Genomic DNA, 57,671 nt, shown 5'->3' on the forward strand with positions numbered 1-57,671 from the left:
TAAACTCTTCTTTTACCCGATCTTGCTGCTCTTTTAATATGGGTTGATTCACTAAGTCAACGGCCATGACATCCATCGGTGCATAGGCAGGAACATGAAATGCATGTATGACTTCAATTTTGGCTCTTTGCTTATAAGCAATTTCTGCCGCGATTTTTAATGCGTTGATAGCGCATTTTGAAAAATCAGTAGGGACTAATATTTTTTTGACTAGCATGACTTTAACCGTTTGATTACTTCAAACTTACAGCCAGATCTCAGATATTTTATTGATGTATTTGTGTAGAAAAAATGATTTTAGTCATGTCAATAGGGCTGCTCTCCTATGAAGTTTCCTGGTGGATCATATTGGCATACCCAAATATCCAACCCATCGCAAGTGGCTACACCACAACCTACTTGAGTGGTATTCTTCCACACGATTTGGGTGTAATGTCCACAGTCCTTATCTGTAGCACAAGTGTTGGATTCGTAATTATAGTCAGTGATTTCAGAACCCCAACTATTTACCACATCCGTAGGTTCGAAAGCTCCTTCGGTGCCAGCCCAGATGTTTTCTCCATACTCTCCTCCTGAATGTTTGAATTCGCAGTTGGAAGCCAGTTCATCTGCCCATGCTTGTGCAGAAGTGGCTATCTCCTCCGACCAAGTGATATTTGAGATGCCAACATCACTTCTATAACTGTTATGTGCAACTAGAATCTCCTGAATCACAGCGTCCTCTAGCGTATTGTTTAATTCTTCGTTGGTGTCATCATCTGATCCACAGCCGAATAATAAATGACACAGTATAATAATAAAGAAAGTATTCTTCATCTTGTTGGTAATGGTTTTTAGCAAAGTAAACAATTCTAGCGTATCATTCCATTAGTTATTTACGGTCAGAGAGAATGATTTTTAATAATTATGAATGGACTGAATTAGCATAATAGTTTAGAAGTTTCAATGTCTTAAATTATAGGAAGTAGCCTTTATTTTCTTTACTTTGGGGAATGCTTTCTTCCGTTTTAACCCAAAAATTCACACATCTTTTCAAGATTCTGGATTTTGATCATGATGGTTTACTACAGCGTCGAGATTTTCAGAGCCTCGGAGACAATGTAGCTATTTTCAGGTGTCTGATGCCTCCTTCTGAAATAGAAGATTTTATCACAGCACGAGGCCAAGATTTTTGGAATCAATTGACAGCATTTCTTGCCAATCAAGAACCAAGTAGATGCAATTTGACCAATTGGTTGAAGTATCTGGAAGCTATTGCAGTCGATGAAATCTATGGTAAGTTCGATGAAATTGCGAAGCAAATTGCAGATGATATTTTCTATATTTATGACAAGGATCATAACAATTTCCTGTCTAAACAAGAGTATATGTGCTTCTTCGTCTCTTTGAGGGTGGAAATCAAATTCATTGACATTTGTTTTAAGAAATTGGATTTGAATGGTGATCTTCAGCTAAGTAAGGATGAATTAGCTTCGGCTATTGTTGACTTCTTCACGAGTGAGGATACGAAAAAACCAGGTAATCTACTTTTTGGGAATCCCGAAACCTATCAGTTTGATACACGAAAAACTGTTTTTACAGAAGCGTAGAGGCTAGCTATTTTAATAAAATGAATAAAAGTCGATTATAAAAAAGAGTCATTTCTCCCCAGAGATGCGGGCTCATCCAAAAGGAAACTTATCAGAACTAATTTTATTAAAAATCGGGTATAAAAAAAGCACTTACAAATTAATGTAAGTGCTTGATAATCAGCGGAACGGACGGGATTCGAACCCGCGACCTCCTGCGTGACAGGCAGGCATTCTAACCAGCTGAACTACCGCTCCTGATTGCAATTTCGGGCTTTATTTCCCTCAAATGCGATGCAAAAGTAGAGGCAATAAATCTATTATCCAACTACTAGATAAGAATATTTTTAAAATAATTTTTATGTGATTTTATTCGTGGCAAATGAGTCGATTTTGTCCGCTAACTAAGAGGTTATAAATCAGGAGCTTTAGCTATTTTATAGACGAAGTTTCAGGATTAATTTGAATATCAACGGCCATTCAATTATCTTCATTCTGAATTGTAAAGAATAATAATTACCAAAAATATCATGTCAGAATATTACTCTCGCCGAAACCTTGATTTTATGCTCAAAGAGGTATTTGATCTTGAATCTCTTTTAAAATTAGATATCTATAAGAAACATGATCTCGATGGAGTAAAAATGATATTAGATACCGCTGGACAGTTGGCTGATAAGGAGATGAGGCCATACAATGAAGAGATGGATCGGAAAGATCCTGATTTTCAAGAGGGAAAGGTAAAAGTGCATCCTCAAATCAGAAAACTACTTAAAAAGTTTGGAGAAGGAGGCTGGATATCGGCAAATGCTAGTGAGGAAGTAGGAGGGCAGCAACTACCTATTATCGTGTCGTCATGTGCTCAATTTATTTTTGGAGCTGCGAATTATTCTGCAAGTGTTTATCCTTTTTTGACTGCTGGAGCTGCCAGATTGATTGAAGAGCATGGCTCTGAGCAATTGAAAAGTACGTACGTACCAAAATTGTACAATGGATCCTGGCAGGGTACTATGGCCATGACAGAGCCTGATGCTGGAAGTTCTTTATCTGATGTAAAGACCACAGCAGAACCCCTTGACGATAAAGGGACGGTTTATAGCATTCAGGGGCAAAAGATATTTATATCCGCTGGTGATCATGATGCCGTTGGCAATGTGGTGCATTTAATGTTAGCACGAATAAAAGGAGCACCAGAAGGAACAAAAGGACTGTCTCTTTTTGTAGTTCCTCAGAAACGTTTTACTGAAGACGACCAAGTGGTTATGAATGATGTGACAACCACAGGAATGTACCATAAAATGGGCTATAAGGCTGCGCCTATTGTTCATCTGAGCTTTGGTGAAAAGAAAAGATGTTTCGGGTATTTAATTGGTAAACCCAATGAAGGTCTTACCTATATGTTCCAAATGATGAATGAGGCCAGAATAGGGGTTGGTTTGAGTGCTGCATCTATCGGTTCTGCTGCGTATTATTCGTCTTTGAATTATGCGAAAGAACGACCACAAGGTAGGAAGTTAGATGAAAAGGATCCAAGTACTCCTCAAATCAACATTATCGAACATGCTGATGTTAGAAGAATGTTGTTTTTTCAAAAATCAGTGGTGGAGGGTTCTCTTTCATTATTACTCCAATGTGCGCATTATGCTGATATGGCTAAAGCTGGAAAGGAAGAGATAAAAGAAATTTACAGACTCACATTAGACCTTTTGACGCCTGTAGCTAAGAGTTACCCAAGTGAAATGGGAATTCTTTCTACATCTGCGGCTATTCAGATTTTAGGAGGAGCAGGCTACTGCAAGGATTTTCCTGTGGAGCAGTATTTTCGCGAAATGAGGATTCATACTATTCATGAAGGAACCACAGGGATACATGGAATAGACTTGCTTGGTAGAAAAATTATTATGGGTGGGGGTATTGCCTTTAGAGCTTTTACGGAAGAAGTTTCTAAAACCATAAAGAAAGTGAAATTAGAAGTCATAGAGCTCTCGAAATATGGAGAGAAACTCAATGATGCGTTGTTCAGACTTCAGAATATTACAATGAAGCTTTCAACCATTGCCATGAAAGAAAAGAAGGAAGTATTCTTAATGGATGCTACGCTGTATTTAGAGTTATTTGGTGTAGTGGCTATAGGTTGGCAATGGCTGTTGCAAGCCATTCCTTGTCAGATCGCTGTCAATGAAAATAGGGGAGATGAGTTTTACAATAGCAAGTTGCATACCATGCGGTATTATTTTGAATATGAATTACCTAAGACCGAAGCTATTATCGCCAGACTCAATAGCTCTGACCGTCTCCTTCTTGAAATAGAAAGCAAAGACATATTATAGTCAAAACCTGTTGCTTAATGTAAACGGTATCTGACTTTTTTAACCCTCTTTCTGTGTTTATCCCTTTTAGGATTGTATGCAAAAATCCTCTTTTTAGGTTTCATTACAGTTATTTTGGAGCTGTTTCTACTCGTACTACAGCTTGTCAAGGCAGGGCTTAGAATTATCAAGAGCGATAATAATAAAACTGTTTTTTTATTATTCAAGGATAGGGAGATTTAATGGTGTGCATAAAAAAAGCTTCACATAAGGAAGCTTTAGATATTTTTTACGGAGCAAAATAAGTACGCTAAACAGATTAAGAAATTTTCTCCAGAACTTCTTTTGGAAAAGTTATTTTATAAACGGTGTCTAGTGAGTTGGTGAAAAGTTGAAATTCCTCGTCTCCAAATGTTAAATCTGGGGCAGGATCCTCTAAAGCATTGAGCTCGAATCCTCTGTCTCTCATTTCTGGGAGTATCTTTATAATGATTCTTTGCCATGCTAAAGGCGTTATGCTCTTATTGCACCAATTCTTCAATGTCAAAACCTTAATCTTCATATAGAGCCGCTTTTATTTTGCAAATATTGTCAAATTATATCTTAATTCCCATGACCATTATGTCATCGGTCTGTTTTTCTTCACCTTTCCACTCAGTTAATACTTTTTCAAGCATATCCCTTTGTTTGTCCATCGATTGATCCAAGCCTGATTCAATGCTTTCTGTTAGCCTAGCAACGGTAAATTTCTTATTATCTGGCCCTCCAAACTGATCTTGGAATCCATCAGAGAACATATAGAATGACGTTTCTCCTTTTGTGTAAGCCAACTTATGAGTGGTGTAATTTCTTTCTTGATCCAAATAACCACCTAAAGAAATTCTATCACCTTTCACAGTTTTAATTTTTCCTTTGTCAGAATAGAGTAGGTTTTGCTGAGCACCTGCAAAGAATAACTCTGAATTGTTTTCGTCAATGATCATGATACTTGCGTCCATGCCATGATGATTGTTGTTTTCAGATTGATTCAAGATATCTTGTATACCTATATTGAGGTTATCAAGAATTTCTCCTGCATCAGTAATTTCATGTTCATAAACGATTTGATTAAGTAATGATTCTCCAATCATACTCATCAAAGCGCCTGCTACACCATGTCCGGTACAATCTACTGAAGCAATGAATTTATAGTTTACTTCTTCCGATTCAAAATCAGCAAACCAGTAAAAATCTCCACTAACTACATCTAATGGTTTAAAGAGAATAAAGAAGTCAGTGAATGCTTCTTTGATGGTTTCTGGAGACATAAGCATAGCATTCTGAATGGTCATAGCATATTTAATACTATCCATCAGACGCTTATTTACTTCAGCGAGCTCCTTGGTTCTAAGTTCTACCTTTTCTTCCAATCCGCTGTTGGCTTTTTCCAACTGTCGGATCAATTTCATTTTATCACTTTTCAACTCATAGGCTTCTAGCGCTTTGTCAATAGTGAGCTTCATCTCACCTTTGTCCCATGGCTTGGTGATGTATTTGTAGATGCCACATTTGTTCACCGCTTTTACAATGGCTTCAATGTCAGCAAATCCAGTTAAAATCATGCGAATGACATCAGGAAACTCAGGAAGCACTTTTTCAAGCAATTCTGTTCCTGTCATTTCAGGCATTTTCTGGTCAGTGATCAGGCACTGAATGTCATGTTCGCGAAGCATTTCAATCGCCTCATTTCCACCTGGAGCTGTGAGTACATTGTACTCTCTTTTAAAAGCCATTCTAAAGATTCTAAGGTTACTTTCCTCATCATCTACATAAAGAATGGTGTATTTCTTTTTGCTCTTGACTGCTGTATCTTCAACTGGAGTTTGAACTTCTTCCATGTGTTATCTTACTTCTAAAATTATGCTTTTTGAGATTCGGAAACCTTTTCTTCCTCTGAGGACTTATCCATGTGCTTTGGAATTAAGATAGAGAACTCAGTTCCTTTTCCTTCTTCACTGTTACAATAAATGTTTCCACCATGCTTTTCTACGATACCAAAGGTAATAGACATACCTAATCCCGTTCCAATACCCACAGGTTTAGTAGTAAAGAAGGGTTCGAAGATTCTCCTTTTAACTTGTTCTGACATTCCAGCGCCATTGTCTTTGATTTTGATCATTACATGCTGATCCTGATTCTCTGTATAGAGTTGAACTTCACCATCTTTTCTATCATCAGGAATGGCTTGAATACCATTGTTTAGGATATTCATAAATACCTGGTTCAACTGGCCAGGGAAACAATTGATGTCCGAAATGGAATCATCATAGAATTTCTTGATATTGATTTTATTTTTGGTTTTGTTACGAAGTAGGACAAGGGTGGCATCCAAGGCATCATTTACGTTGGCTGGCTTCATTTCCTCTTCATCGAGTCTGGAGAAGACTCTCAGACCTTTCACAATTTCTATGGTTCTAACGGCACCTTTTTTAATATCCGATACCAATTCCTTTAAATCACTCAAAAGGTCATCGTATGCATACTCTTCTTTCAATTCTTTGATTTCTGCAAGTGTAGCTTTATAGTCTTCACTATTTTCTACATCATCATACTTTTCGACAATAGATATCAAATCATCAAGAGATACTTTTAGTGTATCAATTCCATTATACACGAAATTGATTGGATTATTAATCTCATGTGCTATACCCGCAGTCAACTGGCCAAGTGATGCCATTTTTTCAGATTGTACCAATTGAGATTGTGTACTCTTCAGGTTTTCCAACGTCTGTGTCAGTTCTTCCTTACTGTCTTGCTCCACTGTCAATGCTGATTTCAATTTGTTCTCAGCGATCATCAATCTTTCGGTTGCTTCTAATTGTTCTTCAGCAATATTTCTCATTCGCTCCTCAGAATATTTTACTCTGTCGTAGGCTTTTCTGAGTTCTTCCTGAACGCGGATGAGTTTTTCATTTACTTCGATTTGCTTTCTGGAACTTTTTAGAATTTCTTGCTCAGAAAGTTTTAGTTTTTTGTTTCGTTGCTCTAAGGCGCGCTGGGAGAGGATTAGTTTTTCGTTCACTTCAAGCTGCTTTTCAGCGCTGCTTCTTAGCTCTTCTTCAGATCGTTGTAGTTTAACAAATGCTTCGTTCGCCGTCAAGAAATTCTTATAGGCCAAGTTTACTGCAGGACGGAAAATGAACGATGCCTGAATCAAAAGTAACGCTATAATTGATATAGTGATTATGTATTCAAACCTAGAGAAACCTCCTTTGTTTGTTCTGGCTTCTGATTGATAAAGGGCAGCTAATCTACTAGCATCTTCTGCAAACCTTCTTTGTGCATCCACATTGTCAACCGCTCTTGTCAAAATGAGGTTTTTATCATCTTCCGGATCTGTATAACTAACACCCAGTACTTCATTTCCGACATCCCTAATCTCACGGAATGAACGATCCATTTCAGCAAGCATTTTAGTTGCTTCTTCAGAGTTTTCAGTTCCATTCAAACCATATTTTGGATTTCCTCTTGTTAATGCTCTTTGGATTTCGGTGAATTCATCAACAGCTGGCTTCAAACGCCTTTTGACCACATTGAAGTTCGTTTCACTGCTTTTTATCTTATCTAGATTGATTTGAGCAATATTTTTTGAAATCTCTTCACTGAGTGTAGCCATCCTCTGAGCTAGATTTACCATTATAGCATCATCTTGATTTACTCGAATTGCTTTTTGTACGCTTAACTGTCCGATACCTAATGCAATGATTACAAGTATCAATGTCAGTATGTATGATCGTATCAGGTTATCCTTTTTCATAACAAGAATGCTTTTGTTAAATTAATTTAAGCTGCTCCTTTACTTTTAAGAAACGAAAACTGGTTTTTTCCTTCTGAGCTGTTTTGTATAGCTGCTCCAGAATGATTTGAGCCAAGAATTTTTTTCTTACTCTGTTTAGTAAAGTAACCTTCTAATTTAGATTCAAAGAATTTTAAAGAAATGGCTATTATAAGCATCACTCCAATCCCAACATAATTACTCCCATTGGCCCAATCATCAATCACTGGTTCTAGAAATAGTTGTTCAGAAATGAATAAAATCACAAATAACCCAAAAAGTATTCTTGTGGCCTTTTTTCCCATCGTCATCTTGTCCAGCTGATCGATGGTTACTTCTAATTCTCCGTTTTTCTTATGAATCTCAACATTTTGAGATTTGATTTTTTGGTTGGCGTGGTCTAATTTTTTCTGTAGTCGGTCACTGATTCGAGTGATTACTTTACTTTGATCTAGAAGGTCTTTGTAGTGCATGGCAATGCCTACAGCGTCTTCAAGATTGACATCCTTCTTTTTGACTTTTCCTACATACTCAGAAAGTATCTTTTGTTCTTCGTGATAAAGCTCTTTCATTTCAGTTTAACGTTACTACATTCTCCTCCACCTAATTCCAGTCCCAAGTCTGACGTATGTAATGAATGTTTGATATTTTTATTAAAGTTGATCATTTGAATCAAGGCTTATGAGGCCTCGGCTAATTTTTTTTCTACTTCTCTAGATACTCTGATCTGAAATGTAAAGTAAGAATACTCATTATTTACTTGATGAAATTCATAAGACAACTTTTGACCTGTTTTTCTAGCTATTTCTACAAAACCTAGTCCTGCGGTGCCTTTGTCTGAAAACTCACCATTATATAGAATTTCTTTGTATAGTTTCTTCAACCCATCTTTGTCCAAAGCATTGATATTATCCAGTTTGGATTTAATGGTGTTTATTTTTGTATTGGGAATAAAGTTACCAGTCATAATATTGTAGAACTTCTTTCTGGCCGTAACTAACAACAACCCTGATTTAGAATCATAGGTGTCAATTTGATTAGTTTCGTCGGCTACTTCGTCCATATGGTGGTAGAGATTTTGAATACATTCCGTAGCAGCACCGTAAAATTTCTTCTTTATTATCCTATCAGACTCCATTTCAGTAATTCTGCCGTCTAATGTCTCAATAATAGAAGTGACCAAGTCAAAAGTGACTTCACCTTTATACATCAAAATAATATTGGTGTCGTATATGTTTTTATATCTCTTTAATAAATCCATTCTTTCCATTTGTCTCTTGAAAATCAAGGAAAAACTGCTTTTAAATTTGTGCTAATTTTTCATTTTCAAAAGTAAAGATACCGCATCAATCAGTAATTCAATAATTTACACACATAAATTGGATTATTCAAAGAAAACATCTGCTATTTAATTGTCGATAATAAAATACGCTTGCATTTTGTCGATAAGCAATTGTTGAAATGAGTTTCAACTTCCTTCTCATAACTAGCCAACCCTTTAATTGATTAAAAATCAATCTTGAATTTTACCAAGTTTTGTTGAGATAACCAAATTTTGAATTTTAAATATCGTTTTTTTAAGTGTTTTGGTAATTGATCATAGGGGGATTACCTATCTTAAAAATTTAAATTTTCAGAAATGTGGTATTGAGGGTAAAAAAGGATTTTTTTGCTCTTTATTACAATACTTAGTCTGTTGATATCGAGTGATTAAAATGAGGAAGTTTTTTTAGATGAAGATTATTGAACTAAACCAATATAGTGTGTTGGCTAATAGATTAAAAATCCATAGCTTTTTTGGGTTTGTATTGTTTGGTATTGCACTTGTATTTCAAAGTTGTGAAACTAGACTCGGTACTGCACCTATTCCAATCATGACGACTAAAGCTGAGCCTCCTTTAGAATCTATTGTAATTAGTAATAGAGAATTAAATTCATTCAACATCAATGAATTAATTCAATATGTGAAGATTCATGAAAATTCAAATTGGGAAAACATCTCAGAAGAGGAAGTTTTAAATTGTCTCAAATTGTCTAACAATGATGTGGAAATACTTCAGTTAGTATCAGATTTCTATCTAACCAAAGGAAACTTAAAAGAGTCGCTTAGATATAACACCGAAGCAGAAAATGGTGGTGCAAATAGTACGGAATTCTATAAAAAAAGAGCGAGCATTTATTCTGCCCTGGGTGAATATGGATTAGCGATTGATTATATCAACAAGGCTGTAATGATCAACGGAAATGATCCAGATATTTATCTGACAAAAGGAGAGGTCTACATGCGGTTGGGAGATTCAGCATCAGCGCTACAGTATAAAGAACAAGCATTCAAACATGATACGAGCAGACAGGATATTGCTTCTGATCTGGCTCATTTGTATGCTAGCACTAAACAAAACCAGAAAGCACATGACTTTGCGGATTTGCTAATTGACGCTGGGTATTTAGAAAGTGAAATGAATTTTTTGAAAGTCGATTTGCTTAGAAAAGACAATCAGGATGATGAAGCCAATCAACTACTGACTAATATGCTTTATTCTGGCGAAGTCAAGGCAGGCGATTTGTTGATTGATTATTATGAATCAAAAAATAATTACGATTCTATGATATTTTATGCCACACAAGTTTTGACCGAGGATAGCTTGAACATGAAAGCATTAAAAGCTAAAGCTTTTTCATTTGATCAAAAAGGATATTTCAGTAGTTCGTTGATGTATTACGATCAAATGTTAACAATTGATTCATTGAATGAAGAAGCTATAGAAGGAATAAGGAAAGTCAATGGAAAAATCGCATATTTGCGCAAATTAAGGGAGCGAAGAGAGGCTATTCCAACTTTCGATTTTGCATCCCCTAGAAAAGAAACGAATTAATAGAATGAGTGACGCTAAAATTAACATTACCCTTCCAGATGGTAGTGTGAAATCAATGGACAAAGGTGCAACCGGAATGGATGTTGCTTTGAGTATAAGTGAAGGCTTGGCTAGAAACGTACTTGCCGCTGAAGTAAATGGAGAAACGTGGGATGCCAATCGACCAATTACTGAAGATGCTACGGTGAGTTTGCTTACCTGGCAGAGTGAAGGCGGAAAATCTACATTTTGGCACTCTTCTGCTCACTTGATGGCGGAAGCACTGGAAGCTTTATACCCTGGAATCAAGCTAGGTATTGGTCCCGCCATTGAAGGTGGATTCTATTATGATATTGATTTTGGAGATCATACTTTTGATTCAGAAAACTTAGGTGTTCTTGAAAACAAAATGCTGGAATTGGCTCGCCAAAAAAACGAATATATCCGTAAGGACATTTCTAAATCTGACGCTGTAGCCTATTTCAAAGAAAAAGGAGATGAGTACAAATTAGATTTGCTTGAAGGCTTAGAAGATGGAAGTATTACTTTTTATGAACAGGGTAATTTCACTGACTTATGTAAAGGGCCACATATTCCTAATACTGGCTTTATCAAAGCCGTAAAAGTACTTAACGTAGCAGGTGCTTATTGGAGAGGAGATGAAAAGAACAAGCAATTGACTCGACTTTATGCCGTGTCATTTCCTAAACAAAAGGAACTCAAAGAGCATTTGGAATTGCTCGAAGAAGCAAAAAAGAGAGATCACAGAAAGCTAGGCAAGGAACTTGAGCTTTTTACATTTTCTGAAAAAGTAGGGCAGGGGTTGCCATTGTGGTTGCCAAAAGGAACTATGCTTCGTGAGCGATTGGAGCAGTTTATGAGAAAAGCTCAAATCAAAGCGGGTTATAGCCCTGTGATTACGCCGCATATTGGCAACAAGGAATTGTATGTGACCTCTGGGCATTACGAAAAATATGGAGAGGATTCGTTTCAACCGATTGGTACACCACATGAAGGCGAAGAGTTTTTCTTAAAGCCTATGAATTGTCCACACCATTGTGAGATTTATAAATCAAAGCCTCACTCGTATAAAGATTTGCCTATTCGTTTTGCCGAATTTGGCACCGTGTATAGATATGAGCAAAGTGGTGAACTTCATGGTTTGACAAGGGTAAGAGGATTTACTCAAGATGATGCGCACATCTTTTGTACGCCAGATCAGGTAAAAGAAGAATTCACTAAAGTGATCGACTTGGTGCTATATACTTTTAAAGCACTTGGATTTGAAGATTATACGGCCCAGATTTCACTCAGAGATCCAGAAAACAAGGCTAAATATATAGGTAGTGACGAAAACTGGGAGAAAGCGGAACGAGCGATCGTGGAAGCAGCAGAAGAGAAAGGACTCAATACGGTGACCGAATACGGCGAAGCAGCCTTTTATGGTCCTAAACTTGATTTTATGGTCAAGGATGCCTTGCGAAGAAGCTGGCAATTGGGAACGATTCAGGTAGATTATAATTTGCCTGAGCGATTTGAGTTGGAGTATATAGGAGCGGACAACGCCCGTCACAGACCAGTGATGCTTCATAGAGCCCCATTTGGTTCTTTAGAGCGTTTCGTAGCCGTATTGACTGAGCACTGCGGTGGAAATTACCCGTTATGGTTGACCCCAGATCAAATAGCCGTACTTCCAATTTCCGAAAAATATGCTGATTATGCACAGGAAGTATTTTCACTCATGGAGGAAAGTGATATCCGTGGATTCATCGACCATAGAGATGAAAAAATAGGGAGAAAAATCAGAGATGCGGAAACCAAGAAAATCCCATTCATGCTGATCGTAGGAGAGAAGGAACAGGAAGAAGGTAAAGTTAGTGCTCGACGTCATGGAGAAGGTGATTTGGGTAGCTTCACTAAAGATGAATTTATTTCTCTCTTTAGAAAAGCTGCGACTATTTAGTCATAATTTATTAAAAGTATAAAGTGAATAGCGAGTGGTATCATCTCTCGCTATTTGTGTTTAATATTGAACCATGCGAACAAATCACAGTGATACAATCGTTGCTTTAGCTACAGCACCAGGCGTTGGAGCTATTGCTGTTATTCGCTTGTCTGGTAGCGATTGTGTATCTGTTGTGTCACCTTTATTTTCTGGAAAGGACCTCACTAAGCAGGCTTCTCATACCATTCATTTTGGAAATCTGATGGATGGAGATATGATTGTGGATGAAGTTTTGATTTCATTATTTATTGCTCCTCATTCCTTTACAAAGGAAAATAGCATAGAAATTTCCTGCCATGGGTCCCCTTATATAGTCAATAGAATCATTCAACTTCTGGTGAAAAAAGGTGCTCGATTGGCAGAGCCTGGCGAATTTACTCAACGAGCTTATATCAATGGGCGATTCGATTTGGCGCAAGCTGAAGCAGTAGCAGATCTGATTGCATCTGAAAACGAAGCTGCTCACGCCACAGCATTGAATCAAATGCGTGGTGGAATTTCCAATGAAATTAAAAACTTAAGAGAGAAGCTGGTACATTTTGCCTCCATGATCGAGTTGGAATTGGACTTTTCTGAAGAAGACGTGGAGTTTGCCAGTAGAGAAGAACTAAAAGCTTTGATTGAGAAAATTGATGTGGTGCTGGTGCTGCTGATAGATAGTTTTCAATTGGGCAATGTGATCAAAAATGGTGTGCCAGTGGTGATCGTAGGTAAGCCGAATGCTGGAAAATCCACTTTGCTCAATGCCTTGCTAGAAGAAGAGAAGGCCATTGTTTCTGATATTGCTGGGACTACTCGAGACATTATCGAAGATGAGCTGAATATTCGTGGCGTTAAGTTTAGATTCATTGATACGGCCGGTCTTAGAGAAACCAAGGATCAAATAGAAGCGATTGGGGTAGAACGAGCTGAACAAAAAATGCAGGAGTCGTCGTTGATTATGTATTTGTTTGACTTGGCGACTGAGTCTTTGCCAATTATTCAGCAGACGGAGCAAATGCTGATAGAAAAAGGTAAACCGTATATTTTGGTGGGTAATAAGCTAGATAAAGTGGAAGCAGAAGAAGCTTCGCTGACAACCAACGAACATTACGTCTCCATATCTGCCAAGTCCAAATCAAGAGTAGATCAACTCAAAGATCTGATCTGGTCGAAGAGCCAGATGGATAATTTCAAACCCGGCAATGTGGTAGTCACCAACGCTCGCCACTACCAAAGTCTAGTCAATACCCAAAACTCACTCCACGATGTACTCAGAGGTATCGACAATCAAATCACCAACGACTTCCTGGCTCAAGACATTCGTCATGCTTTACACTTTTTAGGGGAGATCACTGGTGAAATCACCACGGATGATCTGCTGGCTAACATCTTTTCTAAGTTTTGTATCGGTAAGTGAATTTATTTATAAAGAGTATTAATTAGCCTAATTGCCTATTTGACTGAGTATAAAAGTCTGAATGACATTTTCTAATTTTATTGAATGGGAGTGAATAAGGACATCTGAGATTCAAGATTTAATGCAAGACTGCAAAAGAGTGCTTGATGTCTAATTTCTAACAAATTAGCATTACCTATTTCTAATTAATGAATAAATGATTATCTTGAACTAGCAGCATTTAGATAGTATTTCACTTAACCGATACATCTGATGCAATATTCATTTAGCTTCTCTCATTTCAAGTTATGTTTTATAACTTCTTGTCTTTTATGTTTTAATGGATATTCGCAAGTTTCTGATTCAACTGCACTTGTAATAAATAATCTCAGTGATTCGGTTTCGACTGAAAAAATGGATGAAGAAGGTTTGTCCGTTTTAGAAAATGAAGGTTTTTACAATAGAGGATACAACATTGGGTATGACAATGGTTACGATGATGGCTATGAAGATAGTAATGATTCTCAAAATTTAAATATTAAAATCAATGATGAATTTTCGGGTTATTATCCAAATATAGACCCTAGACGATTTGTAATAATCAAGTATAAAGCAAGAATGAACTCTAAGCCAGTGACAATTGGTAGGTGGTCTAAGAATACATTCAATTTATTTACTGATCGAATAGATAAAACAAGTGAAATTCAAATTCAATTTTTAATTGATTCTTTAATCAATACGCCAGATTTCAGTGGTTCCTTATCATTAAGCGCAAAAATTAAAGGAATAAATGGAGAAAGAAATATAGAGGTGAATCCATATTCAATAATTGGTCAAAACCAGACAGGATATGGTATCAAGTCAATATCTGTTCAAGAATTAACAAAAAGGCTTGATAATATAGTTAGTGATATTGAAAAATTTGAGGAGAATTCGTATTTCATTGGTGCTTCAATTTCTACAAAGGAATTGACCGTTGATGAGGCATTTGGATATGATCCAGAATACCAGAAACTTAAAAATCTGTTTGCAAAATTATCAATTAGTAAAGTTGATTCGGTGCAAAGGAAATTAGTTAGAAACTATTTAAGTAATAGCACTAAAACTTTTTATGTATCAGATGTTCAAAGGTATACGTCTTATGAAGATATTATTTTCAAACTACAAGCTTTGGATTTTAATGGGGCGTTAGAATCATATCAACAGTTGTTAGTTCAATTGGGTAAAGCAATTAGAGTAGACGAAACTGAAAAGAGACGAAGGGAAGGTGCATTTGAAAACCTATCTAAGAATCAAGTATTTCTAACTGAAGAAATATATAACTACTTGCAATCTTTTGATAATGTTGGAGAGGATGCAACAAAAGCTTTTTTGAGGCATTTTGGCTTGGATTCTGTGAATTATAATGGATTGGTTTCTCAGATTAAATTATTATCAGATGAGCTTCGAAAAAGCGAGCAAAAATTTTCTCAAGAATCATCAAGTGCTGCTCGAGAAAATTTCAAAGTTGAATTTCAAAAACAAAACAATGCTCTAATTGGATATTTCTCAATCTTGTTAAAAAGTATTTCTTACGATTCCTATTCATTTGGAAAAAATGGAAATGGCCTAACTAACAGTAAAAAAAGAATTGCATATTCAATATATAAAAAGCTTATAGATGCAAAAATTAATATGCTGAATGAAAGTGCCTCAAGTGGCGAGATCATTACAATATATTTAACTTGGGATAATGGAAAAGGTCCGGTGAAAATTCAACTGGCTGATTTTGAAATAAGGGAGACAGGTTGGGAACCAAAAATATTGGATTCATTTTTTCTGGTGAATAGTTATGGTGGAAATGATGATAATCCATCTCCTTCTAAATTTAAAGGTGCTGCTGGAGTATCTTTGTTGATGACATATTTTAAAGAGGGAATAAAAAAGAATGGAGTGCCTAAAACAGATTTTTGGGGAAACTCATTGCAACCTTCTTTTGGAATTAATGTGTCTTATTTAGATATGAGTATTGATAAGGATTTTGAGATTGGGTGCGGTTTTGTAATGGGTTTATTTAATAATAAAGTATTATTCAATTATGGGTACAATCTTCATACAGAAAATACATATTTCGGGTTGGGGTTTAGTTTTGTGAACCTAGCACAGAAAAATGATGAAGACTAATAAGTCAATTCTAAACTTATAAAGCAGATGAATCATCTCAATACCAAAGGCTATTTTCATATCATACTCGGTTATTGACATTCAATTCACCACTGATGATCTGTTGGCCAATATCTTTTCGAAGTTTTGTATCGGGAAGTAGGACTATTTAAAATATTAATAATTCCTTCAATTCTCATCTATACTTACACTAGAACTACTTCAGACGTCATTCTGAGCGCCATTTACTGGAACAAGGGTGTTTATTAGAGAATAACTGGAATATAATTACCAATTTATTATACTCTATATTTCCTTTACAAGGAATGAATTTTGAAAGTTCAATGCCACTTTGATAAAGTAAACTTTCAATAATTACATTTTTTTGATAGTCAAGAAATATGCTTTAATGTCAGTTAGATTAGAACATGCCCATCAATGTATTGAAGGTAGGAAAATATTAGTCTTTATTAATGATGTTGAAGGGGGACTAAAGTGTAACTGTATTTGCCCAAGTTGTGGAACCAAGTTAATTGCCAAAAATAAAGTTGGAAACAAGGTCCAACCTCACTTTCAGCATTATGATACAAAAGAATGTACGAATGCTGTTGAGACTGCACTACACCTTCTTGCTAAAGAGGTTATTGAAGAATCAAGAGAAATAGTCCTGCCATCGTACAAGGAGAAATATCTTGTAAAAGATGAAAAATACAGAGGGTATGGTCCTTTAATAGACCAAGAAAAAGAGTTTTTAAAGCAAAAAAGAGTAAAGGTAATCTCAGTAAAAACAGAAAAAAGCATAGGTAACATAACCCCAGATTTAATAGTGGATGTTGAAGGTAAATCAGTTCTTGTTGAAATATTTGTGACTCATAAAGTTGACCAAGAGAAATTGGTTAAGATTAAGAGTAAAGGATTAGATACAATTGAAATTGATTTACATAGTGAGCAACGTTCAATAACAAAGGATAGTCTGAAGCGAATCTTGCTCAATGGTTCTCGATCAAAATGGATTTACAACAAAAGCCTGATTGAATTAAAACGTCAACACGAAATTTTTCAGAAAAGTGAAATTGAAAATGAAAAACAATTTCGAGATGATGATTTCAAAAGGGTAGAAAAAAAGAGAGAACAAAAAAAGAGAATTCGGCAATCACGAGAAGTATATCTAGCTAAGGCACATAAGTGGATTCAGGTAAAACGTGATATGGAATTATTGAAAATTGAAAAAAAGTATGGGTACTCAATTTTTAAAAAAGTTTCTGAAAATTGGGTATTGGATTGCCCAAAGAGCCCAGAACCTAAAATATTTCAATGTTTAAAATGCGAGTACAATTCACATGTGAAACCAAGGTGGAAAAATTTAGATGAGTTAGGAGAGGATTTATTGTTTGTTAAGTGTTTGTATGATTTGTTCGCTGATAGATATTACAATCATGTGGTGAGAGGTGACTAGATTCAATTAACCTTATCGGGTACATTTCGATACAGAGTTCACGACCTACCTTTCACTGATTAAATCTCCTCTAAACAATGAATCTCATATACTAGTTTTTTTGTAAGTTTTGGTCGTTGATCTTCGTTTTGCCAAACCTCACTTTTAATTTTATACATGAGTTCATCAGGTATAAAGATTCAATTAAAGACGAAAAAACTTAAGGATCATAGACTTAGTTTTTTCCTGAATTTCTCCAATCGGATAGGGAAACGCCTAGTGCTTTTTTTATCTTCTCTTTAATTCTAAGAGAGAGATAATTGCAGTATATAGATATTGAAATAGAAATATTTATATAAATAACTAGTCATACCCAATCCAAATTGGTCATTTCCTATTCTCTTCTTATATTGAGCAAGCTATTGGATTCAGCACCCAATGGTCCCGTCAGTATTTTGAGAGAAGTTAAAAGATCACAATTCCTTTTTATGGAATTATTAACTTCAAAACAAGAATAATAAGTGGAATTACCTAAGGAAATTGTAAAAGCTATTGAAAACAATGACCTCGTCATTTTTGCAGGTGCCGGATTATCAATGAAATTTGGACTACCCGATTGGAGAAACTTGGTAAAGGATATAATCCAGAACTCAGGCAAAAAAGAGTTTGTGCCATTTTTAGAAATTCTTGATAACGGAACCATGAGTCCAGTTGACGTTTTAGAAGTGATTAAGGACGAACATAATGAAGTTAAAAGGTATATTAATAAAAATTTTCATGTAGAAAATGGAGACCTCAAATTACACAAAAATTTACTGGAATTATCCGGGCAAATAATTACCACCAATTATGATGATGCATTCGAACTGGCTGCTGAAGGTAAGATAAATTCCACAATAAGTACTTCGACTTTTAATATTAGTGAAATAAATAAAAGCAAAAATCCTTATATTTTTAATTTACATGGCAGTTATAGAGAGGCTGATAATTGTGTTATTTTCAATAAAGATTATGCTAAACTATACAAGGAAGATAATGCGACAATAAGTAAGCTTAAATCAATTTTCTCTGAAAAAACTATTCTTTTTATTGGATTTGGATTTAAAGATCTAGACCTGAAAAGACTGTTTAGTCACTTGGATCGTATTTTTTCAAATAATAATAGACATTTTGTGATATGTAAGGATGCAAATCCATTTTTATCATATGAATATTTGGAGCCAATTTTAGTTGCTGACTATGAAAAAGAATTAAATGTATTTATTAAGGAGTGTATTGAAATTAAGGAAAAGCATAATTCTTATAATGGGGATGTACTTCAAGATGCTGAACCCAAAGTTGCAAAGATAGCAATTCTACACCCTAATCCATTAGACATTAAAATCCAAAATGAATTGCTACGACTGGTAAGTTGTTTCGACACTTTAGAAGCGAATATCTTTTATGGTTTTTTGAATGCAAAAACACTATCTAGTATAGAAGAATTCGATTTGCTAATTATTGCGACAAAAATATTTAAATCAAAACTTTACATTGAAGATGATTATTTAAAAAGTTCTTTGGTTTCTCAAGAGGAGTTATTGGATTTTATACCAAATGATCTTATACCTGTAGTTTTTATCACTGATAAAGAGATTCCACCAATAGTAGGTAAGAATGCAGTTTACATTTCTACCATAAAACCGAATATTGTCAATAAGTTTATTTTTAAGGGGTTAAATCAAAAACAATTAAATTTTTTTGAAAAAGAAATTAATGTTAATCTAGACAAACTACTTGACGAGAAAATATTTAAGGGAAAAAGCAATAAATTTTCTATATATGGAAATAATCGAAGTCTAACCTTTGGAAAAAGGTCACCGGTCATAGGTAGAGTTGAGGAACAATCAGTAATTGCATCCAAGCTAATTGCAATTAATAAAACAAATAAATTACTCAACATTAAGGCATCAGGTGGTGTAGGAAAAACCACATTAATTAAGAAGGTCGCAAATGAACTCTACAATAGGGGGTATTTCTGTGGTGGTGTTGAATTCATTTCTTGTGAAAATGTAAAATCATACCAGGATTTTGAAGAACTAATTATTCATGGATTCAAATTGAATAATATTATAAATTTTAAAGAATATTTAAGAGAGAATTATGTTTTTGATAAAATTGATTCATTAATTATTCTTGACAATTTTGAAACAGTTGCTAATGCAGTTGGAGAATTAGAATTTTGTGAGGTTTTGGAGTTGCTAAAGTTCTCAATTGATTATACTAACATAGTTATAACTTCAAGAGAAAGAATTAGCTCAGTTGATGATTTTGAAGATGTTTATTCTTTGACCCCATTGATTACAGATGATGCTCTTCAATTATTTGAGAAAGATTATGGAAAGGTCGATAAATTAAATGAGGTGAAAGTATTAAGGGAAGATATTCTTGAAGAACTTTTAAATAACAACCCTTTGGCAATTAAACTAGTCACTAATTCTCGTCCAAGGTTTAGACACATTGATGAGCTTAAAACTCAATTGAAAAATCATTTTTTCGAGTCTACTAATATTGATTATTCTTCTGCATTTAATAATAATGCGGATTTAAATATAGAGAGATCAAAGTCAATTTATCAATCAATTAATTATTCTTATACAACCTTAAAACATAACGAGAAAATTGCATTCGAGCTTCTTAACTTGTTTCCTGATGGAATTAGCCTTTCAAATTTTAAAAAATGTTTTTCTTCGAGGAATTCATCGAATAATCATTTAACGGATAAAGATTTAAGGGTTCTAAGAGATAAATCTTTAGTTGAAGATTATAATGGGACACTGCAACTTCAGCCGATTATAAGACGGTTTGCAATGCAGAGGTTTTCAGAGAGAAATGAAGAATTAAAAATTGATTATTGTATCGATGCATATACATTTAATTGTTTTGTACTTGATGTTATTGAGGCCATAGAAAAGAAAAAATCATTTTCTGAGGCAATGCGATTTTATTCAAGTTATAAAAACAATTTATTGAATGTACTTAGTTATGTATCTGACATTAAATTTCCTGAAGGGAAGGAGGAGAAAAAAAAATATATTCTCAATTACATATATAAGGTTGATGACTATATACATGGTGAAAAACAAATAAATGAATTTCAAGAGGGGTTGGAAATTGTATCTAGTTATTTTTCTGAAATTCCTAACTCGCAACTTTTAATTAAAACTTTAAAGTATAATAAATCATACTTTCATCACGAATTTGATGAGCCTTACAAGGTATTGGAGAAATTACTTCCTGTTGATAAAATTATTGAAAGAAATTTTGAAGAAGAAGATTATAGTGAGAGACGATATAAAAATATCATTTCAAACCTGCATAGTATGGAAGGACATACCTTGAACCTTATAATTTCCCAAATTAAAAATTGGAATTTTGATAGGTTTCTAGATAATCATTTTTTTTATTTAGGTATAATAGAAAATATATCAAGAAAGAAAAATGGATTTTATTACTTTGAGTACGAGTTGATGTTTAATCAATTAGAGGTTGAGAAATTAGAAGAATACATCGATACTTTATTCATGGATGAACACCTTGAAAAGATGCAATGCACATATACGCTTTCAAAGGTTAAAAAAATAGACAAAAAGAATATTCAAAAATTGGTTGTAACAAACCCTTATACTCAAGGTTTAAAACAATTAATGTTTGCATTCGAATCAAACATACCTGAAGATAAAATAAAATATTATCAATCAGCTCTTAAAAACTTAGGACATATTAAATATTACTACTTAGAAGCACTTTATTACTATTGTAAATTTATTGTAAATTTGAGACCTCAGGAGTACGAAGCTTTATTAGAAGAAGCAGTGCTATTATGTGAAAAGTACAAGTATCAATATTTGTTGTTTTTATTTAATCATATCGATTGCAAGGATATCGTTTCCTACGAATATTATTCTGATTTTTACAACCTAGAAAAACTCGAAGAATACGTGATTAAACATAATAATATCTGGGTAGAAAGATATAAGGAATATGAAGACTTGATGTGATTGTAAATTCTTTACCCGTTCCTCTTAGGGTTAACTATCAAAAAAGGTTGTCCGGAGCTCGTTTAACTATGATCTAAGAGATTACTAACGCTCGTCACTACCAAGGTCTAGTCAATACCCAAAACTCACTCCACGATGTACTCAGAGGCATTGACAACAAGATTACGAATGATTTATTAACCTAGGACATCCGACATGCCTTACACTTCTTAGGAGAGATTGCAGGTGAGATCACTACAGATGATTTATTGGCGAATATCTTTAGTAAGTTTTGTATCGGAAAATAATCTTTCATTAATGCCATAGCTTGGGATAAAATATTTGCAACAATATTTTCATCTTATTAGATTAGTGGCTATTGCTGGCTATGCAATTCAACTTATAACCTAAACTAAGTTGAACATTAAGAGAAAAGGTTGAGATTAATTTCTATTTGGATATGTTTCCTGTTGATGCAGGCCACCCCTGTTGTTGGGTCTACTCTGACTGACACTCTTCAAATCAATTATATCGGTCAAGAAAAAGGCATTAAACAGCTTAATGTTCAAAAGATAGTTCAAGACGATCTGGATTATTTATGGTTCTCCACCGAGGATGGTCTTCATCGTTTCAATGGGTTGCAGATGAAGGTATTCGCTGACAATCCACTTGATAGTAGCAGTATTCCTGATGATCACAATCGAGGCTTGCTTATCGTAGAAGATACGCTGTGGATAGCATCTAATTCTAAAGGGATTTTTGCTTTGGACTTGCGAACTGAGCAGTTTAGCATTCCATTTCCTGAAATGTCTGGAGCGATCTCCTATCAAGTATTTCAACTCAACCATCAGTATTTGCTGTTTTCTCTAGCCGACGTTTTTTATGTGTTAAATAGAAAAACCAGGCAATTGACTCCAGTGAAGTTGCCTAGAAGTAATTCTGAAAACTATGTAAAGAATGCTACTGCAATAGATGAGCATCAATTTTTATTGGCTACCCTGAGTTCTGGACTTTTAATTTTTGACCTTAAAAAACTTGAAATAACGGGTCAAACGAGTGTAGATCAGTCTTCGCACAATGCTATTGTGAAACTGCGAAATCAATGGTATATAGGTACTGATCAAGCATTTTATAGATATGATCTTAAAACGAATGGGGCTGAAGTTCTAATTGACAATCAATTGGTGAACTGTGTGTCGAAAATTGAAGACGATAAGCTTTTACTTGGAACCAAGAATGGATTATTAAGGTATCACTTGGATGAGGAGGCTGTTAGCCAGATCATATTGAAAGATCAAAATAATCGAATTTTCACACCTCTAGAAATTGAATCCATTTATAGTGACGATAAAGGAAATATATGGTTTGGTACAGCAGGAGAAGGTTTACATCATTACAATAAATATCAAAAAAAATTCGAGACCATTGCTCTAACTGTCCCGGGTTATTCTAAGGATACAAAGCTGAGCACCTTTCAAATATTACCAGGTAAGGATTCGGTTCTCTGGTTAGGTACTTCATCGAATGTAATCCGGTATAATCTATTGGACAAAAAATTTAATCACTACAAAGGATTTCCTGATGCATTGATTTACGCACTTTCGAGAGATGAAAATGGAGGCATATGGTGCGGGGGGTTCGATGGTACAGGCTTATTGAAATACAACGAGTCGAACGATAAATTTGTGAAAGTTGATTTTTTAAATCAAAAGAATGACAAAACGATTATAGATATTCGTCCGCTGTCCCAACAGCAATTGCTACTATCTACTTGGTCTAGTGGGATGTTTGTTTATAATATTGAAACAAATATGATCGAAGAGTTTTTAGTCGACGGGAAGCAGCTTAATAGGGCTAGAATTTCATTTGTTGATAGTAAGGACAATCTGTGGATCGGATCGGATCAGGGTGTTTATTTGATAGGGAAGAGGGGGAAAGGAAAATCATATCATTTGCATGAAAATGGACCAGACTCCATTAGAATTAATAGCAATCGGATTTTTGGAATCAATGAAGACTCACGTGGTGATATTTGGTTGGGCACAAGCACTGGACTTACTCAGGTATCTACGGACAACTGGCATTCAAGAAGATACTATCGTCAGGAAGGGTTTCCGAACGATTTCATTTATGGTGTGTTGATTGATGCCAACGATCACGTTTGGGTTAGTACCAATCAAGGAATTTCAGTATTCAATCCCAATACCTTGGAATTCAAATCTTATAGTGCAAAGGACGGATTGCAAAATGATGAATTCAATGGGAAAGCAGCATTTCAAGATAAACAAGGTAATTTCTATTTTGGAGGAGTAGATGGGATCAATATATTTAATCCTTTGCAAATCAATACGAATCCTTTCCAGCCTCAGGTACACTTAGAGTCTATAGAAATTTTCAATAGTCCAATATCTAAAAATAGTTTGTATAGTAATAATTATATTTTCAAGAGTGAAGAAAATGTATTGAGTTTCCAATACGCTGCTACCAATTTTCTGAACCCTTCAAAAGTGAATTATAGTTTCTATATGGAGGGGTTCGACAAAGACTGGCGGCCAGCCACAAAAAGCCAGCAAACGACTTATACGAATTTACCTTCAGGCGATTATAAGTTTAAAATTAAAGCAACGAATGATAATGGTACATGGGGCGACTTTGAGCGTGTCGTGAATATTACAATTGTTCCGCCTTGGTATGAGACCTGGTGGTTTCGAATAGCTGCAGTATTACTCTTGGTTTTGACCATTTCAAGCTATGCTTTTTACAAGTATGCTAGCCTAAAACGTAACAAGGCCTTGTTGAAAAAAATTGTTCAGGAAAGAACCAAAGAACTCAGTGAAGCATTGAATGTTTCCAATAATCAAAAGGAAAGTATTACTTTTTTGATGCGTGAATTGAAGCATCGGGTAAAAAACAACTTGCAAATCATATCTAGTCTTTTGAGTTTGCAAGCCATGCAAATGAAGGACAAAGCGTCCGTCGAAATCCTTCATTCTGCTAAAAATAGAATATCCAATATTTCTTATTTAGAAAATATGATGGATTCTGAAAATGAACATGTAGCGGTAGATATTTTCACTAAAGGAATATGTGAAAATGTACTTAGACTGATAGCCGTAGATGAGGCACCTATGTTTGAAGTAGACTACGATATGGAACCTTCCAAAGTAGCGAATTTTAATATTACAATCTATGGATTAATCATCAATGAATTACTTACCAATACGAGCAAATACGCTTTTGATAAATGGAGTGAAAAGAATAAAATATTCATTAGTTGTAGTGTGAAAAAAGGTACACTAGTATTGATCATAGCTGATAATGGTAAAGGATATGATCATGAAGCAATCAAAAGTTCTTCGTTGGGTTTAGGACTGGTCAAAGACATGGTCAGTCAACTGAACGGAACCATTACAATAGAAAATAACAAGGGAGTAAAAAACATCATTAGAATACCGGTAAACCATGAGTAAGCTGAAGATACTGTTGATAGAAGATGAGGCAATTATAGCCAAGGATATAAAGGCTATACTTGAACAGAGAGATTATGCAAAGGTAGAAATAGCATTGAAACCAGACATAGCCAGAGATAAGTTTGCCTCTGAAAAATTCGATTTGATCATATCTGATATTAATCTGAATTCAGACATAGATGGGATCGAATTGGTTAAAGAATTGACTGGGATGAAAAAAATCCCTGTTGTATACCTTTCTGCGTATGCTGATGAAAAGACCATCAGCAAAGCTGAAACTTCCTCGCCTTATGCTTATTTATTAAAGCCATTCAATTCAAATCAATTAAAGCTCACAATCAATTTGGCAATTCTTAATTCAAGCAAAGATTATGAGACTATTAAATACGATAAAAAGAATGTGGAGCGGCTCAAAACCTTGACCAAAAGAGAACAAGAAATACTATTTGTACTTGCGTCTGGTAAGCTGAGCAAAGAAACAGGCGATGTATTGAATATTGCTACGTCAACCGTAGAAAAACATAAGCAAAACATCAAAGAAAAGCTCAATCTCAAGACCATAGGTGAACTTGTGAATTTTGCACTGTCAACTAAGACGATCAGTATGGATTAATCAATTCAATTGGTCATTTCGTCTAAAATTTATCCCTTGAATAATGACGGCTATGGCATAGGCAAAAAGCAAGTAGCCGAGATAGTTTTGAGAAATTTCAAAAAACTGACAATCACAGATCGATGATACAGGACTTGTTTTTCTAATAAAAGCCGAAAAACTAAATTCCAATGCTTTGGTAAATGACAGCTCTGTGACTTGATTGATTGTTCCAAAATATACTGCGCCAAACAAAAAAATACTGGTCAGTGGGCTAGCCACACCCCATAATATCAATCCTGGCAATCGGATATACTTACTGCTCGATGCCTTAGCCATATTCAGTAGCATCCAAATAATAATAAATACCGCGAGTATAAACGAAATCCAAATCACCAGATGGTTATAAAAGAATTGTGGATACAACTGACTGATGGAAATAACAGCCAGTGGGACAGACACACCAATTCCTAAGTTAAGTATGGTGTATTTCTGAAGGAGATCTTTTTGATTCGAATTTGGCAATTTGACTTATAACAAAGTGGTAATTGATTCAAGGTTATTCCAATATAAGAAAATATCTACGTTTAATATAGATCAGGCTGAACAGAAGCTTTTAAAATGATACTTTTGCAATTCAAATTTTTGATTTAATGGAAACATTCAAATTACGACCTGACGAAGAATACATAGAGCTGAATAATCTACTCAAAGCCTTTGGCTGGGTGGCTACGGGCGGCGAAGCCAAAATCAGAATCGACAATGGCGAAGTAACTGTGAATGACGAGGTAGAAACGCGCCGTAGAAAGAAGATGAAAGTAGGGGATGTGGTTGTATTTGAAGGTCAAAAGGGAAAAGTAGAATAGAAATGGAATTGAAAACACCGATCGGAAGATTAAGACTATTGGCGATATTGGAGGGAATTAGCTACTTGCTTTTTGCTGTTACCATGCCGTTGAAGTACATGCTGGATATCCGCGAACCAAATTTTTATGTAGGTATGGCTCATGGCTGGTTGTTTATTCTATATGGTATATTCTGCCTTCAAAATATTTATATCCACAAATGGGGCATGAAGACCTCGGCCATTGCTTTGATTGCCTCCCTGATTCCATTTGGGACGTTTTATGCGGATGCTAAGATTTACAAACGAGTGAACTAAAAAAGGTAAACTAAGTCATTGCTGACCCAATCTACCTTGCTTCACTAATCCGTATTTTTTAGCCTTTCGTTCCTTCTATTTTCTCCAGGGCTTTGCCTGGTCTTGGATTCCCGTACATGGGTTTTGTTTCAGTGGTTACTTCTATGCATCCGGTGTATTTGCCAGGGATAGGTAGATAGTTGAAATTGTTTTTGGCAACAATCTCAGAAGAGAGATAAGCCCAGATAGACAGTTGTTTAATCATGACATAGGCAGGCTGAGTTTCGAACGTTTCACCCGTTTCCTCATTGTTGAAGGTGTAGCGTGGGTTTTCTTCGATGTTCGTTTCTTCTCTCAAAAGTTGCGCTTCCTTTTCCGCTGGAGTTAATGAGGCGAAGTTCATTTCCTTGTATTTGGCCAGTGCTTCCAAAAAGACTTGTTGCTGTTGCCCATTGTAAAAGTCAGTTACAATCCTATTTGCAAAAGCTCCTACCTTGGCGTCTTTTGCTCCGGGAGATTTTTCCGTGTGTGGCAATATCACTTCAGCAATTTCTTCCAACAAATGAATTTGTTCATTGGTCAATATCCCTATCTGCTCTTCAGAAAAAGTACAGCCACTCAAAAGAAAGGAATCGGCGCCGATCACGGTGCCGCCCACGATCAGGCCTACAGATTTTAATATTTCTCTTCTGTTCATAGGTTCCCTTTTTTTAGTTCATCCACTGCATAGTTGGCTGCTCGTGCTGTAATGGCCATATAGGTCAACGACGGATTTTGACAAGCTGAAGAAGTCATACAAGCGCCGTCTGAAACAAACACATTCTTGGCGTTATGCACTTGATTGTACTTGTTGAGAATGGAGTCTTTTGGACTATGACCCATTCTAGCCGTACCCATTTCGTGAATGCCTAATCCTACCTGCCAATTGGGGTCTATTCCAGTATGAATGTCCTTACATCCAAAGGCCTCTAACATCTCTCCGGCATTGTCGAGTGCATCTTGGAGCATGTTATCCTCATTTTGCTTAAACTCTGCATCAGCTTCTACCAAAGGAACTCCCCAGTCGTCATTTTGTGTAGTACTTAGTGTAATTCTATTATCGGCATGTGGCAGTTGTTCGCCCATAGGGCCAAATCCCATGCCCCAAGAACCAAACTCAGTGAGCTTGTCTTTAAAATCTACTCCAATTTTTGGGTCTTTGGGTTTAAAATTTCCAGCGCCTCGTCCTGCACCCAATTGATAAGCATATCCTCTTAAGAAATCCTTTTGCTTGTCGTTTTTATAATTTCTAAATCTTGGCATATAAAGCCCAGTCGGACGATGACCGTTGAAGTAACTTTCTTCATAGCCTTCGATTCTACCACGGGCATACCCTCTAAAATCGTGATCCATCAAGTACCTGCCTAGAACGTCATTTTCATTGCCCAAGCCTTCCTGGAAAGTATTTGACTTTGAATTGAGCATGATGGCTGTGGTGTTTACTGTACCTGCGTTCAAGAAGATTACTCTGCTGAAGTATTCAGTAACTTCTTTGGTGTTTGAATCGATCACTCTTACGCCGATGGCTTTTCCTTTATCATCATCATAGATCACCGAGTGAACTACTGAATGCGGTCTCAAGGTCATATAGCCAGTTTTTTTGGCGGCTGGTAGGGTAGAACTATTGGCACTGAAATATCCTCCGAAAGGACAGCCTCTGGCGCATCTGTTTCGCGCCATACAGGGTCCTCGTTCATGGTGTCTTTGGGTGATGTTCGCTGCTCGGGCAATGATTACATTTCTTTCGGGATAACTGCCTTCTAGCGTTTTTTTAATATCCTTTTCCACACAGTTCATGTCGAAGGGCGGAAGAAATTCTCCGTCAGGAATTTGATCCAAGCCATCTCTATTACCACTGATGCCTGCGAACTTTTCTACATAACTGTACCAAGGTGCCAAATCCGCATACCGAATGGGCCAGTCGATTCCGTGGCCATCCTTGGCATTGGCTTCAAAGTCCAAATCACTCCAGCGTTGCACTTGACGTGCCCACATCAATGATTTACCGCCTACCTGATAACCTCGGATCCAGTCGAAGGGTTTGATCTGAATGTAAGGATGTTCTTTGTCCTTGACGAAGTGGTGCTCATGCTCTTTGGTGAATGCATAACACTTGCCTACCACTGGATTATCGGCAATCACTTTGGGATCCATGGCCATGCCATGTGGATCAGTCCAGGGTTCCATGCTGGCGGTGGGGTAGTCGCCATGCTCGATATTTCGACCACGCTCTAGTACCAGGGTGTTCAATCCCTTTTCGGTAAATTCTTTGGCTGCCCAGCCGCCACTCATGCCTGAGCCGACTACAATCGCATCAAAGTGATTGGCTTTGTTCGAATTGATGTTGAAGGCGCTGCTATCATTTTGGATCTTGCTCATTTTCTTTTCGGTTAAATTGAATTACAACGAGGCAATTGTTCTTTCAAGCAAAGCTTTGGTGGCTTTGATGCCATCGTATTCACTCAGTTTTTTGCCTTCGTATTCTACGCCTATATACCCCTTGAAACCTGCGCTTTTTACGATCTTCAGCATTTTACTAAAGTCAGAATGGATCTCATTTCCATTCTCATCAAAATCATGTGATTTGGCACTTACTCCCTTGGCAAAAGGCATCAGGTCTTTCATGCCCTGATAGCGATCATAGTCCTTCAGACAATTCCAGTTTTCGTCTCTGGTGATACAGAAGTTACCAAAGTCTGGCAGCGTGCCACAGTTTTTCATGTCAACCGTAGAAATGACTTTGTTGAGCCATTTGCCATTCGATGAATAGCCGCCATGATTTTCTACAATGACGTTGATGTCAAAGTCCTTTGCGAAAGTGGATAGGCTTCTTAGCCCTTCAATGGCATTTTGCTGGACTTCTTCAGCGGAACCTTCTCCGGCTGCGTTTACTCGGATGGAATGACAACCCAATTGTTTGGCAGCCTCGATCCATTTGTAATGATTTTCTACGGCCTGGTTTCTTTTGTTTTCGTCACTGTCTCCTAGTTCACCTTCACCGTCTACCATGATCAAGAGGTTTTTTACCCCATTATCAGCAGCGACTTGTTTCATTTGGTTGATGTAATCTTTGTCTTTGGCTTTGTCTTTGAAAAACTGGCTTACATATTCTACTGCCGAAATACCAAAGTCGTTTTTGGCTGCTTTAGCGAAATCAAGATTGCTCATTTCACCAGCAAATAGCGTTTGGTGCAAGGACCACTGGGCTAGTGATATTTTGAAGTCTGTCACTTTTGTGGTTTTAGTACAGGCACTTAATAATGGAGAGGAGGCGATGGCCAAGCTTCCTGTCAATAGACCTGATTGTTTGATGAAGTTTCTTCTAGTTGTTTTCATTTCTGCATCGAGTTAGTGCTTAGTTTAGGGAATTGATCCAATGAGCAATTTCTAATAATTCTTTCTTATCGAGGTGGGGTAATGCTATCATAGGAGCGGGGTATTCTGGCCAGTTTTCTGGTTCTGGTTTATAAATCAACTCCACAATGCGCTCGTCACTATAATTTCTTTTGGCAATCTCTGCATAGGAGGGACCAACCAACTTCTCATCCTGCTTGTGACAAGTAAAGCAGGTGTTTTTCTCGAGCAGCTGTTTAATCTTGAACTTGTTGGCTACCTGCCGTTCGCTTTTTTTGCCTGATCCGCAGCTGAAGATGGCTAGACTTAAGCTACAGAATATCAGAGTCTGTATTGTTTTCATTTAATCGTTGATAAAGTAGTAGGCTTAAGTGTATAAAATCTATCAGTTGAAATCTGTCTAGACTTATTTACACCCAAAACTTTATCTAAAGTATAGGATTAGAATATATCACTTGTTTAAAATCATTCAATGAATGAAATTGTACATTAAAATCAGTCGTCATTGTACGATCCCAGGTTTTTGGGCATTTGGGTATTCTGTTTGCCAGATGAGCTGCAGTTTTCTTGTTTTCTGCCAAACGATACGGATCACCCGAACTATCGTCGGGTGATGACGACTTTTCTTAAGGAGAGGATACTTTTAGTCCTTTTAAGTCTTGTTGCCTTCTTCTTTGCTGCCCGTGTTGGTCTTATCCCCAATGCATTCCTTCGGCATGACCAACAAGCCAACTACAGCTATTTAATAGCACATGAGCTATTTCGTGACCAATCCAAAAAAGCCAAAATAGAACAGGGAAGGACCTGAAGCAACTCTTCCAAAGTTTCAAACTTTGGAAGAGTTTTTTAAGAAACGATCAAACCACCTCCACCTTATTCCTTACCCTAAACTCCTGAGGAGAACACTTTTCCTGCTTTTTGAAGACGGTAGAGAAATACTGGCTGGTGGTAAATCCGCAGGTGTAGGCGATTTGCGTGGCGCTCTGATTTGGGTTTTCTAATAGCAGATTTTTTGACCAGTCGATGCGGTTCTTGGTCAATAACTGCATAGGAGTGAGGTTGGTCAGTTGCTTGCAGTGGTGGGTGAATCTGGTGGTACCAAGTCCTGATGATGCTGCCATTTCTTCAATGGTCCAGGGGTGTGATAGGTTGTTGGATAGTTCAGAAATAAACTGCTTGGCAGACCGCATACTGTCTGTGAGCGATTCATTCAGTACCATCTTGCCCTTATCAAACATATCTAGGAGGTGAATCAAAAGTTCATTGATATGGATTCTAATTTTGGACGCAGAAGAGCCGTTTACATCTTGATGAATGGTTTGATTGATTTGTTTGAAACAGGCTTTGATTTCTGAAGTGGCTTTCCAAACGGGTTGCTCATTTTGTCTGAGTAGGAGATTGAGACGATTAAGATCGTCATCAGACAATACAACCCAATCTGGCCAAGTCCATGGCTGATGCGGACGACGTACCCCCACATCTATAATCACCCAGTAGAATTTACCAATTCCCACATTTGGATTGCCTACTTTGTGTTGTTGCCATGGGCGGGTAATGGTAAAATCACCAGGAAACAATTCAGTCTCCGTATTTTCTACGGCATAGGGCATATGTCCAGATTCCAAAAAGTGAAACTCTACCCCTTCATTTCTATGCCAGTCGAGTCCCCAGTCTTGCGCTTCGTTTGCACTCCAGTAGCCAATGGTATTTAGCCCTTTGGTATCTTCATTGAGCCGGTCGCCAGGGTAGGTGTGTCTGGCCAGTGCCTTGAATTCTACTTTTTCTCTCTTCACGGCATCCACCAAAGGCAAGCAAGTGTCGGCGTGATATACTGATCCATTTTCTTCCCTGAAAGGTACGATGTGCTGTTTAATATTATTCATTGAAATATTTTAAACATGTAAAACTTTGATAAAAGCTATTTTGCTTTGATTAATCCAGTTTTGGGAAGTGGATTTGATTGTGTTGAACAAATTTATACAACAATAATTAATTGAATTAAATGAAAAAATCAACTCAAATACAACTGTCAGTGATGATGTTTCTGGAATTTTTCATCTGGGGAGGTTGGTTTGTCACGTTGGGCACCTTTCTGGGCAACAACCTGAATGCTACTGGAGCCGAGACAGGCATGGCTTATTCCACACAGTCGTGGGGCGCCATCATAGCACCATTTATTATTGGACTAATCGCAGATCGTTTTTTTAACGCAGAAAGAATCTTAGGGGTGCTACATATCGCAGGGGCAGTATTTATGTTCCTGATGTCGCAGAGTCCTGACTTTGGGTCATTCTATCCTTACATTTTGGGTTACATGATTGTTTACATGCCTACCTTGGCACTCGTCAATTCTGTGTCCTTTAATCAAATGACTGATCCGGCCAAGGAATTTTCTTATATCCGTGTTTGGGGCACTATTGGTTGGATTGTGGCTGGTTTAGCCATAAGTTATGTTTTCGGTTGGGATTCAAGTTCGGGAATCCAAAATGGATTGTTGCAAAACACTTTTCTAATGACGGCTTTCGCTTCAGGAATATTAGGACTCTTTAGTTTTAGTTTGCCCAAGACACCTCCAAAGGCTAATAAAGGAGAGAAGATTACTTTTTCTGATATACTGGGACTAGATGCTATCAAACTATTGAAGGATAAAAACTTTCTGATTTTCTTTTTATCCTCTGTTCTGATCTGTATTCCATTGGCTTTCTACTATCAAAACGCGAATCCCTTCTTAGCGGAAATAGGCGTAGATAACCCTACAGGCAAGATGACCATTGGGCAAGCCTCTGAGGTTTTGTTTATGCTATTACTTCCTGTGTTCTTCAAGAAGTTTGGCTTTAAGAAAACCATACTCTTTGGTATGCTGGCTTGGACCATTCGTTATGTATTGTTCGCTTTTGGCAATGCTGATGAGCTCACGTTTATGCTGTTATTGGGTATAGCACTACATGGCATTTGTTATGACTTCTTTTTCGTGTCAGGGCAAATTTATACAGATACCAAGGCTGGAGAAAAACATAAAAGTGCGGCGCAAGGCTTAATTACTTTAGCCACCTATGGGATAGGCATGTTGATCGGCTTTTGGGTAGCTGGAAAAATATCTGATAGTTATGTCAATGCACAAGGTCTTCACAACTGGAAGGAAATCTGGTTTTACCCAGCGGGTTTTGCCGCGTTGATTCTAGTGGTGTTTGCGTTAAGCTTTAAAAATGAAAAAGTCGAATACAAGACTTCATAGATAATGAATAAAGGAAGAATAAAATGGGGTATGTTAGGAGGTGGTCAAGGTGCCTTTATAGGCATAGCCCATCGCATAGCTGCTTATATGGGTGAGCGCTATGAACTGGTTGGTGGAGCTTTTGATGTGGATTATGAGCAAGGCAAAGCCTTTGCTAAGGAACTGGAATTAGACACCAATAGAGTGTACCCAAATGTAGAGACTTTGATCGTAGAGGAAAATAAGTTGCCTGAGTCAGAGCGGATAGAAGTGGTATCTATCGTCACGCCAAACTTCTTGCATTACCCGATGGCTAAAAAACTGCTCGAAGGTGGTTTTCATGTGATTTGTGAAAAACCCATGACCATGACTGCTACTGAAGCAGAAGAATTACAAGTGCTTGTGAATCAATTTGATAAACGTTTTTGTTTAACACATACTTATACTGGTTATCCTATGGTTCGTCAGATGAAAACCATGATAGCCAATGGAGAGATTGGCGACATCCAACGAGTGGATGTACAGTATTATCAAGGTTGGATCAATCCTTTCATTCATGAAAAGGAAAAGAGAAAATCTGTATGGCGTTTGGATCCTACGAAGTCAGGAATTTCCTGTTGTATTGGAGATATCGGTTTGCATGCCTTCAACTTGGCTGAATACACCACTGGATTGCAAGTAGATCGTTTGCTATCAGATTTGAATTATCTCTATGAGGACAATTCTTTGGATGTAGATGGAACCGTACTGATACGTATGGGCAAGGCCAAAGGTGTGATTCGGTCTAGCCAGATCGCCACTGGAGAGGAGAACAATCTAACCATTCAGGTTTATGGAAAGGAAGGCGGCCTGAAGTGGTGTCAGGAGAATCCAACGGAATTGACACTACTTAAGGAAGGTAAACCCATTCAAACACTAAAGCCTGGCAATCCATACAATGCCCGGTTCACGAAGGAGAGTACGAAAATGGCACCTGGTCATCCCGAAGGGATATTTGATGCCATGGGGAATATTTATAAAGGCATGGCCAAAGCCATTCGAGAGGAAGAATCAAATGATGGTGAATATCCTACTGTATTAGACGGAGTCAGAGGCATGCAGTTTATAGAAAAAGTAGTAGAATCTAACCGAGACGGAAACGTCTGGAAAACGCTCTAAGATGAAAACGATCAAAGGACCCGCCATTTTTTTAGCACAGTTCCTAGGCGATGAAGCACCCTTCAACAATCTGAAAAATATTTGTGATTGGGTAGCAGGAATGGGCTATAAAGCCGTACAAATTCCTGCCTGGGACAAGAGAGTGATTGATATTGAAAAAGCAGCAGATAGCAAGGCTTATTGTGATGAAATTAAAGGTGTGGTGAAGGAGTCTGGGTTAGTGATATCAGAATTGTCTACCCATCTACTGGGTCAGTTGGTAGCTACACATCCTGCCTATGACGCCATGTTTGATGCTTTCGTGCCTGAAGATTTACATAATAATCCAAAGGAGCGATCGGCCTGGGCTGTTCGTCAAATGAGAGCATCGGCCAAGGCTAGTAATCATATGGGGTTGAACGTGATTGGGTCATTTTCTGGTTCCTTGCTTTTTCATACCATGTACCCCTGGCCGCAAAGGCCAAAGGGATTGGTGGAAGCTGGGTTTGATAAGTTGGCAAACAGATGGTTGCCTATACTGGATTACTGTAAAGACTTGGGAGTAGAGGTTTGTTACGAATTGCATCCTGGGGAAGACTTGCACGATGGTATTACATTCGAACGATTCTTGGATGTAACTGGCAATCACACAAGCGCCAAAATCCTATATGATCCAAGTCATTTCATTTTACAGCAAATGGATTATCTGCAATTCATAGATATCTATCATGAGCAGATTCGTATGTTTCATGTCAAAGATGCCGAGTTCCGACCCAGTGGAAAATCAGGCGTCTATGGCGGTTATCAAGATTGGATAGATCGCCCTGGAAGATTCAGATCTCTTGGAGATGGGCAAGTAGACTTTAAACAAATATTCAGCAAGCTAAGTCAATATGGCTACGACGGCTGGGCCGTGCTTGAATGGGAGTGCTGTATCAAATCACAAGAACAAGGAGCCAGAGAAGGAGCGACTTTTATTTCTGACCACATCATTGAGGTCACTCAAAAAGCATTTGATGATTTTGCTGGAGGTGAGATAGATCATGATAAATTGAACCAAATTTTGGGGTTGAAAAAGTAAGGATGTATATCTTCTGACTTCATTCTTGCTAGCTTTGCAGCCTAATAATAAAAGGTCTCAATTATATGCAAGCCAATCATTTCTATCTGATAGAAGTTCAATATTTAGGTTTTCGATATCATGGATGGCAACGCCAACCTGGGGTCAAGACCGTTCAAGAAATGATCGAACGTACCTTAAAATATATTTTGGCAGACAAGCCATTCAAGATTTTGGGTGCCAGTCGAACGGATGCGATGGTTTCGGCTACACAAGCGGCCTTCGAACTGTTTCTGGAAAAGCCTGAAGATGTTGAACAACTACTGGCTGATTTCAATGAAAACCTTCCGGCGGACATTCGAGCGATTAGTATGGAGAAGGTTGATAAAACGTTCAATGTGATCCAGCATGCCAAGGAGAAGGAGTATTTGTATTTATTTTCATTTGGTAATAAAAATCACCCTTTTGCAGCGCCATACATTACTTATATCAGAGAGAATTTGGACATAGAGTTAATGAAGCAAGGCGCCAAGTTTTTTCAAGGTACACACAACTTTCAGGAATACTGCTACAAACCCAAAGAAGGGACGCAGTTTGAACGAGAAATCATTTTGAGTGAAATAGTAGAAAACGATATTTGGACAGCTAATTTTTTCCCTGAGCAGAGTTTTGTCTACAGAGTAAAAGGAATGGGCTTTATGCGTAATCAAATCCGCCTTTTTATGGGAAGGTTGTTTCGATTAGGCAAGCACGAAATTACCCTTGCTGATCTTCAATCTTCTTTGGATCAACCATCTGAATCACCTGAATACTATATTGCACCTGCCTCTGGATTGATGCTGCATCAGATGAAGTTCAATAAATAGGATTTGTTAACTTGCGGATATTTCGTATTATTGACTGCCTCAGGCAAATAATCAAAAAAATTAATGAGTCTAGAACAATTAATAAACGAGCGTAACGAAGCCATTCTGAAAGTTGATGAATATGGTTTGCTCTGCATGACAACCCCCTATGTACCGCCTGAAGGAGAAGTCGATCCAACTCCAAATTTGCTGTATACATCTAAACAGGCTTATATGTGGGTGCCTATTTTGGCCTATATCGTGGAGAATGTAGATATCTCGGAGGAAGACATGAAGATCTTTTTGGAAATGTCGCTGGACTCTTTGACCACACATCATCGTACACGATGGAGCAATCGTGCCGAGGCACTAGAGGGAATGCTTGAGATGCTCAATTCCATGCTGTTTTATACCACTCGTAAAAAATTGGAAGATCCTATTTTTGAATACGCTTCACTTTTTGGTGGGTCCATTGAGGATATCTTGGATCGCCTGGAAGGACTTGGACTAGTAGAAGAACACTATGTGGAGCCTATGGGTGGAAAACAAGTGGCAGTGATGGGATTTGTACCGTTTGGTTATACGAAAAGAACCAGATTAGGAGAAGAGTTATACGCAAAACTCAATAGTTTGATGTTGTTCTACGCACAGAAGAACCTTGTAGAAGATTCAGATTTCAAAATCCATTATCGGTTTTACCGCGCCTGGGAAATCTTCAAATCCATTGTCATGAAAATGGATAAGCCGTTGGATAAGAAGTAGATATCCCCTGTGAGACAGTTGATGCCTTTTATTTCTGGAGCATCTTTACCATTCTGCTCAATGTCAGAAGCTATTATTATTCGTATTTAAGACATTCTACCGGATTTGCACTGGCGGCCTTTACCGTTTGAAGACTTAGTATAAGCAATGACAAGAAAATAACTAGCATGAAAGAACCCAAAAACCAAATCCATGGAATGGCTATCTGATACGCGAAATTTTGCAGCCAAATAGAAATGAAGTAGTAGGAGATGGGCAATGCCAGAGTCGAACCTATGACGATCAGTAACAAAAACCGACTAGAAAGTAACCATACCATAGACGATAGGCTAGCCCCCAGGACTTTTCGTATACCGATTTCCTTAATTCTTTGTGTTGTGTAAAAAGAGGAGAGGCCAAGTATACCCATTAATGCCAGCATAGTGGCAATAGCTGAAAAAGCAGTAAACAGTTTTTTAAATTCTATATCTGAACTGTACTGTTGATTGATATGATCGTCCAAAAAGAAAAACCCAAATGGTGCATTAGGATAGACTTCTTTCCAAGCTGTTTCTACCTGGTTGATTTGGTTGTACAAATCACCTTTCCCCAAATTGACAAATACATAATCAAGAGAACGAGGGAGGTGAGCGAGCATCAATGGTTCTATATGATCTCGAAGTGAGCTAAAATGAAAGTCTTTAACCACACCAATTACTTTTTGCTTACGATCCGTGCTACTGATCAGCTCACTAAGGACAGCATCTTCAGGCTTGTCAAAACCAAGCAGCTGGGTAGCTGTTTCATTGAGAATTACATGGTTGTTTGCTTCGGAAGAAATATCTTCAAATCTTGAGCCTGCTACTAATTTTAGTCCTAGTGTCTTTAGGTAGTGGTCACTCACTGCAGAAACGTAAAGATCCTGGCCGAGTTCTTTTGTTTGTGTGGTTTGACGGATACCTCCAGTCCAACCGAGTTCGCTACCCGGGACATGAAAACTAGTGCTAATTGATTTGACCCATGATAAGTTTTCGAGTTTATCCTGGAAAGTAGATGCGGGAGTACGCTTTCTTTCTGCTCTGGAAAGCCTTGGCTTTTCTATAATTATGACTTTTTCTTTGTCAATTCCTAAATTGTAGTTTTGTATGTAGCTGAGTTGATCTTTGACTGCCCAAGTGGTAATGATCATTACCAAGAGAATACCAAATTGAAAAGTTACTCCTGTTTTTCTAAGCCATGAATTAGGCTGTTGCTCAATGGCTTGTGTACGTTTATTTTGGCCTATAAAATTGAAAATCAGTTTGTAATCAAATGAAACCAAAAGGCTTCCAAAAAGGACGAAAAGTAAAGTTAAAAGCCAGAAATGCCAGTGCATGAGTAGACCTAAGTCTAGTGATATATCTAACCAACCTTCAATGAGGTCAGCAGATGTAAGAATAACTGATAATGCAAAGCATACAGCTAGACTGTGAGTCAATAAAGAATCTATGAAGAGTTGCGTAAAGATCTGTGTTTTGTGAGCACCTAGCACTCTTCGAACGGACATTTCTTTTACTCTTGTGGAGTTATGCGCGTTGGTTAGATTAACATTGTTTAGCCATGATATGGCCAGGATAAGTATGGCGGCTATACCCAAAAAATAAATAGACTGCCCATTGCCGTTGGCTTCCAATTCACCGTCTAAATGGCTATTCAAATGAATTTGTTTAACGGGTCTGAGGGAAAATTTATAATCCATATCTCTCTCCTCCATTTTCTTGCCTTTATACTTTCTTACCAAAGCTGGAAAAGCCGACTCCAAGTGCTCTGGTGAAATATCAGGTCTTAATTTAAGGTAAGTAGTTACGCCTGACCAATCCCATGAATGACTGATCCAATCGCTTTTTGGATAAAAAGCGTGATAAGGAACTAGCGCTTCGAATTGGATATGTGAATTAGTCCTGACATCTGGAATGACTGCTTTTACCTCCAAAGGCAATTCATACCTACCGTGTATGAAGGTAATGACTTGACCTAATGGATTTAAATCTCCAAAATACTTAGCACTCGTACTTCTTGTTAAAATAATGCTGTTGGGCTCTACGAGGACAGTAGGGTCTTTCAGCCCAAAATCAAACATCGACAAAAAGGAAGGATCAACGAATGCAGGTTTTTGAATGCTATGAGTGGTGAGGATAGAGTCTTTTGCTACCACCACACTAGAGGTACGAATTCTGACTCTGGCAAATGATTCAATTCCAGAAATGTCTTGTTGAGCGTCTGGTCCAAAAGCCGAATAGGAACTAGCCTTTCGGCTCTGTACAGCACCCCTGTGTATTCGATCCACATCTACTCGGTATAGCTGGTTTATATTTGTGTGAAATGCGTCAAAACTTCTCTCGAAGCTAATATACTGATAGATGGTTATCGAAGAGGATAGTGCTATTGTAATACCTGCAATTTTAATTACGCTTTGTAATTTGTTTGCCCAAAGGCTACGCAAGGCAACTTTGATATAGTTTTTGACGATTCCATAATTATTCATTTTATACACGCCTTCTGCACTTTTTAACAGCAATGGTCTGAGTAGTTTAATGACTTCAAGAGTATAAAGCCAATTCGATTTGAAAGTGGAATACTTTTCTAAATTGCTTTGATGAAGTTCTTCCAAATCACCTTCAATTTCTTCTAGATAGTAAGGGTTGATAAATGACTTGAGAATATGTAATGTCCAATTTGGAGGGGACTGTTGTTGCTTGCTTTTCATGGTCAGGAATTTTAGGCGATGGAAGGAATAACATCATATAGTTTCGAGCGTACTTCTTTCATTTCCTGAAGTACCTTTTGACCAAGGGTAGTGGCTGAATAGATTCGTTTGCGTTTACCTCCTCTTTTTTTTGTGGCTTGACCAAATTCGGAAGTCAAATAACCTTTTTCTTCCATTCTCTTGAGCGAAGTCTGAATAGAACCAACACTAAGAGTTTGTTTCAAACGATTCTCTAGCTCTAATTTGATTTGGACACCATAAGCAGATTCATTCAAGAACACAACAGTAAGGAGTACTAATTCCTCTAATTCACCGAGTTTGGTTTTTTTCATACTTCTATAATATTCGTAATTGTCGTAAATATAGAAAAATTATTTAATCGTGATTGTAGTTTTTATAAAAAATATTTTTGAAATGACGAAAGGAGAGGAATTTCGGAGATCTCCAATAATTAATTAAGCAGCCTCTATGGCCTTGTTAAGCTCTCTGGTGATATGTTTGATTTGCAAATGAATGGCTTCGGTGATTTCTATTAATCTGATTGTTTTAATCTGACACCATTTCAAATGATCAATCAGCTCTGGATCAGATGTAATGTCGTTGAAGTTAATTGTTGGTGTATTTTTATAACCCAACTTTTCCAAACCTTCAGCGTCATAAACCAGCTCATCAGCCAATCCATAATCGCAAATCAACGGCCATAAATTTAGAGTAGAGTATTCGCCTATGTCATTGGTATATATTTCATGCTCGGTTAAAAGGCTCTCCATATAGCTCAGGTACTGGAGTATTTTTTTATTACGATTGAGAATATTCAAATGGTCGGTGGATGAAAACCCATGGATGAAAGAGGAGATGCTCTTGAGGCGATAATTTGAAACGTTTTCCATTAGCGAATAGGATATTTCAATTGTTTCATCTCGAGAGATTTTATCTCCATACAAGAATTTTTGAATATTTGTTCCCAATTCATGATAGAAGGTGTCCGCATCCATAATAAATTGATTATTTCGCTCTAGCTCTATCACCATAGATTTCATAATCTCAATGGCCTTTTCGTCTTCCTCTTGATTTTGGCGCCATTCCTCAAATAGGAAAGAGGCGGTGATACCGATAAAGATCACGATGACTTCGAATGCATATTTGCCGATGACTTCTTTCATGTTTTGGAGTAAACCAACACTTTAATTAAAAGGGCAGAGTATTATTCAACAATCCATTGACGGATTCTCTTGATTTCTAGGTCGATGTCAACAAGCATGTGCTTTTTGACTACAAAGTTTGGATCGGCTTGCATCTTTTCATCGATTTCTTTGAGTTCATTTTTATATAGGACGTCAAGAATTTGTAGTTCAGTAACGATGGTGCTGATAGCATCATCGTTAGGCAAGTCTTGCAATACTTGAATGACTTCTTTCAAGGCAGGTTCTTGATCTAAAACTACTTTGACTAATGGCTGAAGTAGTCTTTCATTTTCTGCTGTGATTGGAGCCTTATCTATGGTGACTACGGCTTGATACATACCCTCAATAAAACTACCTGCCAATGCCAATCCAGCCATGTTGAGGTGGTGTCCTTCTTCCATCTGTAAACTTGTCGTGAGGAAGAGTTCACTGAGTAATTTGGATATTTCTTCTTGATCTTGATTTTTTATGTGACCCAAACATTTTTGCAAGTGGTCATCATCATAAATGGTAGAGTCTCCTAGTGCTTTGGCTATATTGTGCGAAGTCTTCAAATAACTCAGGCATTGATCTTCGAAACCATAAGCTGCCAAATAGCTGACGTCAGAAGCAAATACGCCCATGTTCATCGCCATTTTATCTTCATTACCCTGATACTCTTCAAAATTTTTCAGGTCATTTATTAAATCACTGTTAAACTCAGCATTTACTGATTTTAAAGTAAATGGAACTAAAGAAGGAGAGGGTAGATCCTTGAGGAGTTGATCAATATCATGAATAGTCCTGGACTCTTCTTCCTCAGCGACTTGTTGGGCTATGTTATTTCGTTCTTCTGTGTTTGATCCTTTTCCACATCCGTAGATGATTGAAGCTGCTAGTAGAATAGAGAGCACTCTGTTGATATGTTTCATAGTTTAGTCGAGTTTGAAGGTTTAAATGTAGTAAATGACATCGAGAACTTTATAATCAAATGGCGAAGTTGAAATAATAAGAGTCTGAATATGATCTATAGTTAGTTCAGAATTGGTTTAAAAGTTTATCCCTCTAAATTTTCAATCTTCTCTACCAACGATTCCCATTCCTGATCTTTAGTTTTTAGAGCTATGCCATTGGTTTCGTAGGATTGATTGATTTTGGCCAGTTGATCTGCATCATTGAAATTGGCAGGATCAGCCATTTCAGCTTCCAGTTTAGTTTTCTCTGCCTCCAGTTTTTCAAGTTCAGACTCTACTTTAGTCAATTCTTTTTTCAGACGAGCAAGTTCTTTCTGGTCTATATCGACCACCTTTTGTTTCTTCTCTTTTTTAGGTTTGTCTTCTTTTACTACCGTGGGTTTAAAAGTGTCCTTTGGTTTGTTGTTTTTTTCACACCAGTAGGCGTATTCTTCATAAGTCCCGAGATATTCTTTGATTTGATGATCTTCTATCCACCAGATCTTATTGGCTACTTCAGTCACGAAATACCTATCGTGAGAAACTAGGATAAATGAGCCTTGGTATTGTTGCAAGGCTTGAATTAGGATATTGACAGACTGAATATCCAAGTGGTTGGTCGGCTCATCGAGGAGTAAGAAATTGGCTTCTGAAATTAAAGTCTTGGCTAAAGCTACTCTTGATTTTTCCCCTCCAGAAAGGACTTTTATTTTCTTGAATACGTCTTCATCTGAGAATAAGAAACAACCCAAAACCCCTCGGAGCTCTTGTTCAGATTTACCAGATCCGAATTGCTTCAATTCTTCTAAAATATCATTATCTACATTCAAAGACTCCAGCTGGTGCTGTGCATAGAAAGAAGGATTTACATTAAAACCCATCTTAGCTTTGCCTTCCACTTGTTCGTCGCCATCGATGATTCGGAGTACTGTGGACTTTCCCTTGCCATTTGCCCCGATTAAGGCGATTTTGTCTCCACGTTCGATATGTGCACTGGCTTTTTTGAGAATGTCTATTTCAGGATAAGATTTGGATACATTTTCCAACGTACAGACATGTCTGCCAGATTGTTTATTAAAATTGAATTTGAAGTTGACAGCAGCATTATCCGCTATCACATCTTCTACACGATCCATTCGTTCTAAAGCCTTTACTCTAGACTGCACTTGTCTGGCTTTAGTGGCTTTGGCTCGGAATCGTTCTACAAACCGTTCCGTTTGCCTGATTTTAGATTGCTGATTTTCAAAAGCATTTTTCTGCAGCTCATTTCTTAACTCTTTTTCTTCCAGATAGTTGGAGTAGTTGCCAGGATAAGAAATTAGGTCTTGATTGCTTACCTCTACTATTTTATTTACTGTGTTATTCAGAAACTGCCTATCGTGAGAAACAACTATAACTGCCCCTTCATAGGTTTTGAGATAATTTTCAATCCATTGAATCGATGGTAAATCTAAGTGGTTGGTCGGCTCATCCAGCATAAGAATGGATGGCTTCTCCAAAAGCATTTTAGCCAATATCACTCGCATTCTCCAGCCTCCAGAAAATTCTTTAAGAGGTCTTTGAAGATCTACCGTATTAAATCCAATGCCTTCTAAAACTTCTTCAGCCTTGCTTTGTAAGACATATCCTTCATTCGCTTCAAATTCATCTTGCAGCCGGGTCAATTTATCAACCAACTTATCTTCATAAGCCGTCTCCATTTTTTTAAGGACTTTGTCGATTTTGTGCTGGATGGCAATCACATCAGCAAAGGCTTCCATGGCTACAGATAAGATCGATTCGTCAGACTGGAAAGACAATAGATCCTGATTCAAAAACCCAATGGTGCAATCTTTAGCCATACTGATGTCACCGCTGTCTTTCTGTAGCTGACCTGTGATCAATTTTAATAATGTAGATTTACCCGTACCGTTAAGTCCAATCAATCCAATCTTATCTTTGGGTTTGATGTGAAGGGAAGCATTTTCAAATAGGGCTCTGCTACCCAGGTAGTACGATAAATTGTTGATTGAAATCATGCCGCAAATATGCAAAGGATCATAAGCAATTAAAACTCTCAGATCATTTGATATTAGGATACATCCCATGTAATTTTAACTGAGCATTTTTAACCAAACAACATGCGCTATTTTAACACTATTTTGATTTTACTGATTAGTGCTATGACCTTTTTTCTGTGCGAATCAAAGCCTAAGCAAGAGGATCCATTGATTAATGAAGAAATCTTGGAGGACGAGACATTTACAGAAGCACTGAAGAATATTAAGCTGCCAGAGGGTTTCACTATTAGTTTGTATGCAGACAATGTACCCAATGCCCGATCCATGACTTTGAGTCCATCGGGTGTGCTGTACGTGGGTACTAGAAAGGATGATAAAGTTTATGCTTTAGAAGATTCTGATGGGGACGATATAGTTGATAAGAAATACATAATTGCTGAAAATATGGATACTCCTAATGGCGTGGCATTCAATGATGGGGATTTATATGTGGCAGAAATTAATAAAATCTGGAAGTTTGCCGATATTGAGTCTAATCTAAATAAGGTAAAAAAGCCAGTTTTGATAACTGATCGATTTCCAAGTGACAAGCATCATGGATGGAAGTACATAGCCATCGGACCAGATGATAAATTGTATGTGCCCGTAGGAGCACCTTGCAATATTTGTGAAAGTAAAAAGGAGGTTTATGCATCCATTACTAGAATGAACAAAGACGGTTCAGGTTTTGAAATCTTTGCTAATGGCGTCAGGAATACGGTAGGCTTTACCTGGCATCCCGAAACCAATGAAATGTGGTTTACTGACAACGGCAGAGATATGATGGGTGACAATATGCCACCTTGTGAACTAAACCATGCTCCAAAAATGGGAATGCATTTCGGCTATCCTTATTGTCATGGTGGAGATATAGCAGACCCCACGCACGGAGGAGAATATAGCTGTACAGAGTTTACAGCTCCAGCACAAAAGCTTGGACCGCATGTTGCACCACTTGGGTTGAAGTTTTATACTGGAGACATGTTTCCAGAAGAATACAAGAACGATATTTTTATAGCTGAACATGGTTCTTGGAATCGAAGTAATAAAATTGGCTATCGCATCATGCGAATAAAAATGGAAGATGGAAAAGCAGCTGGGTACGAGCCTTTTGTCTATGGTTGGTTAGACGAAGAAGCGCAAGAAGCTTTCGGAAGGCCTGTAGACGTAATTATTATGTCAGATGGAGCAATGTTGGTCTCCGATGATCGAGCAGGCGTGATTTATCGAATTTCTTACTCCGCTGATTAATGGAGCATCACATTGATTTTAGCTTTTCTGCTCCTTATTATACACTCAATGAGCTGAGTGATCAAACAACTGATATTTGGATTGTCTGTCCTGGTTATGGTCAGTTAGGTAAGTATTTCATCAGACGGTTCGATGTTTTTGATTCAGAAAAACATTTTGTTATAGCCTTGCAAGGATTGTCAAAATTTTATCTTCCGGATCAAAAAAATGTGGGTGCTAGCTGGATGACCAAAGAGGGTAGAGAGACGGATATGCAAAATCAAAAATCTTACTTTGATGCTGTTATTAATACTTTATTTAACAGTAAGCCACTGAGTAATTATCGCATTCATTTGATGGGATTCTCTCAAGGTGTATCTATGATCAGTCGTATGGCCGCTTATTCAAAAATTGATTTTCAAACCATGGTACTTTGGGCGGGAGGCTTTCCCCCAGAATTGGAACCTGCAGATTTCAATCATATAAATCGCAGTGCGAATCTTAAAGTAGTTATTGGTTCTGAGGATGAGTTTTATGCCTTGGATAAAAATTATCAACCAGAAGTGGATAAAATGGAAGCAGCAATTGGGTTAAAACCTGAAATTATTGTATTTGAAGGTATCCACGAAGTCAAAAGAGAAGTGTTGGCGTCTTGTCTATCTTAAGAATCTAAATCTGAAATTTCGAATTTTAAATTTAAATTACCGCCAACCACGTCATATCTCTATCCATCACAATTTTCTATTTGCCTCAAGTTGTTGTATTTAAATTGTGAGTCGAATTTAAATGCAAAATGAAAATATGTTGACGAGAGGAATACTTGGATTGAGTTTAGTGATTTTAGGGTTTGCAGCCATTGCACAACCAGATAGATGGCAGCAGCGAGTAGAGTATAAAATGGAAATTGATATGGATGTAGTTTCCAATCAGTTTACCGGGGTTCAACAACTCAAATACTATAACAATTCGCCTGATACACTTGATAAGGTTTTTTATCATCTTTATTTCAATGCCTTCCAACCAGGAAGCATGATGGACGTACGAAGCAGAACGCATACGGATACCCGAAGAGGGGTTCAGGATCGTATTTTTAAATTAAAGGAAGATGAAATTGGATATCATAAAATTAAATCCTTCAGGCAGGATGGGAAGAGAATTGATACCTCTGTAGATGGAACCATAATGACTGCTCGTCTTTCGTCACCTATTTTGCCTGGGCAGATGGTTGTTTTTGAAATGGAGTTTGAAAGTCAAGTTCCTATCCAAATCAGAAGAAATGGAAGGGATAACAAGGAAGGTATCAGGTATTCGATGGGACAGTGGTTTCCTAAGATTGCAGAATACGACTACTCTGGTTGGCACTCACACGACTACATCGGTAGAGAGTTTTACAGTCCATGGGGAGACTATGATGTCACCATCGATATAGATAGTGATTATGTCGTTGCAGCTTCAGGAGTTTTACAAAGTTCAAAAAACTCAAAAAATGGTAAAAAAACAACTCATAGATATTTAGCTGAAAATGTTCATGATTTTGCTTGGGGAGCTGATCCAGATTATAAACATGATGTGGTGAAGATAAGAGAGGGGCTGGATTTTCATGTTTACTATCAAGGTGATACGTTGGTAGAGCAATGGGAAGAATTGGGAGACTATATGAAAAAAGCGATTCCATTTATTGAGGCCAAATGTGGAAAATATCCATTCCCCGTTTATAAAGTGGTACAAGGCGGAGACGGGGGAATGGAGTACCCGATGTTTACACTTATGACAGGACATAAACCATTAAAATCCGTGGTTGGCACTGCTGTTCATGAGTTTCTACATAGCTACTATCAGCTGGTCCTTGGTACAAACGAAAGTTATCTCTATTGGATGGATGAGGGCTTTGATCAGTATTATGATGAAATGACCATGAACTACTTGTTTGACGAAAGTTTTGAGTCAAGAAAACCAATGGCAGGGTACTATAGATACTATAAGGGTATTGTAGAATCAGGAAAAGAAGAGCCTTTAACTACACATGCAGATCATTTTGAAAATCACAGAGCTTATGGTATGGCAGCTTATGGGAAAGGAGCCCTTGCATTGCAAAGCTTAGAATATATCCTAGGCAGAGAAGTATTTGATAGAGCCATGTTGCGCTATTATAATACTTGGAAATTCAAACATCCTAATGCGGTAGATTTTGAGATCATCATGGAAAAAGAAAGTGGATTAGTGTTGAATTGGTTTTTCGATTACTGGACAAAGACTACCAAGACTATCGATTATGCAGTGCAAAATGTGAGCATTACTAATGATGGATCTCAAATAGAAATGGAACGAATAGGTTTGATGCCTATGCCTTTGGATGTAGTGGTTACACTTGTAGATGGGAGTAAATTGAATTATCACATTCCGTTGGGAATGACTAGAGGCAATAGACCACTGGATGAAGGCGAGGTATTGATGTCTGCATGGAAATGGGTGAACCCTTATTACTCATTCGTGATTGATATTGACAAAGATCAGATTGAATCTGTAGCAATCGATCCATCACGTCGTATGGTAGATATAAATTATGAGAATAATATTTACCCAAATCGTAATAGTGAGCTAGAAATTAAAGGGAAGTCCAACAAACTGGAGAATAACTAGTAGATTTGGGTACGATCAAATAAGAATAATAAATTTGAAATTTAAAGAAGTTGGTATTCATCCTCCAGTATTAGATGGAGTGGACGCCATGGGTTTTGAAAATACTACTCCTATTCAGGAGAAAGCTATTCCCATTATTTTAGAAAATAAAGACCTCATTGCTTGTGCTCAGACTGGTACAGGCAAAACAGCAGCTTTTTTACTTCCTACCATGCAGCAGATCCATGATCAGTCTGATCATGGAAGTATTGATGCACTAGTAGTGGTTCCTACTCGAGAGTTGGCTATTCAAATCGATCAGCAGATTCAGGGTTTAGGTTATTTTGTGGAAACTAGCTCGCTTGCAGTTTATGGTGGAGGCGATGGCATGAGTTGGGATGTGCAGAAAAAAGCTTTGCTCAAAGGAGCTAATATCATCATTGCGACTCCTGGTCGAATGATCGCTCATCTCAATCAAGAATACGTTGATTTGTCTAAAGTCAAACATTTTATTTTGGATGAAGCAGATCGAATGCTTGATATGGGTTTTTATGATGATTTAAAGAAAATCATGAAATTCATTCCGAAGGATTGCCAGAGACTGATGTTCTCGGCTACCATGCCACCAAAAATCAGAAAGTTGGCAAAGGAAATACTGAATGAGCCAGAAGAAATAAATATTGCTATTTCCAAACCTTCAGAAAATATCCTTCAGGGTGCTTTTATGATTTATGACGGTCAAAAGCCTGATTTGATCAAGCATATATTTTCTGCTAAGAAAATGGATAGTGTTATCGTTTTCTTATCCAGAAAAAGTGAAGTAGACAAGATTGCTAGGGAAATTAGCAAGCTGGGAATAAATGCAGCGCCTATTCATTCTGGCCTGGAGCAATCCAAAAGAGAAAGTGTACTTCAGGATTTCATCAACAAGAAAATCAATGTTCTCGTGGCTACTGATGTCATGAGTAGGGGAATTGACATCAAAGGTATTGATATGGTGATCAACTATAATGTGCCCGGAGATGCTGCAGATTATGTACATAGAATTGGACGAACGGGTAGAGCCGATGCCAATGGTGTGGCCTTCACGTTTGTAAACGAAGAAGACATGTACAATTTTTCGAATATCGAAGAATTGATAGAGAAAGAAATACAAAAAATTAAGATTCCTGAGCACATAGGAGAGGGGCCAGTATACAATCCTAAATTCCGTGCAGCCAAACCGAGAAGAGGCGGTAATGGCCAAGGTAAACGCCGTTTTACTAAGAAATAGAATCCTTATTTATAGATATGCTAAAATAATTAGTAATTAGTTTTGCTGATTAGAATAATAATGCTAATTTTATTGTCATTAGCGCTAATTAATTGATCGATCAACTGGTTTAATTAATTTAATGATAAAATAATTAGTAATGGAAACGTATACTGTAGGAGGTGAATACAGACTAAAACTTACGTCTAAAAAGTTGAAGTCTGGAAAATGTCAGGTTAAATTTCATGCTTCAGTTCAGAAGACAAAGAAAATGTATGGATATGTATTGGCCGACTCAGGTGAGACATTAAAACATGTGGTCGAAAAAATAATCAAGCGATTGGATCAGCTGAAAAACCGTGAAAATTTCCATCATATCAATTTGTATTCCATAGGCAAACATGCAACTAGTGATACAGGTATGGTGCTATTTGACGCTTGATAATTGGAATAAAGAAAGGTTCTGTTAAGTTTGTTATCAATTCAAAATTGAACATGGAAGTAGCTAAGGTAAACGACAATATTAAGTTCTTAAGAAAGAAGTTTGGGTATACGCAAGAGACTTTTGCTGAGGCCATAGGGATCAAAAGATCTTTGGTAGGGGCTTATGAAGAAGGCAGAGCAGATCCTCGATTGAACAACCTATTGCGAATGTCTGAATTATTTAATGTGAGTGTAGACACATTGATTAGTAAAGTGGTGAGCGAATTATCGGATGATGAGCTACATCAGCAAGAGGAAGGTGGAGCAAGAATTTTGGCTATTACAGTAGACAAGGATGAAAATGAAAACATAGAACTCATTCCTCAAAAAGCTTCTGCCGGTTATATGAATGGATACGCAGATCCTACTTACATCGGAAGTATGCCCAAGTTTCAATTGCCTATGTTGCCCAAGAATGCCACTTATAGGGCTTTTGAAATATCGGGAGACTCTATGTTGCCACTACAGCCAGGCACTGTCATCATAGGAGAATACATCGAAAACCTTTCTAATATAAAAAATGGAAAGACTTATGTGCTATTAAGTAAAGAAGAAGGAGTGGTTTACAAAAGAGTATTCAATTATGTCGAAGAAAACGGAAAACTATTTCTGGTCTCTGATAATAAGTCTTATGCCCCTTACCAAGTAGATGCGAAGGATATATTAGAGGTTTGGGAATCAAAGGCATTCATCAGTATTGATTTTCCTGACGCTGATGGAAAGGGTGATTTATCAATGGAAGAATTATCAGGAATTGTTAAAAACCTGCAGAACGAAATCTTTAAACTTAAAGGTTCTCAATAGAAGATCAAAGTATCGCCCAAAAGAAAAATCCTCGCGGGTGGATAGTCAATTTATGAATTTGTTTCTTTAAAATCCTATCTCAAATTGGGCTGAGTAGATCATATTGTCATTTTTAGTAGCTCGATCTCTATAGGCTATACTAGCTTGAAATTTAAGCGTATGCCCGACAATATATTTCCCAAACCCTAATTCATATCTCCGTTCTGCATCATCAATTTCTACGCGTTCAGGCACTATATCTGTGAATCTCGCATCTATTGACATATTGTTTTTGAATAGGTAACCTCCTTGGATGTTTAATGCCTGACCTGTATAAAAGTAAATTTCTTCACCACTTGTTGTGTAGCCATGAACTACACCATCAGCTACACGTTTGTGTACATATTCTGACATCACGCTGAATCCTTTGTACTTAAACATCATATCTACAAAAATCGTGGCTAAATCACTATGAATTTTTTCACCATCTACCTCATCTAATATGTATAGACCAAGCTGACCTCTTTGTCTTGATGTTCCAAAGTTATGGTCGTAGGTCGCTGCGAGGGATAGTTTAGGAGATTCTTCTCTAGCCAAGTCTTCACCAAAATAATCACCCTTATTGGTGAATTTTCCGAAAGGAAGTAGTTCACCCCTAAAAGTAAAGTCATAGCCTCCAATTGTAGACTCAGTTACATTTCTGCCTTCACCAGTAGTGGCTGATAAAATTTCACGTACAACCACATTGCCTACCTTGTGTTCGTGATGTAACCATAGTCCTTTGTCACGATCAATATTAAATCTACTGTTCAATCTACTTCGATCCACGAGTTGTAATGCACCGGAAGAAATGACCCGTTCTCTGTTTCCAGGAAGTTTAGTTTGTCCAACCCAAAGTTGCCAACCTGGGTGAAATTTCCATTTTAATACAGCATCCAAAACAATGCTGGCAGCACCATTATGTTCTGCAAAAAAATCACCCTGATCCCTGTTAGACATAGCCAATTCTATTTTGTACTGGATGTTTGGATGATAGAGGTGTCCCTTAAACTTCAAACGAAAACGTCTAATAGTAAATGCATCTGCATATTCCTTAGTTTCAAGATCTTGAGCTCCTATGTACTGCGTTTGAAATCTGGTATTCCATTGTATACTAAAAGACGAATCTTTGGGAACGAATCGGATGCCATTCCCTATTTTACTGCCGTCAAATGATTGAGCTTGGGCCATAACGGCACAAATAGCCAAAGCTAAAGTGATGTAAATAAATCTCATATTTTCTGAATATAAGCCGCGAAGGTAGCACGTGTATAAAAAAATTGTGCTCATGTAAAGATTACCTTAATGTTAAGTAATTGTTAACACATGGCAATGAACTTGAACGCGAGATTTAAATTATTAGAGCTTATTGAGAAAAATAAGTGCTAAAGGAAGAATGAAAAATACGAATAAGATGTAGAAAAAACCAATGACCCTATACTGAGAAGTCATGATGCCGAACTTACGGGCGTATTGTATGGGTAAAGTTTTGAGATACGGAATGAGAAGAAAAATAACAGTTCCTATTAGATTGAAGAGAAAATGTACCAACGCAATACTTAATGCTGCTTCAGATTTGTTAAAAGCTGCAATTAATGCAGTGATGGTGGTGCCAATATTGGCACCAACGATATAGGGAAATATTTTACTGGGATGAATCTTGCCAGTGGCTCCTAGCGGAACAATAATAGATGTAGTAATAGAACTGGATTGAATACCAGCAGTCAACATGGTACCAAGTCCAAATGAGTTTAAAGTATTCTTAAAGAAAACTTCTTGAAACCTTTCATCTGAAGCGCCAATCATTCTGTTTGAAATTATTTTCGAAATAATCTTAATAGAGGCAAACAATGCAGAACAGGCCACAATGACCAAAACGAATTTGTATTCTATAGATTGGATCAAAAAACTATTTATAGAATCGAAAAGTCCGAAACTGGATTCTTGACCATCATGGGTTGATGTAGTTGAGAAATTGAATATGGAGGCTATGCCAAATGATAATTTAGATAGTATGTGATAGTAATATTCTAATGGAAATAAAATGACCACCGTAAGGATATTGAAAAAGTCATGCATGACCCCAGTGGCAATCGCATTCTTGAATTCTTTGTTGTCTGTTATATAGCTTAGTGATACAATAGTACTTGTTAAAGTAGTACCGATATTTGCTCCCATGATCATGGGTACAGCATTTTCTAAAGTCATTCCACCTGAAGCAACAATGGCAACAATCAGTGAGGTGCTCGTAGAACTACTTTGGATCACAGCAGTAATAAATAAGCCAATAAAAAGGCTGATAAACGGATTGGAAGTGACGGAAAGGATCTTTACAACCGTTTCATTACCAATGACTTGAAATGAACTTGTCATTAAATCCAGTGACCATAAAAAGATAAAAAGAGCAAATGAAATGCTCAAGATAAATTGGACTACACTTAGTTGTTTTTGTTTTGTATTACCTTTCATAATTCCGGCTGCAAAATTAGATTACTTTGACTTCTTGTATATTATTAAATTGTTATGATGCAAAAGGTTCTTTCTCTCTGTTTGGGTTTATCCTTAACATTTATTTAAAATTGAGCTTCTTTATAATTAATACCTTTGCAAGCATTTAAAATCAATTCAGAAAAATAAAATTAGGACCACGTGGAATACGGAATTTATGATATTTTAAAACTAATAGGAGCACTCGGCTTTTTCATATTTGGGATGAAAGTAATGAGTGAATCGATTCAGAAGGTAGCAGGGGATTCTCTGAGATCAGTGATGAGTATTATTACTTCGAATCGAATTAGTGGGGTTTTCACGGGTTTTCTAACCACGGCGATAATTCAATCCTCTTCGGCTACTACTGTGATGGTTGTAAGCTTTGTGAACGCTGGTCTTCTTAAATTAAGACAAGCCATTGGTGTTATTATGGGAGCAAATATCGGTACTACAATTACAGCAGTATTGATTTTAGTTTTTGGGTTTTCGAAATTTAGTATTTCACACTATACGCTGCCGATCATTGCAATTGGCTTTCCGATGTTGTTTGCCAAAAAAGTAGAATGGAAATATTGGGGTGAGTTCCTAATTGGATTTGCACTACTTTTTATGGGACTGAGTGAATTGAAAGGAGCTGTTCCAGATCTGAAACACAATCCGGAAATTATGGAATGGATTTCAGATATAAACAATCTAGGATTTCTATCTGTTATAATAGCGGTGCTCATTGGTTCAATTCTGACTGTTGTGGTTCAGTCGTCTAGTGCTGCCATGGCTATTACTCTTATTATGTGTGATAATGGATGGATTCCATATGATATGGCAGCTGGTATTGTTCTAGGTGAAAATATTGGTACTACTATCACGGCAAATTTGGCTGCGTTAGTAGGAAATGTACATGCGAAAAGGGCAGCATTGGCTCACTTTATGTTTAATGTGTTTGGCGTTGTATGGATGCTATTGATATTCCATTTTTATATCAATGGAATTGATGCAATAATGGTCAGTACTGGTAATGGTTCACCGTTGAATGAAACAGGTGCTATCAAATGGGGATTGACTTATTTTCATATTAGCTTCAATATTATAAATACGCTACTCATGATATGGTTTGTGCCACAGATTGAGAAGATTGTCACAAAGATGATTTCTTCTAAAGATGAGGAAGACGAAGAATTTCATCTGGAGTTTATTGGAACTCAGTTGATGAGAACAGCAGAACTGTCATTGATGGAGGCTAGAAAGGAAGTGGCAAAATTTGGCAAATTAGTTGTCAAAATGAGTAAGCTGGTTCAGGAACTGATCGTATCCGATGATAGTCAGCGTGTGGAGCACCTCACTGAAAAAATTGCTAAATACGAAGATAGAACTGATGAGCTCGAAATGGAAGTTGATGATTACTTAGTCAAAGTATCTGAGGGAAGATTAAGTACTGCAGCATCAGAAGAGATTCGCGCTATCATGAGTATAACAAGTGATTTAGAGCGTTCTGCTGATATTGTGATGAGAATGTCACGAGAGATCAATAGAAAAAACAAGCATAAGCTATCTTTTACTGAAGATCAAAACAAGAATATTAAAACTATTTTTGGGTTGGTTGACGAGGCATTACAAGAGATGCACAAAAACCTCAAATCGGACTATTCTGAAGTTAAGATTGACACAGCGATGTCAACAGAAACAGCCATTAATAAGCTAAAGAAAGAATTGAGCAAAAAACACTGGAAAAGTGTAGAGGAAAATCATTACGATGTACAAACAGGAATCGTTTATCGAGATATAATTTTCGGTTGTGAGAGAATTGGAGATCACATCATCAACGTGACCGAAAGTATCGTTGGCATAGAAGAGCATGTATCAGTAGCATAAACTAGCAATCTCAAAAAAAAATCCCGACCATGATTATCATGGTCGGGATTTTTTGTTTTGATATCAACCTTCTTTTCTTACTTTTCCGCTGCTGCTGGAATCTACATACACTTTGTCTGGCGAGCCGCGATAATATACCTTTCCGCTGCTACTAGCTCTTCCTTCAAGTAATCCATGTACTGTTATTTCTGCTTTTCCAGAACTACTTACACTGACGTCTACTTCTTCACTGTCCAGATCATAAGCTGATAACCTACCTGAGCTACTAATGTCGATGTCCTGATATTTTGCTTTGCCATTTAGTATTACATCTGCACTACTTGATATTCTGATGTCCACATTTCGCACATTTAAAATTAAGTCTGCTCTTCCTGAGCTACTCGCCTTAATATCAAAATCCTCCGTACTGATTTCATCTTGACCTATAATGGAAGCTGATGAGCTAACTGAGACACCTTCTAATTCCTGATTATAGGTGAGTTCTATTTCGACGTTTTTAGAAAAGTAATTTCCTTTTTTCATTCGAATATAAAGTGTAGAACCCTCTACTTCAGTTTCTACACGGTCTGTATCCACACCTCGTGTTTCAATTTTGACTACATTGTCATTTCCTTTTTTCATTCTTACCGAAATAGATTCCGAAACCTTGATTTTATCGAAACTATCTAAGTTTCTTGTTTCACTAGTTTGTGCATTTACAACTATTGTGGCTCCTAAAATGATGCCAAAGCATGTGATAATTCTTTTCATGAGTTTTATTTTAAATTTATTTAAAAGACAACTTTCTCAGTAGGAGGTTGCAATTATTCTAAAATTTAAATCTTCATATTTTGAGGATTCAAATGCATGATCTATTTTAGAGCGATCATTTTATGATTTGAAAACATCAAAGATGCTTCATTGAGAAAAAGGTAAAGAAATTTACCTTGGAGAAAGCCCCTAGTGGGCTTTCTTTTTTTTAGTAGCTTTGCGTTTTATTATACTCATCATGAAGAAAGTTGCATTTTATACGCTGGGCTGCAAGCTCAATTTCTCAGAGACTTCTACTATATCTCGACTTTTTGAAGAAGAAGGATACGAAAAAGTAGACTTTGAAAATAAGCCCGACATTTTTGTGATAAATACATGTTCTGTAACTGAAAATGCAGATAAGAAGTGTAGGCAGATTGTTAAGAATGCAAAGAAGATATCTCCAGAGTCGTTCGTAGTTATTATTGGTTGCTTCGCACAATTGAAGCCTAAGGAGATTTCAGAAATATCTGGAGTTGACGCCGTGTTAGGTGCTGCTGAAAAATTCAAATTACTAGAGCACCTCAAAGATTTTGAAAAGCAGCAGGAAGCAATTATTTGTGCTTCCGAAATTTCCAATGCGACAGAATTTAATAATGCTTATTCGATTGCTGACCGTACAAGAACATTTCTGAAAGTTCAGGATGGTTGCAACTATGGTTGTGCTTTTTGTACGATTCCCTTGGCTCGAGGTAAAAGCCGCAGTGACAGTATAGAAAATATCCTCAAATCAGCCTATGAGATTGCAGCTACTGAGGTGAAAGAAGTGGTGTTGACTGGAGTCAATATTGGAGACTTTGGCGTACAAGGGGGTAGGAGAAAGGAGCGTTTTCTTGAGCTGGTCAAAGCATTGGATGAAGTAGATGGAGTAGAACGATATAGAATTTCTTCCATCGAACCCAATTTGTTGAATAATCAAATCATAGAGTTTGTAGCTCAAAGTAAAAGATTTGCTCCACATTTTCATATTCCTCTTCAGTCTGGAAGCAATAAAATATTGAAGCTGATGAATAGGAGGTATCTGCGAGAATTATATGTGGAACGTGTGGCTAAAATAAAGCATGAAATGCCTGATGCCTGTATCGGGGTTGATGTAATCACAGGTTTTCCGGGTGAAACTCAAGAGGATTTTTTAGACACTTATAATTTTATTAATGAGTTGCCGGTTTCTTATTTACACGTTTTTACTTATTCAGAACGTGCCAATACGCACGCCATAGAGATGGAAGGTGTAGTTCCAAAAAAAGAAAGAAATGAGCGTTCTAATATGCTAAGAATCTTATCTGAGAAAAAGAAGCGAGCTTTTTATCATTCGCAAGTTGGAAAAGAGTTTTCAGTACTATTAGAAAATGATATTAAGGAAAATTTCATTTACGGTTTTACAGAGAACTATTTAAAAGTGAAACTACCTTCTCAGTATGCCAATGTTAATCAGATAAAACAGATTAGAGTTCAATCTTTAGATAAAGAAGGAGTGGCCATAGGAAGTGAAGTGGTTGAAGCTTAACTATAAAGGCATTACTAAAAAATCAAACTTTAGTTTGTCCCAAGCAAATTCTACTATACCTGCATCATCAATAGTGAAAGTCATTCGTTCACTCATTTCATTATCTGTACTTGGTTCTACTTCAAAACGAAGTACATCAAGTGATTGGTCGTAGTCATACGCTCCCCAAACTTCATATTTGGTATTAAGAATTACCGTCCATTTTTCTTTTGTAGGAATTGTATACAGCGCATAATTTCCTGCTAGTAGCGTATCACCATTAACTAAAATATCGCCAGTGGCTGAAAGTACAGTTGCTTCATTGGCGCCTGTTCTCCAAACTTTATTATACGATACTAACTCACCCCAAATAGTTCTTTCTTTCACAGCTGGTTGGCTATATGTGATAAAAACATCTGTATCACCCATAGTGGCAATAGCTCTAGCTGGAGGAGAGGGCCTTGAAGCACATTTTTTTTGATAGGACTCAAATTCCTTTAAATCCGAAGAAATGAATTTAGAAGGATACTCTGGGCGGTAACACCCGCTTAGGACAAGTGGTGTAAGGACAACTAGTAACTTCCACCAATGACTCATGTTTATAAATTTCAA

48 protein-coding genes, 1 tRNA gene and 1 pseudogene (1 of these 50 only partly in view) are annotated in these 57,671 nt (G+C 37.1%); 27 read left to right on the forward strand and 23 right to left on the reverse strand.

Annotated features, from left to right (window positions below):
- Both ABJH98_RS06535 and ABJH98_RS06540 read right to left on the reverse strand, forming a co-directional pair.
- Nucleotides 1-217, reverse strand: partial view of a universal stress protein gene (locus ABJH98_RS06535; RefSeq protein WP_348306830.1) — the beginning only. The gene continues 626 nt to the left of window position 1, outside the view; the window shows 217 of its 843 coding nt (coding positions 1-217); its start codon is at nt 215-217; its stop codon lies beyond the left edge, outside the window.
- A gap of 89 nt (nt 218-306) precedes the next feature.
- Entirely contained in the window at nt 307-816 is a 510-nt protein-coding gene (locus ABJH98_RS06540) for a pathogenesis-related family 1 protein (protein ID WP_348306831.1), read from the reverse strand.
- Between the two features lie 176 nt (nt 817-992).
- Here ABJH98_RS06540 and ABJH98_RS06545 point away from each other — a divergent pair, with 176 nt between their 5' ends.
- Complete coding sequence (locus ABJH98_RS06545; RefSeq protein ID WP_348306832.1) at nt 993-1,589, forward strand: EF-hand domain-containing protein; 597 nt, start codon at nt 993-995, stop codon at nt 1,587-1,589.
- A 163-nt stretch (nt 1,590-1,752) separates the two neighbouring features.
- Here ABJH98_RS06545 and ABJH98_RS06550 read toward each other — a convergent pair.
- Nucleotides 1,753-1,826, reverse strand: a tRNA-Asp gene (locus tag ABJH98_RS06550).
- 272 nt (nt 1,827-2,098) lie between these two features.
- On the opposite strand from ABJH98_RS06550, the gene ABJH98_RS06555 reads away from it, so the two are divergent.
- Nucleotides 2,099-3,898: an acyl-CoA dehydrogenase gene (locus ABJH98_RS06555; protein ID WP_348306833.1), complete on the forward strand. Its 1,800-nt coding sequence runs from the start codon at nt 2,099-2,101 to the stop codon at nt 3,896-3,898.
- A gap of 298 nt (nt 3,899-4,196) precedes the next feature.
- Here ABJH98_RS06555 and ABJH98_RS06560 read toward each other — a convergent pair whose 3' ends face one another.
- From ABJH98_RS06560 to ABJH98_RS06580, 5 genes are all read right to left on the reverse strand, one after another.
- On the reverse strand, nt 4,197-4,439 hold the full coding sequence (locus tag ABJH98_RS06560; RefSeq protein WP_348306834.1) for a hypothetical protein: 243 nt from the start codon (nt 4,437-4,439) through the stop codon (nt 4,197-4,199).
- Nucleotides 4,440-4,473: 34 nt separating this feature from the next.
- A complete protein-coding gene (locus tag ABJH98_RS06565) occupies nt 4,474-5,754 on the reverse strand; it encodes a response regulator (RefSeq protein ID WP_348306835.1) in 1,281 nt (426 codons plus the stop codon).
- A 20-nt stretch (nt 5,755-5,774) separates the two neighbouring features.
- Nucleotides 5,775-7,673, reverse strand: coding sequence for an ATP-binding protein (locus ABJH98_RS06570; RefSeq protein WP_348306836.1), 1,899 nt, complete (start codon nt 7,671-7,673; stop codon nt 5,775-5,777).
- A 26-nt stretch (nt 7,674-7,699) separates the two neighbouring features.
- Nucleotides 7,700-8,263, reverse strand: a complete 564-nt coding sequence (locus tag ABJH98_RS06575; protein ID WP_348306837.1) for a hypothetical protein — start codon at nt 8,261-8,263, stop codon at nt 7,700-7,702.
- Nucleotides 8,264-8,370: 107 nt separating this feature from the next.
- A complete protein-coding gene (locus ABJH98_RS06580; protein WP_348306838.1) occupies nt 8,371-8,952 on the reverse strand; it encodes a SiaB family protein kinase in 582 nt (193 codons plus the stop codon).
- A gap of 472 nt (nt 8,953-9,424) precedes the next feature.
- Here ABJH98_RS06580 and ABJH98_RS06585 point away from each other — a divergent pair, with 472 nt between their 5' ends.
- From ABJH98_RS06585 to ABJH98_RS06625, 9 genes and pseudogenes are all read left to right on the forward strand, one after another.
- The gene (locus ABJH98_RS06585; RefSeq protein ID WP_348306839.1) at nt 9,425-10,567 is read left to right on the forward strand and encodes a hypothetical protein; all 1,143 of its coding nucleotides are present in this window, start codon (nt 9,425-9,427) and stop codon (nt 10,565-10,567) included.
- A 4-nt stretch (nt 10,568-10,571) separates the two neighbouring features.
- A complete protein-coding gene (thrS, locus tag ABJH98_RS06590) occupies nt 10,572-12,509 on the forward strand; it encodes a threonine--tRNA ligase (protein ID WP_348306840.1) in 1,938 nt (645 codons plus the stop codon).
- A 73-nt stretch (nt 12,510-12,582) separates the two neighbouring features.
- Nucleotides 12,583-13,950, forward strand: a complete 1,368-nt coding sequence (mnmE, locus tag ABJH98_RS06595) for a tRNA uridine-5-carboxymethylaminomethyl(34) synthesis GTPase MnmE (protein WP_348306841.1) — start codon at nt 12,583-12,585, stop codon at nt 13,948-13,950.
- 393 nt (nt 13,951-14,343) lie between these two features.
- Nucleotides 14,344-16,092: a hypothetical protein gene (locus tag ABJH98_RS06600; protein WP_348306842.1), complete on the forward strand. Its 1,749-nt coding sequence runs from the start codon at nt 14,344-14,346 to the stop codon at nt 16,090-16,092.
- 388 nt (nt 16,093-16,480) lie between these two features.
- Nucleotides 16,481-17,527, forward strand: a complete 1,047-nt coding sequence (locus tag ABJH98_RS06605) for a competence protein CoiA family protein (protein WP_348306843.1) — start codon at nt 16,481-16,483, stop codon at nt 17,525-17,527.
- Between the two features lie 500 nt (nt 17,528-18,027).
- Nucleotides 18,028-21,546 (forward strand): SIR2 family protein, encoded by a 3,519-nt coding sequence (locus ABJH98_RS06610; RefSeq protein WP_348306844.1) that lies wholly within the window; start codon nt 18,028-18,030, stop codon nt 21,544-21,546.
- An 80-nt stretch (nt 21,547-21,626) separates the two neighbouring features.
- Nucleotides 21,627-21,833, forward strand: a pseudogene (locus tag ABJH98_RS06615) (tRNA uridine-5-carboxymethylaminomethyl(34) synthesis GTPase MnmE); the annotation flags it as partial.
- A 129-nt stretch (nt 21,834-21,962) separates the two neighbouring features.
- On the forward strand, nt 21,963-24,995 hold the full coding sequence (locus ABJH98_RS06620) for a two-component regulator propeller domain-containing protein (protein WP_348306845.1): 3,033 nt from the start codon (nt 21,963-21,965) through the stop codon (nt 24,993-24,995).
- Nucleotides 24,988-25,608 (forward strand): response regulator, encoded by a 621-nt coding sequence (locus tag ABJH98_RS06625; protein ID WP_348306846.1) that lies wholly within the window; start codon nt 24,988-24,990, stop codon nt 25,606-25,608. The genes ABJH98_RS06620 and ABJH98_RS06625 overlap by 8 nt, the downstream gene beginning before the upstream one ends.
- Here the strand turns inward: ABJH98_RS06625 and ABJH98_RS06630 are convergent, their stop codons facing one another.
- A complete protein-coding gene (locus ABJH98_RS06630; protein ID WP_348306847.1) occupies nt 25,609-26,112 on the reverse strand; it encodes a hypothetical protein in 504 nt (167 codons plus the stop codon).
- A gap of 128 nt (nt 26,113-26,240) precedes the next feature.
- Here ABJH98_RS06630 and ABJH98_RS06635 point away from each other — a divergent pair, with 128 nt between their 5' ends.
- Both ABJH98_RS06635 and ABJH98_RS06640 read left to right on the forward strand, forming a co-directional pair.
- Nucleotides 26,241-26,453: an RNA-binding S4 domain-containing protein gene (locus ABJH98_RS06635; protein ID WP_348306848.1), complete on the forward strand. Its 213-nt coding sequence runs from the start codon at nt 26,241-26,243 to the stop codon at nt 26,451-26,453.
- Between the two features lie 2 nt (nt 26,454-26,455).
- A complete protein-coding gene (locus tag ABJH98_RS06640) occupies nt 26,456-26,749 on the forward strand; it encodes a DUF3817 domain-containing protein (protein ID WP_348306849.1) in 294 nt (97 codons plus the stop codon).
- A gap of 58 nt (nt 26,750-26,807) precedes the next feature.
- Here ABJH98_RS06640 and ABJH98_RS06645 read toward each other — a convergent pair whose 3' ends face one another.
- The 4 genes from ABJH98_RS06645 to ABJH98_RS06660 are packed head-to-tail and all read right to left on the reverse strand — an operon-like array spanning nt 26,808 to nt 30,464.
- Nucleotides 26,808-27,425 (reverse strand): gluconate 2-dehydrogenase subunit 3 family protein, encoded by a 618-nt coding sequence (locus ABJH98_RS06645; RefSeq protein ID WP_348306850.1) that lies wholly within the window; start codon nt 27,423-27,425, stop codon nt 26,808-26,810.
- Complete coding sequence (locus tag ABJH98_RS06650) at nt 27,422-29,146, reverse strand: GMC family oxidoreductase (RefSeq protein ID WP_348306851.1); 1,725 nt, start codon at nt 29,144-29,146, stop codon at nt 27,422-27,424. Before ABJH98_RS06650 ends, ABJH98_RS06645 begins: the two co-directional genes overlap by 4 nt.
- A 21-nt stretch (nt 29,147-29,167) precedes the next feature.
- Nucleotides 29,168-30,103, reverse strand: coding sequence for a sugar phosphate isomerase/epimerase family protein (locus ABJH98_RS06655; protein ID WP_348306852.1), 936 nt, complete (start codon nt 30,101-30,103; stop codon nt 29,168-29,170).
- Nucleotides 30,104-30,122: 19 nt separating this feature from the next.
- The gene (locus ABJH98_RS06660; protein WP_348306853.1) at nt 30,123-30,464 is read right to left on the reverse strand and encodes a c-type cytochrome; all 342 of its coding nucleotides are present in this window, start codon (nt 30,462-30,464) and stop codon (nt 30,123-30,125) included.
- 162 nt (nt 30,465-30,626) lie between these two features.
- Here ABJH98_RS06660 and ABJH98_RS06665 point away from each other — a divergent pair, with 162 nt between their 5' ends.
- A complete protein-coding gene (locus ABJH98_RS06665; protein WP_348306854.1) occupies nt 30,627-30,929 on the forward strand; it encodes a hypothetical protein in 303 nt (100 codons plus the stop codon).
- Between the two features lie 49 nt (nt 30,930-30,978).
- Here ABJH98_RS06665 and ABJH98_RS06670 read toward each other — a convergent pair whose 3' ends face one another.
- Nucleotides 30,979-32,004: an AraC family transcriptional regulator gene (locus tag ABJH98_RS06670; RefSeq protein ID WP_348306855.1), complete on the reverse strand. Its 1,026-nt coding sequence runs from the start codon at nt 32,002-32,004 to the stop codon at nt 30,979-30,981.
- A 119-nt stretch (nt 32,005-32,123) separates the two neighbouring features.
- On the opposite strand from ABJH98_RS06670, the gene ABJH98_RS06675 reads away from it, so the two are divergent.
- From ABJH98_RS06675 to ABJH98_RS06695, 5 genes are all read left to right on the forward strand, one after another.
- On the forward strand, nt 32,124-33,356 hold the full coding sequence (locus ABJH98_RS06675; RefSeq protein WP_348306856.1) for a nucleoside permease: 1,233 nt from the start codon (nt 32,124-32,126) through the stop codon (nt 33,354-33,356).
- A 3-nt stretch (nt 33,357-33,359) separates the two neighbouring features.
- A complete protein-coding gene (locus ABJH98_RS06680) occupies nt 33,360-34,493 on the forward strand; it encodes a Gfo/Idh/MocA family oxidoreductase (protein WP_348306857.1) in 1,134 nt (377 codons plus the stop codon).
- 1 nt (nt 34,494) lies between these two features.
- A complete protein-coding gene (locus ABJH98_RS06685) occupies nt 34,495-35,553 on the forward strand; it encodes a sugar phosphate isomerase/epimerase (RefSeq protein ID WP_348306858.1) in 1,059 nt (352 codons plus the stop codon).
- A 65-nt stretch (nt 35,554-35,618) separates the two neighbouring features.
- Nucleotides 35,619-36,398 carry a tRNA pseudouridine(38-40) synthase TruA gene (gene truA, locus ABJH98_RS06690; RefSeq protein ID WP_348306859.1) on the forward strand — a complete coding sequence of 260 codons (780 nt, stop codon included), beginning with the start codon at nt 35,619-35,621 and terminating at the stop codon, nt 36,396-36,398.
- A 63-nt stretch (nt 36,399-36,461) separates the two neighbouring features.
- Nucleotides 36,462-37,139 (forward strand): hypothetical protein, encoded by a 678-nt coding sequence (locus ABJH98_RS06695; RefSeq protein ID WP_348306860.1) that lies wholly within the window; start codon nt 36,462-36,464, stop codon nt 37,137-37,139.
- Between the two features lie 76 nt (nt 37,140-37,215).
- Here ABJH98_RS06695 and ABJH98_RS06700 read toward each other — a convergent pair whose 3' ends face one another.
- The 5 genes from ABJH98_RS06700 to ABJH98_RS06720 all read right to left on the reverse strand — a co-directional run bounded on the left by ABJH98_RS06700 (nt 37,216) and on the right by ABJH98_RS06720 (nt 43,998).
- Complete coding sequence (locus ABJH98_RS06700; protein ID WP_348306861.1) at nt 37,216-39,864, reverse strand: FtsX-like permease family protein; 2,649 nt, start codon at nt 39,862-39,864, stop codon at nt 37,216-37,218.
- A gap of 11 nt (nt 39,865-39,875) precedes the next feature.
- Nucleotides 39,876-40,196, reverse strand: coding sequence for a helix-turn-helix transcriptional regulator (locus ABJH98_RS06705; RefSeq protein ID WP_348306862.1), 321 nt, complete (start codon nt 40,194-40,196; stop codon nt 39,876-39,878).
- A 123-nt stretch (nt 40,197-40,319) separates the two neighbouring features.
- Nucleotides 40,320-41,027, reverse strand: coding sequence for a hypothetical protein (locus ABJH98_RS06710; protein ID WP_348306863.1), 708 nt, complete (start codon nt 41,025-41,027; stop codon nt 40,320-40,322).
- A 41-nt stretch (nt 41,028-41,068) separates the two neighbouring features.
- On the reverse strand, nt 41,069-41,959 hold the full coding sequence (locus ABJH98_RS06715; RefSeq protein ID WP_348306864.1) for a hypothetical protein: 891 nt from the start codon (nt 41,957-41,959) through the stop codon (nt 41,069-41,071).
- Nucleotides 41,960-42,084: 125 nt separating this feature from the next.
- Nucleotides 42,085-43,998: an ABC-F family ATP-binding cassette domain-containing protein gene (locus ABJH98_RS06720; protein ID WP_348307246.1), complete on the reverse strand. Its 1,914-nt coding sequence runs from the start codon at nt 43,996-43,998 to the stop codon at nt 42,085-42,087.
- 102 nt (nt 43,999-44,100) lie between these two features.
- Here ABJH98_RS06720 and ABJH98_RS06725 point away from each other — a divergent pair, with 102 nt between their 5' ends.
- The 6 genes from ABJH98_RS06725 to ABJH98_RS06750 all read left to right on the forward strand — a co-directional run bounded on the left by ABJH98_RS06725 (nt 44,101) and on the right by ABJH98_RS06750 (nt 50,407).
- Nucleotides 44,101-45,270 (forward strand): sorbosone dehydrogenase family protein, encoded by a 1,170-nt coding sequence (locus tag ABJH98_RS06725; RefSeq protein WP_348306865.1) that lies wholly within the window; start codon nt 44,101-44,103, stop codon nt 45,268-45,270.
- Nucleotides 45,270-45,914: an alpha/beta hydrolase gene (locus tag ABJH98_RS06730; RefSeq protein ID WP_348306866.1), complete on the forward strand. Its 645-nt coding sequence runs from the start codon at nt 45,270-45,272 to the stop codon at nt 45,912-45,914. Before ABJH98_RS06725 ends, ABJH98_RS06730 begins: the two co-directional genes overlap by 1 nt.
- 121 nt (nt 45,915-46,035) lie before the next feature.
- A complete protein-coding gene (locus ABJH98_RS06735) occupies nt 46,036-47,889 on the forward strand; it encodes a M1 family metallopeptidase (protein WP_348306867.1) in 1,854 nt (617 codons plus the stop codon).
- A 34-nt stretch (nt 47,890-47,923) separates the two neighbouring features.
- A complete protein-coding gene (locus tag ABJH98_RS06740) occupies nt 47,924-49,141 on the forward strand; it encodes a DEAD/DEAH box helicase (RefSeq protein ID WP_348306868.1) in 1,218 nt (405 codons plus the stop codon).
- A 139-nt stretch (nt 49,142-49,280) separates the two neighbouring features.
- Nucleotides 49,281-49,562, forward strand: a complete 282-nt coding sequence (locus tag ABJH98_RS06745) for a hypothetical protein (protein WP_348306869.1) — start codon at nt 49,281-49,283, stop codon at nt 49,560-49,562.
- A 53-nt stretch (nt 49,563-49,615) separates the two neighbouring features.
- Nucleotides 49,616-50,407, forward strand: a complete 792-nt coding sequence (locus ABJH98_RS06750; protein ID WP_348306870.1) for a helix-turn-helix domain-containing protein — start codon at nt 49,616-49,618, stop codon at nt 50,405-50,407.
- Nucleotides 50,408-50,473: 66 nt separating this feature from the next.
- Here ABJH98_RS06750 and ABJH98_RS06755 read toward each other — a convergent pair whose 3' ends face one another.
- Complete coding sequence (locus ABJH98_RS06755) at nt 50,474-51,661, reverse strand: porin (RefSeq protein WP_348306871.1); 1,188 nt, start codon at nt 51,659-51,661, stop codon at nt 50,474-50,476.
- Between the two features lie 123 nt (nt 51,662-51,784).
- Nucleotides 51,785-52,894: a Na/Pi symporter gene (locus ABJH98_RS06760; RefSeq protein ID WP_348306872.1), complete on the reverse strand. Its 1,110-nt coding sequence runs from the start codon at nt 52,892-52,894 to the stop codon at nt 51,785-51,787.
- A gap of 180 nt (nt 52,895-53,074) precedes the next feature.
- Here ABJH98_RS06760 and ABJH98_RS06765 point away from each other — a divergent pair, with 180 nt between their 5' ends.
- Nucleotides 53,075-54,784, forward strand: a complete 1,710-nt coding sequence (locus ABJH98_RS06765; protein WP_348306873.1) for a Na/Pi cotransporter family protein — start codon at nt 53,075-53,077, stop codon at nt 54,782-54,784.
- Nucleotides 54,785-54,847: 63 nt separating this feature from the next.
- Here the strand turns inward: ABJH98_RS06765 and ABJH98_RS06770 are convergent, their stop codons facing one another.
- The gene (locus tag ABJH98_RS06770) at nt 54,848-55,534 is read right to left on the reverse strand and encodes a head GIN domain-containing protein (RefSeq protein ID WP_348306874.1); all 687 of its coding nucleotides are present in this window, start codon (nt 55,532-55,534) and stop codon (nt 54,848-54,850) included.
- 238 nt (nt 55,535-55,772) lie between these two features.
- Here ABJH98_RS06770 and mtaB point away from each other — a divergent pair, with 238 nt between their 5' ends.
- Nucleotides 55,773-57,080, forward strand: a complete 1,308-nt coding sequence (gene mtaB, locus ABJH98_RS06775) for a tRNA (N(6)-L-threonylcarbamoyladenosine(37)-C(2))-methylthiotransferase MtaB (RefSeq protein WP_348306875.1) — start codon at nt 55,773-55,775, stop codon at nt 57,078-57,080.
- Here mtaB and ABJH98_RS06780 read toward each other — a convergent pair whose 3' ends face one another.
- Complete coding sequence (locus ABJH98_RS06780; protein WP_348306876.1) at nt 57,081-57,656, reverse strand: DUF2911 domain-containing protein; 576 nt, start codon at nt 57,654-57,656, stop codon at nt 57,081-57,083.
- Between the last annotated feature and the right edge of the window lie 15 nt (nt 57,657-57,671).

It is taken from the genome of Reichenbachiella sp. (assembly GCF_039969095.1).
Classification (GTDB): Bacteria; Bacteroidota; Bacteroidia; order Cytophagales; family Cyclobacteriaceae; genus Reichenbachiella.

Excerpts from the sequence above, each read along its gene's own strand:
- ABJH98_RS06760 (WP_348306872.1), bottom strand. The coding sequence starts at position 52,894 with ATGAAAGGTAATACAAAACAAAAACAACTAAGTGTAGTCCAATTTATC.
- ABJH98_RS06755 (WP_348306871.1), bottom strand. The coding sequence starts at position 51,661 with ATGAGATTTATTTACATCACTTTAGCTTTGGCTATTTGTGCCGTTATG.
- ABJH98_RS06705 (WP_348306862.1), bottom strand. The coding sequence starts at position 40,196 with ATGAAAAAAACCAAACTCGGTGAATTAGAGGAATTAGTACTCCTTACT.
- ABJH98_RS06600 (WP_348306842.1), top strand. The coding sequence starts at position 14,344 with ATGGATGAAGAAGGTTTGTCCGTTTTAGAAAATGAAGGTTTTTACAAT.
- ABJH98_RS06635 (WP_348306848.1), top strand. The coding sequence starts at position 26,241 with ATGGAAACATTCAAATTACGACCTGACGAAGAATACATAGAGCTGAAT.
- ABJH98_RS06555 (WP_348306833.1), top strand. The coding sequence starts at position 2,099 with ATGTCAGAATATTACTCTCGCCGAAACCTTGATTTTATGCTCAAAGAG.
- ABJH98_RS06565 (WP_348306835.1), bottom strand. The coding sequence starts at position 5,754 with ATGGAAGAAGTTCAAACTCCAGTTGAAGATACAGCAGTCAAGAGCAAA.
- ABJH98_RS06780 (WP_348306876.1), bottom strand. The coding sequence starts at position 57,656 with ATGAGTCATTGGTGGAAGTTACTAGTTGTCCTTACACCACTTGTCCTA.
- ABJH98_RS06640 (WP_348306849.1), top strand. The coding sequence starts at position 26,456 with ATGGAATTGAAAACACCGATCGGAAGATTAAGACTATTGGCGATATTG.
- ABJH98_RS06720 (WP_348307246.1), bottom strand. The coding sequence starts at position 43,998 with ATGATTTCAATCAACAATTTATCGTACTACCTGGGTAGCAGAGCCCTA.
- ABJH98_RS06605 (WP_348306843.1), top strand. The coding sequence starts at position 16,481 with ATGTCAGTTAGATTAGAACATGCCCATCAATGTATTGAAGGTAGGAAA.
- ABJH98_RS06575 (WP_348306837.1), bottom strand. The coding sequence starts at position 8,263 with ATGAAAGAGCTTTATCACGAAGAACAAAAGATACTTTCTGAGTATGTA.
- ABJH98_RS06670 (WP_348306855.1), bottom strand. The coding sequence starts at position 32,004 with ATGAATAATATTAAACAGCACATCGTACCTTTCAGGGAAGAAAATGGA.
- ABJH98_RS06585 (WP_348306839.1), top strand. The coding sequence starts at position 9,425 with ATGAAGATTATTGAACTAAACCAATATAGTGTGTTGGCTAATAGATTA.
- ABJH98_RS06700 (WP_348306861.1), bottom strand. The coding sequence starts at position 39,864 with ATGAAAAGCAAGCAACAACAGTCCCCTCCAAATTGGACATTACATATT.
- ABJH98_RS06750 (WP_348306870.1), top strand. The coding sequence starts at position 49,616 with ATGGAAGTAGCTAAGGTAAACGACAATATTAAGTTCTTAAGAAAGAAG.
- ABJH98_RS06735 (WP_348306867.1), top strand. The coding sequence starts at position 46,036 with ATGCAAAATGAAAATATGTTGACGAGAGGAATACTTGGATTGAGTTTA.
- mtaB (WP_348306875.1), top strand. The coding sequence starts at position 55,773 with ATGAAGAAAGTTGCATTTTATACGCTGGGCTGCAAGCTCAATTTCTCA.
- ABJH98_RS06770 (WP_348306874.1), bottom strand. The coding sequence starts at position 55,534 with ATGAAAAGAATTATCACATGCTTTGGCATCATTTTAGGAGCCACAATA.
- ABJH98_RS06725 (WP_348306865.1), top strand. The coding sequence starts at position 44,101 with ATGCGCTATTTTAACACTATTTTGATTTTACTGATTAGTGCTATGACC.
- ABJH98_RS06540 (WP_348306831.1), bottom strand. The coding sequence starts at position 816 with ATGAAGAATACTTTCTTTATTATTATACTGTGTCATTTATTATTCGGC.
- ABJH98_RS06710 (WP_348306863.1), bottom strand. The coding sequence starts at position 41,027 with ATGAAAGAAGTCATCGGCAAATATGCATTCGAAGTCATCGTGATCTTT.
- ABJH98_RS06695 (WP_348306860.1), top strand. The coding sequence starts at position 36,462 with ATGAGTCTAGAACAATTAATAAACGAGCGTAACGAAGCCATTCTGAAA.
- ABJH98_RS06655 (WP_348306852.1), bottom strand. The coding sequence starts at position 30,103 with ATGAAAACAACTAGAAGAAACTTCATCAAACAATCAGGTCTATTGACA.
- ABJH98_RS06650 (WP_348306851.1), bottom strand. The coding sequence starts at position 29,146 with ATGAGCAAGATCCAAAATGATAGCAGCGCCTTCAACATCAATTCGAAC.
- ABJH98_RS06570 (WP_348306836.1), bottom strand. The coding sequence starts at position 7,673 with ATGAAAAAGGATAACCTGATACGATCATACATACTGACATTGATACTT.
- ABJH98_RS06745 (WP_348306869.1), top strand. The coding sequence starts at position 49,281 with ATGGAAACGTATACTGTAGGAGGTGAATACAGACTAAAACTTACGTCT.
- ABJH98_RS06685 (WP_348306858.1), top strand. The coding sequence starts at position 34,495 with ATGAAAACGATCAAAGGACCCGCCATTTTTTTAGCACAGTTCCTAGGC.
- ABJH98_RS06715 (WP_348306864.1), bottom strand. The coding sequence starts at position 41,959 with ATGAAACATATCAACAGAGTGCTCTCTATTCTACTAGCAGCTTCAATC.
- ABJH98_RS06580 (WP_348306838.1), bottom strand. The coding sequence starts at position 8,952 with ATGGATTTATTAAAGAGATATAAAAACATATACGACACCAATATTATT.
- mnmE (WP_348306841.1), top strand. The coding sequence starts at position 12,583 with ATGCGAACAAATCACAGTGATACAATCGTTGCTTTAGCTACAGCACCA.
- ABJH98_RS06625 (WP_348306846.1), top strand. The coding sequence starts at position 24,988 with ATGAGTAAGCTGAAGATACTGTTGATAGAAGATGAGGCAATTATAGCC.
- ABJH98_RS06545 (WP_348306832.1), top strand. The coding sequence starts at position 993 with ATGCTTTCTTCCGTTTTAACCCAAAAATTCACACATCTTTTCAAGATT.
- ABJH98_RS06660 (WP_348306853.1), bottom strand. The coding sequence starts at position 30,464 with ATGAAAACAATACAGACTCTGATATTCTGTAGCTTAAGTCTAGCCATC.
- ABJH98_RS06560 (WP_348306834.1), bottom strand. The coding sequence starts at position 4,439 with ATGAAGATTAAGGTTTTGACATTGAAGAATTGGTGCAATAAGAGCATA.
- ABJH98_RS06730 (WP_348306866.1), top strand. The coding sequence starts at position 45,270 with ATGGAGCATCACATTGATTTTAGCTTTTCTGCTCCTTATTATACACTC.
- ABJH98_RS06680 (WP_348306857.1), top strand. The coding sequence starts at position 33,360 with ATGAATAAAGGAAGAATAAAATGGGGTATGTTAGGAGGTGGTCAAGGT.
- ABJH98_RS06645 (WP_348306850.1), bottom strand. The coding sequence starts at position 27,425 with ATGAACAGAAGAGAAATATTAAAATCTGTAGGCCTGATCGTGGGCGGC.
- truA (WP_348306859.1), top strand. The coding sequence starts at position 35,619 with ATGCAAGCCAATCATTTCTATCTGATAGAAGTTCAATATTTAGGTTTT.
- thrS (WP_348306840.1), top strand. The coding sequence starts at position 10,572 with ATGAGTGACGCTAAAATTAACATTACCCTTCCAGATGGTAGTGTGAAA.
- ABJH98_RS06675 (WP_348306856.1), top strand. The coding sequence starts at position 32,124 with ATGAAAAAATCAACTCAAATACAACTGTCAGTGATGATGTTTCTGGAA.